General features: G+C 69.5%; 46 protein-coding genes (1 of these 46 running past the window's edge). 24 read left to right on the top strand and 22 right to left on the bottom strand.

What is annotated here, in order from left to right; translation table 11 throughout:
• From ABDW59_RS18760 to ABDW59_RS18690, 15 genes are all read right to left on the bottom strand, one after another.
• Positions 1-219 carry part of the coding region annotated (locus ABDW59_RS18760) for an MgtC/SapB family protein (protein WP_343631910.1) on the bottom strand (this coding region is incomplete at its 3' end). Its footprint begins 479 nt before the window's first position, so 219 of the 698 annotated nt are shown.
• Positions 220-320: 101 nt separating this feature from the next.
• Complete coding sequence (locus ABDW59_RS18755; RefSeq protein WP_343631915.1) at positions 321-1,172, bottom strand: ATP-binding cassette domain-containing protein; 852 nt, start codon at positions 1,170-1,172, stop codon at positions 321-323.
• Positions 1,173-1,228: 56 nt separating this feature from the next.
• A complete protein-coding gene (gene ssuC / locus ABDW59_RS18750) occupies positions 1,229-2,026 on the bottom strand; it encodes an aliphatic sulfonate ABC transporter permease SsuC (protein ID WP_343631908.1) in 798 nt (265 codons plus the stop codon).
• Position 2,027: 1 nt separating this feature from the next.
• Positions 2,028-3,209 carry an FMNH2-dependent alkanesulfonate monooxygenase gene (gene ssuD, locus ABDW59_RS18745; RefSeq protein ID WP_343631906.1) on the bottom strand — a complete coding sequence of 394 codons (1,182 nt, stop codon included), beginning with the start codon at positions 3,207-3,209 and terminating at the stop codon, positions 2,028-2,030.
• A gap of 72 nt (positions 3,210-3,281) precedes the next feature.
• The gene (locus ABDW59_RS18740; RefSeq protein WP_343631904.1) at positions 3,282-4,253 is read right to left on the bottom strand and encodes a sulfonate ABC transporter substrate-binding protein; all 972 of its coding nucleotides are present in this window, start codon (positions 4,251-4,253) and stop codon (positions 3,282-3,284) included.
• 82 nt (positions 4,254-4,335) lie between these two features.
• Positions 4,336-4,944: an NADPH-dependent FMN reductase gene (gene ssuE, locus ABDW59_RS18735; RefSeq protein WP_343631902.1), complete on the bottom strand. Its 609-nt coding sequence runs from the start codon at positions 4,942-4,944 to the stop codon at positions 4,336-4,338.
• 282 nt (positions 4,945-5,226) lie between these two features.
• Entirely contained in the window at positions 5,227-5,961 is a 735-nt protein-coding gene (locus ABDW59_RS18730; RefSeq protein WP_343631900.1) for an ABC transporter ATP-binding protein, read from the bottom strand.
• The gene (locus tag ABDW59_RS18725; protein ID WP_343631898.1) at positions 5,958-6,908 is read right to left on the bottom strand and encodes an ABC transporter permease; all 951 of its coding nucleotides are present in this window, start codon (positions 6,906-6,908) and stop codon (positions 5,958-5,960) included. Before ABDW59_RS18725 ends, ABDW59_RS18730 begins: the two co-directional genes overlap by 4 nt.
• A 10-nt stretch (positions 6,909-6,918) precedes the next feature.
• Entirely contained in the window at positions 6,919-7,920 is a 1,002-nt protein-coding gene (locus ABDW59_RS18720; protein WP_343631896.1) for an aliphatic sulfonate ABC transporter substrate-binding protein, read from the bottom strand.
• Positions 7,917-9,434 carry an LLM class flavin-dependent oxidoreductase gene (locus ABDW59_RS18715; RefSeq protein ID WP_343631894.1) on the bottom strand — a complete coding sequence of 506 codons (1,518 nt, stop codon included), beginning with the start codon at positions 9,432-9,434 and terminating at the stop codon, positions 7,917-7,919. Before ABDW59_RS18715 ends, ABDW59_RS18720 begins: the two co-directional genes overlap by 4 nt.
• Positions 9,431-10,243 (bottom strand): MetQ/NlpA family ABC transporter substrate-binding protein, encoded by an 813-nt coding sequence (locus tag ABDW59_RS18710; RefSeq protein ID WP_343631892.1) that lies wholly within the window; start codon positions 10,241-10,243, stop codon positions 9,431-9,433. The genes ABDW59_RS18715 and ABDW59_RS18710 overlap by 4 nt, the downstream gene beginning before the upstream one ends.
• Positions 10,244-10,282: 39 nt before the next feature.
• A complete protein-coding gene (locus ABDW59_RS18705) occupies positions 10,283-10,957 on the bottom strand; it encodes a methionine ABC transporter permease (RefSeq protein WP_343631890.1) in 675 nt (224 codons plus the stop codon).
• Entirely contained in the window at positions 10,950-11,834 is an 885-nt protein-coding gene (locus tag ABDW59_RS18700) for a methionine ABC transporter ATP-binding protein (RefSeq protein WP_343631888.1), read from the bottom strand. The genes ABDW59_RS18705 and ABDW59_RS18700 overlap by 8 nt, the downstream gene beginning before the upstream one ends.
• Positions 11,835-11,866: 32 nt before the next feature.
• The gene (locus ABDW59_RS18695; RefSeq protein WP_343631886.1) at positions 11,867-13,087 is read right to left on the bottom strand and encodes an acyl-CoA dehydrogenase family protein; all 1,221 of its coding nucleotides are present in this window, start codon (positions 13,085-13,087) and stop codon (positions 11,867-11,869) included.
• A 166-nt stretch (positions 13,088-13,253) separates the two neighbouring features.
• Positions 13,254-13,466, bottom strand: a complete 213-nt coding sequence (locus ABDW59_RS18690; protein WP_343631884.1) for a hypothetical protein — start codon at positions 13,464-13,466, stop codon at positions 13,254-13,256.
• A gap of 319 nt (positions 13,467-13,785) precedes the next feature.
• Between ABDW59_RS18690 and ABDW59_RS18685 the strand changes: the two genes are divergently transcribed.
• The 7 genes from ABDW59_RS18685 to ABDW59_RS18655 all read left to right on the top strand — a co-directional run bounded on the left by ABDW59_RS18685 (position 13,786) and on the right by ABDW59_RS18655 (position 21,781).
• Positions 13,786-14,466: a response regulator transcription factor gene (locus tag ABDW59_RS18685; RefSeq protein ID WP_343631881.1), complete on the top strand. Its 681-nt coding sequence runs from the start codon at positions 13,786-13,788 to the stop codon at positions 14,464-14,466.
• 18 nt (positions 14,467-14,484) lie between these two features.
• The gene (locus ABDW59_RS18680) at positions 14,485-15,948 is read left to right on the top strand and encodes a sensor histidine kinase (protein WP_343631879.1); all 1,464 of its coding nucleotides are present in this window, start codon (positions 14,485-14,487) and stop codon (positions 15,946-15,948) included.
• A gap of 348 nt (positions 15,949-16,296) precedes the next feature.
• Entirely contained in the window at positions 16,297-17,481 is a 1,185-nt protein-coding gene (locus tag ABDW59_RS18675; RefSeq protein WP_343631877.1) for a carbohydrate porin, read from the top strand.
• A gap of 71 nt (positions 17,482-17,552) precedes the next feature.
• Positions 17,553-18,806, top strand: a complete 1,254-nt coding sequence (locus tag ABDW59_RS18670; protein ID WP_343631875.1) for an ABC transporter substrate-binding protein — start codon at positions 17,553-17,555, stop codon at positions 18,804-18,806.
• 124 nt (positions 18,807-18,930) lie between these two features.
• Complete coding sequence (locus ABDW59_RS18665) at positions 18,931-19,809, top strand: sugar ABC transporter permease (RefSeq protein WP_343631873.1); 879 nt, start codon at positions 18,931-18,933, stop codon at positions 19,807-19,809.
• A 10-nt stretch (positions 19,810-19,819) separates the two neighbouring features.
• Entirely contained in the window at positions 19,820-20,701 is an 882-nt protein-coding gene (locus ABDW59_RS18660) for a carbohydrate ABC transporter permease (protein WP_343631871.1), read from the top strand.
• A gap of 15 nt (positions 20,702-20,716) precedes the next feature.
• On the top strand, positions 20,717-21,781 hold the full coding sequence (locus tag ABDW59_RS18655) for an ABC transporter ATP-binding protein (protein ID WP_343631869.1): 1,065 nt from the start codon (positions 20,717-20,719) through the stop codon (positions 21,779-21,781).
• On the opposite strand, the gene ABDW59_RS18650 is transcribed toward ABDW59_RS18655, so the two are convergent.
• Positions 21,696-22,568 (bottom strand): hypothetical protein, encoded by an 873-nt coding sequence (locus ABDW59_RS18650; RefSeq protein ID WP_343631867.1) that lies wholly within the window; start codon positions 22,566-22,568, stop codon positions 21,696-21,698. The genes ABDW59_RS18655 and ABDW59_RS18650 overlap by 86 nt on opposite strands.
• A 92-nt stretch (positions 22,569-22,660) precedes the next feature.
• Between ABDW59_RS18650 and ABDW59_RS18645 the strand changes: the two genes are divergently transcribed.
• The 5 genes from ABDW59_RS18645 (at position 22,661) to ABDW59_RS18625 (ending at position 29,552) form a co-directional block, all read left to right on the top strand.
• Positions 22,661-24,763, top strand: a complete 2,103-nt coding sequence (locus ABDW59_RS18645; protein WP_343631865.1) for an ATP-dependent helicase — start codon at positions 22,661-22,663, stop codon at positions 24,761-24,763.
• A gap of 206 nt (positions 24,764-24,969) precedes the next feature.
• Positions 24,970-26,037: a serine hydrolase gene (locus ABDW59_RS18640; RefSeq protein WP_343631863.1), complete on the top strand. Its 1,068-nt coding sequence runs from the start codon at positions 24,970-24,972 to the stop codon at positions 26,035-26,037.
• A gap of 132 nt (positions 26,038-26,169) precedes the next feature.
• A complete protein-coding gene (locus tag ABDW59_RS18635) occupies positions 26,170-28,056 on the top strand; it encodes an ABC transporter ATP-binding protein/permease (protein ID WP_343631861.1) in 1,887 nt (628 codons plus the stop codon).
• A gap of 128 nt (positions 28,057-28,184) precedes the next feature.
• Positions 28,185-28,862, top strand: a complete 678-nt coding sequence (locus ABDW59_RS18630; RefSeq protein ID WP_343631859.1) for a hypothetical protein — start codon at positions 28,185-28,187, stop codon at positions 28,860-28,862.
• Between the two features lie 108 nt (positions 28,863-28,970).
• Positions 28,971-29,552: an MgtC/SapB family protein gene (locus ABDW59_RS18625; protein ID WP_343631857.1), complete on the top strand. Its 582-nt coding sequence runs from the start codon at positions 28,971-28,973 to the stop codon at positions 29,550-29,552.
• 47 nt (positions 29,553-29,599) lie between these two features.
• Here the strand turns inward: ABDW59_RS18625 and ABDW59_RS18620 are convergent, their stop codons facing one another.
• Positions 29,600-31,675 carry a hypothetical protein gene (locus tag ABDW59_RS18620; RefSeq protein ID WP_343631855.1) on the bottom strand — a complete coding sequence of 692 codons (2,076 nt, stop codon included), beginning with the start codon at positions 31,673-31,675 and terminating at the stop codon, positions 29,600-29,602.
• A gap of 124 nt (positions 31,676-31,799) precedes the next feature.
• On the opposite strand from ABDW59_RS18620, the gene ABDW59_RS18615 reads away from it, so the two are divergent.
• Both ABDW59_RS18615 and ABDW59_RS18610 read left to right on the top strand, forming a co-directional pair.
• Complete coding sequence (locus ABDW59_RS18615) at positions 31,800-33,560, top strand: hypothetical protein (RefSeq protein ID WP_343631853.1); 1,761 nt, start codon at positions 31,800-31,802, stop codon at positions 33,558-33,560.
• Between the two features lie 55 nt (positions 33,561-33,615).
• Positions 33,616-33,852: a hypothetical protein gene (locus tag ABDW59_RS18610; protein WP_343631851.1), complete on the top strand. Its 237-nt coding sequence runs from the start codon at positions 33,616-33,618 to the stop codon at positions 33,850-33,852.
• A 25-nt stretch (positions 33,853-33,877) separates the two neighbouring features.
• Here the strand turns inward: ABDW59_RS18610 and pdeM are convergent, their stop codons facing one another.
• Genes pdeM through ABDW59_RS18595 form a run of 3 tightly spaced genes read right to left on the bottom strand, consistent with a single transcriptional unit; the run spans position 33,878 to position 38,863 of the window.
• Complete coding sequence (gene pdeM, locus ABDW59_RS18605) at positions 33,878-34,573, bottom strand: ligase-associated DNA damage response endonuclease PdeM (protein WP_343631849.1); 696 nt, start codon at positions 34,571-34,573, stop codon at positions 33,878-33,880.
• A 7-nt stretch (positions 34,574-34,580) separates the two neighbouring features.
• Entirely contained in the window at positions 34,581-37,211 is a 2,631-nt protein-coding gene (locus tag ABDW59_RS18600) for a ligase-associated DNA damage response DEXH box helicase (RefSeq protein ID WP_343631847.1), read from the bottom strand.
• Positions 37,208-38,863, bottom strand: coding sequence for an ATP-dependent DNA ligase (locus ABDW59_RS18595; RefSeq protein WP_343631845.1), 1,656 nt, complete (start codon positions 38,861-38,863; stop codon positions 37,208-37,210). Before ABDW59_RS18595 ends, ABDW59_RS18600 begins: the two co-directional genes overlap by 4 nt.
• Before the next feature lie 123 nt (positions 38,864-38,986).
• Between ABDW59_RS18595 and ABDW59_RS18590 the strand changes: the two genes are divergently transcribed.
• Positions 38,987-39,934, top strand: coding sequence for a hypothetical protein (locus ABDW59_RS18590; RefSeq protein WP_343631843.1), 948 nt, complete (start codon positions 38,987-38,989; stop codon positions 39,932-39,934).
• Here ABDW59_RS18590 and ABDW59_RS18585 read toward each other — a convergent pair.
• The gene (locus ABDW59_RS18585) at positions 39,894-41,024 is read right to left on the bottom strand and encodes a ligase-associated DNA damage response exonuclease (protein ID WP_343631841.1); all 1,131 of its coding nucleotides are present in this window, start codon (positions 41,022-41,024) and stop codon (positions 39,894-39,896) included. The genes ABDW59_RS18590 and ABDW59_RS18585 overlap by 41 nt on opposite strands.
• 141 nt (positions 41,025-41,165) lie before the next feature.
• On the opposite strand from ABDW59_RS18585, the gene ABDW59_RS18580 reads away from it, so the two are divergent.
• From ABDW59_RS18580 to ABDW59_RS18540, 9 genes are all read left to right on the top strand, one after another.
• Positions 41,166-42,098 carry a hypothetical protein gene (locus ABDW59_RS18580; protein WP_343631839.1) on the top strand — a complete coding sequence of 311 codons (933 nt, stop codon included), beginning with the start codon at positions 41,166-41,168 and terminating at the stop codon, positions 42,096-42,098.
• A gap of 17 nt (positions 42,099-42,115) precedes the next feature.
• Positions 42,116-42,277: a hypothetical protein gene (locus ABDW59_RS18575; RefSeq protein ID WP_343631837.1), complete on the top strand. Its 162-nt coding sequence runs from the start codon at positions 42,116-42,118 to the stop codon at positions 42,275-42,277.
• Positions 42,278-42,362: 85 nt separating this feature from the next.
• Positions 42,363-46,007, top strand: a complete 3,645-nt coding sequence (locus ABDW59_RS18570) for a response regulator (protein ID WP_343631836.1) — start codon at positions 42,363-42,365, stop codon at positions 46,005-46,007.
• Complete coding sequence (locus ABDW59_RS18565) at positions 46,004-47,176, top strand: two-component system response regulator (protein ID WP_343631834.1); 1,173 nt, start codon at positions 46,004-46,006, stop codon at positions 47,174-47,176. The genes ABDW59_RS18570 and ABDW59_RS18565 overlap by 4 nt, the downstream gene beginning before the upstream one ends.
• A gap of 163 nt (positions 47,177-47,339) precedes the next feature.
• A complete protein-coding gene (locus ABDW59_RS18560) occupies positions 47,340-50,696 on the top strand; it encodes a response regulator (RefSeq protein ID WP_343631832.1) in 3,357 nt (1,118 codons plus the stop codon).
• Positions 50,693-54,520 carry a response regulator gene (locus ABDW59_RS18555; RefSeq protein ID WP_343631830.1) on the top strand — a complete coding sequence of 1,276 codons (3,828 nt, stop codon included), beginning with the start codon at positions 50,693-50,695 and terminating at the stop codon, positions 54,518-54,520. The genes ABDW59_RS18560 and ABDW59_RS18555 overlap by 4 nt, the downstream gene beginning before the upstream one ends.
• Positions 54,517-54,993, top strand: coding sequence for a response regulator (locus tag ABDW59_RS18550; protein ID WP_343631828.1), 477 nt, complete (start codon positions 54,517-54,519; stop codon positions 54,991-54,993). The genes ABDW59_RS18555 and ABDW59_RS18550 overlap by 4 nt, the downstream gene beginning before the upstream one ends.
• A 7-nt stretch (positions 54,994-55,000) precedes the next feature.
• Entirely contained in the window at positions 55,001-56,134 is a 1,134-nt protein-coding gene (locus ABDW59_RS18545) for a trypsin-like peptidase domain-containing protein (RefSeq protein ID WP_343631826.1), read from the top strand.
• A gap of 253 nt (positions 56,135-56,387) precedes the next feature.
• On the top strand, positions 56,388-57,404 hold the full coding sequence (locus tag ABDW59_RS18540) for an LLM class flavin-dependent oxidoreductase (protein WP_343631824.1): 1,017 nt from the start codon (positions 56,388-56,390) through the stop codon (positions 57,402-57,404).
• Between the two features lie 148 nt (positions 57,405-57,552).
• Here ABDW59_RS18540 and ABDW59_RS18535 read toward each other — a convergent pair.
• A partial coding sequence (locus ABDW59_RS18535; protein ID WP_343631912.1) for a transposase occupies positions 57,553-57,671 on the bottom strand: 119 nt, incomplete at its 5' end.

Below are 57,671 nucleotides of genomic sequence, written 5' to 3'. Positions count from 1 at the left end.
GGTCATCAGCAGGCTCAGCAGCGCGTAGTGCTCGCCCAGCGAGCCGCCCAGCGCCCCGAGCAGCGCGATGAACCCGAAGGTCCGCAGGCCGGCCTCCTTGCCGCGCCGCTCGCGCTCCAGACCCAGCAGCAAGCCCAGGGACAGGGCCAGCGCGAGCCGGAGCAGGATCTGCAGGTACGGCCATTCGGCGTTCGGAAGCGCCGTGATCGTGGGTGTCATCGGGCCAGGGTAACTCGGGGCGGGATGGGACTCAAGCGGCCGAGACAGCCCTCCACCGAGCGCTCCGTCTCAGGGGCATGCCCTGGCACCGCGTTGAAGACCTACACCGCCCACCTCAACCGCTGCGCCGGCACCGCCACCGGCAAGCGATCGCGCTCGAACGGCTGCGCCGTCTCCTCGCACTGCGGCGTGCTCAGCACGCGGTCGAGCAACTGCTGCTCCAGCGCCGCGAACACCGCGTCGCGCCGCCTCGGGCGCGGCAGGTCGATGCGCAGATCCAGCGCCAGCCCGCCCTCCTCGATCAGCAGCACCCGGTCCGCCAGCGCGACCGCCTCGGCCACGTCGTGCGTGACCAGCAGCGCGGTGAAGCGATGCCGCGACCACACGCGCTCGATCAGACGCTGCATGTCGATGCGGGTCAACGCGTCCAGCGCCCCCAGCGGCTCGTCGAGCAGCAGCAGCTTGGGCGCATGCACCAGCGCGCGCGCCAAGGCGACGCGCTGACGTTGACCGCCCGACAAGCGCACCGGCCATTCGCCCGCGCGATCCGCCAGGCCGACCTGCGCGAGCGCCTCCAGCGCGCGATCCTTCGCGTCCTCGCCCTCCAGGCCGAGCGCGACGTTGTCGAGCACCCGCGCCCACGGCAGCAGCCGTGCATCCTGGAACATGAAGCGCGTGTCCGACGCCTCGCCCGCGGCCAGCGTCCCCGTGCTGGGCGCATCCAGCCCGGCGAGCAGCCGCAACAGCGTGCTCTTGCCGCAGCCGCTGCGTCCGATCACGGCGACGAACTCGCCCGGCGCCACGCTTAGATCCACGCCGCGCAAGACCTGGCGCTCGCCGAAGGACTTGCCCAGGTCGATCAACTCGACGCGCTGTCCACCGCCCTGCGAGGACAACGCCCCGCCCACCGCCTCGCGCCGCACGGACGCGAGTTCACGAGCGCCTCCCTGCAGCGCCGCGGGCTGGGAGTCCTGCCATTCCTGGAGGACGTCGATCTCGGTCACGCTCATCATGATTGGTACCCCGGATGCCAACGCAGCCAGGCGCGCTCCAGCGCCTGCGCCGCGACGTCGGCCAGCTTGCCCAGCAGCGCGTAGATCAGAATGCCCACCAGCACCACGTCCGTCTGAAGGAACTCGCGCGCGTTCATCGTCATGTAGCCGATGCCGCTCTGCGCCGAGATGGTCTCGGCCACGATCAGCAGCACCCACATCAGCCCCAGCGAGAAGCGCAGCCCCACCAGGATGGACGCCGTCGCCCCCGGCAGGATCACCCGCCGGTACAGCGCCCAGCCGCTCAGGCCGTAGGAACGTGCCATCTCGATGAGGTCGCGATCCACGCCGCGGATACCGTGGAAGGTGTTCAGGTAGACGGGGAAGAACACGCCCAGCGCGACCAGGAAGAGCTTGGCGGTCTCGTCGATCCCGAACCACAGGATGACCAGCGGGATCAGCGCCAGCGGCGGGATGTTGCGCAGCATCTGCAGCGTCGTGTCCAAGGCCGTCTCGGCCCAGCGCTGCGAGCCGGTCAGCAGTCCCAGCAGCAAGCCCGCGCCGCCGCCGACCGCGAAGCCGATGAAGGCTCGTCCGGTGCTGACCGCCAGATGCCGCCAGAGCTCGCCGGACATCGCCAGCTCCCAGGCCGCGCTGGCCACCGCCGACGGCGCGGGCAGCACCCGCGTCGACAACCAGCCCGCCTGCGCGCTGACCTGCCAGATCACCAGCACCGCCAGCGGCACCAGCCAGGGCGCGATCGGCTTGAGCGCGGCGGACAGGGCCCCGCGCGACGGGACGGCGGGCGCGCTCATCTCAGCTCGCCGCCGCCAGCTTGGGCGTGCCCGGCACGTAGCTGTTGGCGACGATCTCCCCGAACGGCCCGGTCAGCTTGGGCGAGGCCAGCTTCTCCCGCACGTCCAGCGGCAGCAGCGGGAACACCAGCTCCGCGAAGCGGTAGGCCTCTTCCAGATGCGGATAGCCGCTCAGCACGAAGTAGTTCAAGCCCAGCGCCGCGTACGCCTTGATGCGGTCAGCCACCTGCTGCGGATTGCCCACCAGCGCCGTGCCCGCGCCGCCCCGCACCAGACCCACGCCGGCCCACAGGTTGGGCGCGATCTCCAGCCCCGCGCGGATGTCCTTGGGATCGAAGCGGCCGCCGTGCAGCTCGGCCATGCGGCGCTGTCCGACCGAATCCATCGCGGCAAATTTCGATTGCGCCGCCGCCACCACGTCCGCGTCCAGGTGCTTGACCAGATCGCCCGCGGCGGCCCAGGCCTCCTCCTCGGTTTCCCGCACGATGACGTGCAGGCGGATGCCGTACTCCAGCGTGCGGCCGCGCGCCTCGGCCAGCGCCTTCACCTCGCCGATCTTCTCGGCCACGGCGGCGGGCGCCTCGCCCCAGGTCAGGTAAGTGTCGACCTGCTCGGCCGCCAGCTCATGCGCCGGGCCCGAGCTGCCGCCGAAGAACACCGGCGGATACGGACGATTCACCGGCGGGTACAGCAGCTTCGCGCCCTTCACCTTCAGCTGCTCGCCGTCGAAGTCGATGTCCTCGCCGTCGTGGCTCGCGGACAGCACCTCGCGCCAGATGCGCAGGAACTCGGCGGACAGCGCGTAGCGCTCGGCATGCGGCAGGAACAAGCCGTCGCCCGCCAGTTCATCGGGGTCTCCGCCGGTCACCAGGTTCACCAGCAGCCGCCCGCCGGAGAGCCGATCCAGCGTCGCCGCCATGCGTGCCGACTGCACCGGCTGCACCAGGCCCGGACGCAGCGCGACCAGGAACTTGAGGCGGCGCGTGGCCTCGATCAGGCTGGCCGCGACGATCCAGCTGTCCTCGCAGCTGCGGCCGGTGGGCAGCAGCACGCCCTCGTAGCCGAGGCTGTCGGCGGCGATGGCGACTTGGCGGTAATAGTCGAAGTCGGCCACGCGCGCGCCCTTGGAGGTGCCGAGGTAGCGCGAATCGCCGTGCGTGGGGATGAACCAGAGGATCTTCATGGAAGGACCTTGAGGGGGGTGGTCGATGGAACGTTGTCGATGGAACGGGGTCGCTATCGGTGCGCGGGACGATTACTTCGTCGCGGTGCGCAAGGCCGTGGGCAGCGCATCGGCGATGCGGATGGGCTTGGGGATCAGCTTGAGCGCGTGGAAGGTGTCGGCGATCTTTTGCTGCTCGGCCGCGACGGCCGACGTGATGGGTTGGATCCCGTAGGAGAAGCGATTCGCCGCGAGCTCTGTCGTCGCCAGATCCAGGCCGATCTGCGGCGCCAGCAGCTCGGCCACGGCGCGGCCGTTGGACACGGCCCAGCGGTCCAGCTTGCCCAACTCTTCGATCACGGCCTGCACCACTTGCGGATGCTTGTCCGCGTAGCCGCGCGCGGCCAGATAGAACTGCAGATTCGAGACCACGCCGGTGCCGTCGGCGATCACGCGCGCGCCCAGCTGGCGCTCGGCCGCCGCGAGGAAGGGATCCCAGATCACCCATGCGTCGACCGACTTGCGCTCGAAGGCGGCGCGGGCGTCGGCCGGCGGGAGGTAGACGACCTGGATGTCCGTGTACTTCAGGCCCTGCTTCTCCAGCAGCTTGACCAGCAGGTAATGGACGTTGGAGCCCTTGTTCAGCGCGACCTTCTTGCCGCGCAGCTCGGCTAGCGAGCGTATCGGCGAGTCCTTCTGGACGATCAGCGCCTCGGCGGTGGGCGCGGGCGGCTGGTTGGCCAGGTAGACGAGGTCCGCGCCGGCGGCCTGCGCGAAGATGGGCGGCGCCTCGCCCACGGTGCCGAAGTCGACGGAGCCGACGTTCAATCCCTCGAGCAGCTGCGGGCCGGCGGGGAACTCGATCCACCTCACCGTCACGCCCTGCGGGTTCAGGCGTTTCTCCAGGTCGCCCTTGGCCTTGAGCACGGTCAGCGTGCCGTACTTCTGGAAGCCGATGCGGATCTCCGCGGGATTGGCCTGCGCGCGAGCCAGGCCCGTCAGGCCCAGGGTCGTGGAGGCGGCGGCGAGCGCCAGGACGTGGCGGCGATGAAGGGCGATGCTCATGACGTGGGCGTTGGTTGGGGCAGACGGCCGCGAGGGCCGGGAGCGGCGCGGTGTCATCCGCGTCGGGATCGGAGAGATCGGGTCAGAGGACCAGCGCGGGCGGCGTCACGGGCGACGTCACGGGCGACGTCACGGGCGACGTCACGGGCGACGTCACGGGCGTCGATCGCGGGTTGCGGTCGAGCACCTGCGCGGCGCCGGTGGAGAGGCGGCGGAGGATGTCGTCGGCGACCTGGTAATCGCCGGCGGGGTTCTTGGCGATGTGAGCGTCGGCGGCATAGACGCCGTCGATGTGGGAGCGCGCGCCCAGCGCGGAGAGCACGGGCAGCAGGCCGTAGTCGAGCGCCAGAAGATGGGCGAGGCTGCCGCCGGTGGCGAGCGTCCAGATCGACTTGCCGGCCAGGCCATCCTGCGGCAGCAGGTCCAGGAAGATCTTGAGCAGGCCGCTGTAGGCTGCCTTGTAGATCGGTGTGGCGATGACGACGGTCTGGGCCTCGGCGACGGCGCCCAGGGCGGCGCGCAGCGTGGCGTCGTCGAAGTCCGCGTGCAGCAGCGGCTGCGCGGGGAGATCGCGGAGCTTGAGGGTGCGAGTCGGGAGGCCGTGGTGGTGGAGGCGTTCCGCCGCGGCGCCTAAGAGCGCGCCAGAGCGCGAGTGGAGACTGGGGCTGGCGGCGATGAGCAGGACGGACATGACGGTCGGGGATGAAGCAGCGATCGGGTCATTCTGCGAAGCGACCGTCATTCCCTGAACGAAGCAGAACGTCGATGGATAGGAGGAAAACGGGTAAACGGCGGGGAGGCTCGCTGTATGCCATCGCCCTCACCCCAACCCCTCTCCCGCAAGCGGGCGAGGGGCAAAGAAACGGGCGTGGGACCATGCAAGCGGGCGGGGGGCCAAGAGAGCCCCTCTCCCATGAAGTGGGAGAGGGGTTGGGGGGAGGGCTGTCGCACACCAGAGCCTCATACCCTCCCATCACCCCGCCCGCTCCAGCTCCCTCAACACCTGCCCCCTCAACGCCGCCACCTCCGCGCTCCCACGCCCGCGCGGGTGATGCAGCGTCACATCAATCTCCCTGACGATCCTCCCCGGCGCCGCCCCCAACACCAGCACACGATCCGCCAACAGCACCGCCTCCTCGATGTCATGCGTCACCAGCAGCAGACTCGTCCCATGCGCCCGCGCCAGATCGCGCACCAGATCCTGCAACCTCATCCGGGTGAACGCATCCAACGCCGAGAACGGCTCATCCAGCAGCAGCACCCGAGGCCGCGTATACAGCGCCCGAGCAATCGCCGCCCGCTGCGCCTGCCCGCCGGAGAGCTGCCTCGGCAGCGCCTCCCCCAGCCCGCCCAATCCCACCTGGTCAAGCAGCGTCCTCACCCACGCCTCGTCGTGCCCCTGCCCCAGATCGAAACCCACGTTCTCCGCCACCGTCAGCCAGGGAAACAGCCTCGGCTCCTGGAACACCACGCCGATCTCCCGATCCGGTCCCTGCCGCGGCCGCCCGTTCAACCGGACCTCCCCGCTGAACTCCGGATCCAAACCGGCCACGATGCGCAGCAAGGTGCTCTTCCCGCAGCCGCTCGCCCCGACCAGCCCGAGCACCTCGCCCGCCGCGAGCTCGAAGCCCACCTCGGACAGCACCGGCGTCTTCCCGTTCGCTCCGGCGAATCGCTTCGCCCTCACCTGCACGTCCAGCAGCGTCATGTCGCTCCTCCAAAACTGTCGCGCCACCGCAGCGCGCGGCGCTCGATCGCGGCCATCGCCCCGTCGCTGAGCTTGCCCAGCACCGCCAGCAGCACGATCGCCGCCAGCACCAGATCGGCCCGCCCGGTCTCCCGACCATCGGTCAGCAGATAGCCCAGCCCGCGACTCGCCGCGATCAGCTCCGCCGCGACCATGAACATCCACGCCAGGCTGAGCCCGTTGCGCAGCCCCGTCAGCACCGACGGCAAGGCCGCGGGCAACAACACACGTCGCGCCAGCGCCACCGGCCCCAGCCCGCGGAGCCGGGCAACCTCGACCAGCTTGCGATCCACGTCGCGGAAGCCCGAGGCCACGCCCATGTAGACCGGGAAGAAGGCCCCGATGGCGATCAGCGCGACCTTGGACGCCTCGTCGATGCCCAGCCATAGCAGCAGCAAGGGCACCCAGGCGAGCGATGGAATCGCCCGCAGCGCCTGGAAGCTCGGCGTCAGCAGCGCGGCGGCGAAGCCGGACAGACCCACCAGCGCGCCCAACAGCACCGCCAGTCCGGCGCCGAGCGCGAACCCGCCCGCCACGCGCAGGCTGCTTGCCAGCACGTGCTGGGACAGCTGCCCCTCGCGCAGCATCTGCAACAGCGCCTCGAAGACGTCGCTGGGCGCGGGAAGCAGGTGCGGTGCGATCCAGCCGAGGCGCACTGCCACCTCCGCAAGCGCCAGCGCGAGCACCGGCGGCAAGGTGCCCAGCAGCCAGGCGGGCCAGCGCGTGGGCGCGAAGCGGGCTCTCCTCGCGGCGGATGTGAACGAGGAGGCCGGCACGCCAAGGTCCGCGCTCGCAGCGCTCGCGATCGACGCCCTGCCCGCCGCCCTCGCCGCTCTCGCCGGCTGCTCCGGCATCATCGGCCCCAGCGACGCCACGGCCCGCGCGATCAGATCGGGATCGGCGCTCATTGCCCTCGCCTCAGACCTTGACCAGCCCGGCCGCGAAGCGCGTGTCGACCAGCTCCGCGATCGTGCGATTCAGATCCACGCCCGGCCGCACCAGCTGCTCCGCGCTCAGGATGGGCGACGCCGCCTGCAAGGCCTTGACGTGCTCCTGCGTCGGCAGCGGATGCGAGAAGTCGCTGCGCAGCTTCACCTGCAGCAGCGCCACCGGCAGGCTGACCTTGGCCTCCTCCGACAGGATCTTGGCCGCGTCCGACGGATTCGCGATCGTCCACGCGCGCGCCCGCTCATAGGTCGCGATCGTGCGCCGCACCACCTGCGGGTATTTGCTCAGGAACTCCTCGCGCACATTGAGGAAGCCGTAGGTATTGAAGCCCACGTTGCGATAGAGCAGCTTGGATCCGGCGTCGAGCTCGCTCGCCGCCATCAGCGGATCCAGCCCGGCCCAGGCGTCGACACGGCCCTGCTCCAGCGCCGCACGGCCATCGGCGTGCTGCAGGGCGACGTGCTCGATGTCGGTCCGCTTCAGGCCCACGGTGTGCAGCGCGCGCAGCAGGAAGAGATAGGGATCGGTGCCCTTGGTCGCCGCCACCTTGCGGCCCTTGAGATCCGCCAGCGATCGGATGCCCGAATCACTGCGCACCACCAGCGCGGTCCATTCCGGCCTGGAGAAGATGTAGGGCGCGCGAATGGGATTGCCGTTGGCGCGGGCCAGCAGCGCGGCCAGACCGGCGGTGGAGCCGATGTCGATGCTGCCGGCGTTGAGGTACTCCAGCGCGCGGTTGCTGCCGGCGCTCAGCACCCAGCGCACGCCGATGCCGTCCTTGGCCAGGTCTTCCTCCAGCCAGCCGAAGCGGCGCAGCACCAGGCTGGTCGGCGAGTAGTAGGCGTAGTCCAGCCGCAGCTCCTTGGGCGCACCAGCGCCCTGCGCGCGGGCGGGTCCCGCGGCAAGCCCGGCGGCCAGGCTCAGTCCGAGGGCGAGCGCCTCGCGGCGGGTCGGGGAAGTCTCACGGGTCATGCGACGGGCTCCGTCAAGGGAATGTTCAGGGAAGGCAAGGCGGCGTGGTCGGACGCCAGGGAATCGGAAGGGACGGACACGCCGCCGGTCGATGCATCGGGCGCCCCGAGCTCATCCAGTCGCACCGAACGGGCCGCGTGATTCCCGGGCAATCGGTCGCCGCGTTGGAACAGTCGCGCCCGCAAGGTCCGCGGATTCGCGTCGTCATCGGCACCCTGCCCGACTTCGGGCCGATAGCGCCCGCGCCGGCGCAACTCCGGCACAACCAGGTCCACGACATCGCGGAAGGTCTCGTGCGCGAGGGCGTACGCCAGGTTGAAGCCATCCAGCCCGGTCGCGTCCTGCCACGCGATCAGCTGATCGGCGATCTCCGCCGGATCGCCGACGAAGACCGGTCCGCGCCCGCCCAGCCCGATGAACTCGGCGGCCTCCCGCACCGTCCAGCGCCGCGTCGGATCCGCGCTGCTGAACGAGGCCAGCGCCGTGCGGCCCGCCTGCGTGTCGAGGTAGTCGATGGTCGCGTCCGGCGGATAGCGGCTGAAGTCCACGCCGGTCCAACCGGACAGCAAGGTCAACGTCGCCTCCACGTCGATGTGGCGCTTCAGATCCTCGTGCTTGGCCTGCGCTTCGGCGCTCGTGGGCGCCGTGATGATCAGCGCCTGACCGTAGATCAGCAGATCGGCCTCGGAGCGGCCGGCCTCGCGCGCCGCCTGGCGCAGTCCGTCGACATAGCCCTTCACCACCGCTACGCTGGGCCCGCTGACGAAGACGCACTCCGCATGCCGGCCCGCGAAGGCGCGGCCGCGGCTGGAGGTCCCGGCCTGGAACAGCACCGGCGTGCGCTGCGGCGAGGGCTCGCACAAGTGGATGCCGGGCACGCGGTAATGCTCGCCGCGATGCCCGATGGCATGCACCTTCGCCGGATCGACGAAGACCCGCGCCTGCTTGTCGCGCCGCACCGCGCCGTCCTCCCAGCTCAGCTCCCAGAGCTTGTAGACGACGTCCAGGTACTCGTCCGCCAAGTCGTAGCGCTCGTCGTGCGCGCGCTGCTGCGACTGCCCGAGGTTGCGCGCCGCGCTGTCCAGGTAGCCGGTGACGATGTTCCAACCGATGCGGCCGTGCGTCAGGTGGTCCAGCGTCGACATGCGTCGCGCGAAGCTGTAGGGCTGCTCATAGGTCAGCGCGCAGGTGACGCCGAAGCCCAGGTGCTTCGTGGCTGCCGCCATCAGCGGCACGACCAGCAGCGGATCGTTGAGCGGCACCTGCGTCGCGTGGCGCAACGCCGCGTCCGGCGATCCGCCGTGCACGTCGTACACGCCCAGCACGTCGGCCAGGAACACGCTGTCGAAGCCGCCCCGCTCCAGCAGCCGCGCCAGCTCGACCCAGTAATCCGGATCGGTGTAGCGATGCGACTCGTCGCGCGGATGCGTCCACAGGCCGGGCGACTGATGCCCCACCGTGTTCATCGCGAAGGCGTTCAAGCGCACGGGACGCGGCCCGCCCGCGCCGCTCATTGCAGGAAGGCCGGCCGCGCGTAGCCGGGGAATTTCTGGTCCAGCACCGTCTTGAACTCCGGCGCGTGGAAGGCCTCCACCAGCGCCTTGGACCAGGGCTGCGCCTTGTCCTTGGACTTCACCGCCACGACCAGCATGTAGTGATCGGGCGTCTTCTCCAGCAGCAACGCGTCGGTCAGCTTGAGCCCGCTGGAGATGGCGAAGTTGCCGTTGACGATGGCGTACTCGGCGTCGTCCAGCGTGCGCGGGATCTGCGCCGCCTCAATGGGCTGCAGCTTCAGCTTGAGCGGATTGGCGGCCACGTCCTTCTCGGTCACCCGGATCGGATCCGCGCCCGGCTTGAGCGTGATCAGCTTCTGCTCGGCCAGCAACGCCAGGCCGTGCGCCAGATTCGCCGGATCGTTGGCCAGCGTGATGCGGTCGCCGGGTTGCACCTCGGCCAGGCTCTTGCGCTTCTTCGAGTAGATCCCGAACGGCGCCATCGGCCCCTGCACCACGTCCACGATGTCCAGCCCGCGGTCCTCGCGGAAGCGGTTCAGATAAATGATGTGCTGGAAGAAGTTGGCGTCCAGCGCGCCCTGCGCCAGCGCGATGTTGGGCTGCACGTAGTCGTTGAACTCGACCAGCTTGACCTTGTAGCCGCGCTTCTCCAGCAGCGGCTTGATGCCGAGCTTCAGCACCTCGATGTTGGAGCCGGCGGTGGCGCCGATGGTGAGCTCCTTTTTCTCCTGCGCGAGCGTGGGAACGGACAGCGAGGCAGCGGCCAGCGTCAGGGCCAAGGTCAGCATCGTGCGGCGGTCAATGGTCATCGGAGAGTCCCTCGGGGGTTGGATGAATGGGTCATGGGTTCAGCGCTTGTCCAGCCGCCGCGCGACGCGGTTGCCGGTGAACTGGATCAGCTGCACCAGCGCGACCAGGACGGCCACCGTCAGCACCATCACGTCGGTCTGGAAGCGGTAATAGCCGTAGCGGATCGCCAGGTCGCCGATGCCGCCGCCGCCCACCACGCCGGCCACCGCCGAGTAGGACAGGAAGCTGATCGACAGCACGGTCAGCGCGCTCACGAGTCCGGCGCGGGCCTCGCGCACCAGCACGCGCCAGACGATCTGGAGTTCCGACGCGCCCATCGCGTGGGCGGCCTCGATGACGCCGCGCGGCACCTCGCGCAGGCACTGCTCCACCAGGCGCGCGAAGTACGGGATCGCGGCGAAGGACAGCGGCACTGCCGCGGCCAGCGGACCGATCGAGGTGCCGGCCACCACGCGGGTCACCGGCACCAGCGCCACCAGCAAGATGATGAATGGGAAGCTGCGCACGGTGTTCACCACCGCGCTGAGCAGTCGGTGCAGCACGCTCGCGCCGCGATGGCCGGACAGCGACTGGCCCGGGCTCAGCAGGAAGAGCAGCACGCCCAGCGGCCCGCCGATCAGCACCGCGGCGCTCAACCCGATGGCCAGCATCAGCGCGGTCTGGCCGAGCGCGATCCAGAGCTCGGGCAACAGCTCGATCAGGGCGTCAGACATTCACGGCCTCCCGGAAAGCGCTGGTACTCGAGTCGATGCCGCGCCCCTGGCCGAGCTGCGCTGACGTCGCCGCGTCGGCTGAATCGGTCCCGCGCGCATTCAGCGTGGCGACATGGGCAGCCTGACGTTGCAGCCGGACCAGCTCCTGCCCCAGCGCAGAGCTCGCATGGCGCGCCGCATCGGCGACGTCGAACTGCTCGACGATGCGGCCGTCCGCGATCACCGCCGCGCGCCGGCACAGGGTCTGCACCACGTCCAGCTCGTGGGTGACGATCACGAGCGTCACGCCCAGTCGCGCGTTCACGTCGGCCAGCGTCGCGAGCAGCTCGCGCGTGGTCTCGGCGTCCAGCGCCGAGGTCGGCTCGTCGCAGAGCAGCACATCGGGCTGCGGCGCCAGCGCCCGCGCGATCGCGACGCGCTGCTTCTGGCCGCCGCTGAGCTGCGCCGGATAGTGATCGGCCTTGTCGGCCAGTCCGACCAGCGCCAGGCATTCGGCGACGCGGTCGGCGATCTCGCGGCGGGAACGGCCCGCATGCAGCTCCAGCGGGAAAGCGACGTTCTGCGCCGCGGTAGCGTTCTGCAGCAGATTGAACTGCTGGAAGATCATCCCCAGCCGTTGGCGCTCGCGCCGCAGCTCGGCGGGCTTGAGCGCGGTGAGCGCGCGGCCGCCGAGGTGAACGCTGCCGGCGTCGGGCCGCTCCAGCAGATTGATCAGGCGCAGCAGCGTGGACTTGCCCGCGCCGCTCTTGCCGATCAGGCCGAGGATCTCGCCCGCTCGCACGGACAGGCTCACGTCGCGGACCGCGTCGAAGCGGGCGCCGTCGGGTAGCAGAAAGCTCTTGGAGACGCCGTCGAGGCGGATCAGCGGGTCGGTCATGGGGAAGGCTCCGCGGTCGGACGAGGGGGCGCTCAGGAGTAGCCGGTCGGCTCGGGGATCTGGCCGTCGAGCTGGAAGCGGCCGAGGTCGCGCAGCTTGTAATCCACCGGGTCGTGCAGCGTGTGGACGCGCGCGTTGCGCCAGAAGCGATCGAGGCCGAACTCGGCCGAGGTGCTGCGCGCGCCGGTCAGATCGAAGAGCTGGCTGCCGACTTCCACGCCCGCGCGGTGCGACAGCACCTTGGCCTCGGCGCCGGCGATGGCGACCTCGCCGCGTTCTTGGGCGGTCAGGGCCTCGCCGCGATCGAGCGCGGCCTTGAGCTTCACGACCGCGTCGGCGGTCACCGCCTGCGCGGCGCGCACCTTCAACCAGAGGTCGCCGTAGCGATGCTGGATCAGCGGATCGTCGACCGCGCGCGCCACGCCCGAAGCGGCCCAGGCGCGAGCGCGCGTCGCGGTGTAGCCGCGCGCGGCATCGAAGGCACCTTCGGCGATGCCCAGGTAGAGGTGGCTCATGATGAGCTGCGCGATCTGGGAGCGCAGGGTCGCGCGCGGCGTCGGGCCGACGCCGGGCACTTGCAGCAGCTCGTCGTTGTCCAGGCGCACATGGTCGAAACGGACGGTGCCGCTGTCGGTCTGGCGCTGGCCGAAGGCATCCCAGTCGGCTTCCACTCTCACGCCTTCGCGGCGCGTGGGCACGATGCCGATGAGGAAGCCGCCATCGTCGGTCGTCGCGGAGACCGTCAGGCGGTCGGAGCCCAGCGCGCCGGAGCAGAAGCTCTTCGCGCCGTCCAGGCGCCAGCCGCCGCTTTCGCGCACGGCGGTCAGGCGGGTGTCGGCGGGGTTCAGTGCATTGCCCCAGAACAGGCGCTGCTCGGCGGTCTCGCGCAGATGACGCGTGCCGTGGGCCGTCGCGGCGGGGCCGCCGTAGAGGGAGACGCCGTAGAGCTGCAGATGGTGGAAGGCGAACACGTGCGCGAGTGCGCTGTCCACGCGGGCCAGACGGCGCACGACGCCGTAGAACTCGGTGATGTCGCCGCCCAGGCCGCCGAGGGAGGCGGGGATGGTCAGGGCGAGCAGGCCGCTGGCGCGGATGAATTCGCGCTCGGCGGCGGCGTGGCCGCCTTCGCGGTCGCGGCGGATGGCGGTGGCGGCGAGTTGCTCGATGAGGCGGTCAAGACCTGGCCCCAGGGCGTCGGCAAGGGGCGTCGTGGGCGACGAGGCCGGGTGGGCCGGGGTGAGCAGGACGGACATGCGGTCAGGGGAAGACGTTGACCGGCGGATTCTGCGAATCGGCCGTCATTCCCTGAACGAAGCAGAACGTCGATGGATAGGTGGAAAACGGGTAACCGAGGTGGGCAACCGGTGCATCGCGGCTCACTCGCCCACGAAGTCGGAGAGGGCGGGGGAGAGGGCCTTCTCAACCCGCGATCCACGTGCAAGCGTTCTTCGCCGCCTGCGCATTGCTCTGAATCCCGACCTCCTGAGCCATCCCGCGCAGCAACTGCGCGCAGCGCTCGACATGCGCCCGATCCGGATGCCACGGCCCTGCCGCGCCCCCGCTGCTGTGCAGGTTCGCGCCCTTCGTATAGACGACGCGCCAGAGCGTCTGCTTGAGGTCGACGGCTTCCATGTGAGGCGGCCTGGTCGCGTTACCAACGCGATGGACAGGCGGTTGTGAGGGGCTGGTCGGGACAGGGCCGAATGTTCCGGGCGCGGTCGAGACGCGGCAAGCGACGAAGTCGCAAGACCGCGTAGGTCTTTGACGTACGCCGTCCTCGCAACCGGATCCCCTGTGCGAAATGTCTCGCCCCGGGCCGTGCCAGGCTCGCCGCGGGCACGCGTCCCGCCCCGCGACAGCGCATCCGGGCGGCCCGCAACCGCTCATGCCCAAGCCCGACTCGGGCTTGCCCCATGGGGGTGCGCCGCCCTGGCCTGTTAATCTGCCGTTCATGAATCTTTTGCTCGCCGAAGACGATGCGATCCTGGCCGACGCCCTGTGCGAACAGATGCGCGCCAGCGGCTTCACCGTGGAGCACGCGCCCAACGGCGCGGTCGCGCAGTACCTGCTCGCCAAGCAGTCCTTCGACGTGGTCGTGCTCGACCTTGGCCTGCCCATGGTCGACGGCCTGGAGGTCCTGCGCCAGCTGCGCCAGACCGACGACTCGCTGCCGGTGCTGATCCTGACCGCGCTGGACAGCCTGGAGGACCGCGTCGCCGGGCTCAACGCCGGCGCCGACGACTACCTCACCAAGCCCTTCGACTTCCCCGAGCTGGAAGCCCGTCTGCGCGCCCTGCTCCGCCGCAGCCGAGCGCACAAGGCCAGCACCGAGCTGGGCCAGCTCAGCATGCAGCGCGAGACCCGCAGCGCCCAAGTCCGTGGCGACATGCTGGAACTCAGCCCGCGAGAATTCGACCTGCTCGATCTGCTGCTCACCCACCAGGGCCGCGTGATCACGAAAGAGCAGATCAACCAGGCCTGGTCCGGCGGCGCCAGCGCGGCCGTCGACGGCGCGGGCAACAACGCGGTCGAGGTCTACATCCATCGACTGCGCCGCAAGCTCGAAGGCGCGCAGGTGGCGATCCGCACCGTGCGCGGCCTGGGCTATCTGCTGGAGCTCGAGCGCGTCTGAGGGCGCTCGCTCGCGGCCATGGGCCCCTCGTCCCGCTTCTCGCTCAAGCGCCAGCTGCTGCTGTGGTTGCTGCTGCCGCAGGTCGTGCTGTGGCTGGCGGGCGCGCTCTTCAGCTATCGCCTCGCGGGCCGCTACGCCAACGAGGCGGTCGACGCCACGCTGCTGCAGGCCACGCGCTCGCTTGCGCGACAGGTCAAGCCGATGGGCAACGGGCTGCTGATCGACTTCCCGCGCGCCGCGCAGGATGTGCTCGAGGCCGACCCCAGCGACAAGCTGCTCTACACGGTCAGCTCGCCGCCGGGGCAGTTCATCCTCGGCAACCGCAACCTGCCGAGTCCGCCCGCCCCGTCCGCCAGCCCGCCGCTGGGCGAGGCCCAGTTCTACGACGGCGAGCTCGACGGCCGCGACGGCGACGGCCAACCCAGCTCGCTGGTGCGGGTGGCCGCGCTCTATCTGCAGTTCGGCGAGAACCCCAAGGCGCAGCAGACCATGCTGGTTCAGGTGGCGCGCTCCAGCGCCAACCGCGAGCTGCTCGCGCGCCGGCTGCTGATCGACACGATGCTGCCGCTGTCGGTCCTCATCGTGCTGATGAGCATGATCGTCTGGGCCGGCGTGGGCGCAGGGCTCGCGCCGATCGCGCGGCTGCGGCGGCTGGTCGAAGGTCGCAAGCCCAACGACCTGCGGCCCATCGAGCTGGACGCCGCGCCGCAGGAACTGCGCTCGCTCGCGCAGGCGATCAACGATCTGCTCGACGCGGTGCGCCACAACGTCCAGGGCCAGCGTCGCTTCATCAGCGATGCCGCGCATCAGCTGCGCACGCCGCTGGCGGGTCTCAAGAGTCAGAGCGAGCTCGCGCTGGCCGAGGCGCCGCCCGGGCCGCTGACGATGCGGCTGGCGCGCGTGCAGGAAAGCGCAGCCCGCAGCGCGCATCTGGTGAACCAATTGCTGGCGCTGGCACGCACCGAGCCCGAATCGGTGACGCGGCAAACGCCGGTGCGGCTCGATCTGGGGAGGCTCGCGCGTGAGGTCACGGCCGAGCTGGTGCCGCGGGCGCTGCAGCAGGAGGTGGACCTGGGCTATGACGGACCCGATTGCGGCGACCGGGACGACGACCAGGCGCGCGATGCCCTGCCGGCCGAGTCGGTGGAGGTCACCGGCATCGCGCTGCTGCTGCGCGAGGCGCTGGTCAATCTGATCGACAACGCGATGCGCTATGCGGGTCGCGGGTCGAGCGTGACGGTGCAGGTGCGCCGTGCCGGGGCGGAGGTCGAGCTGATCGTCAGCGACAACGGCCCCGGCGTGCCCGAGGCCCTGCGGGAGCAGGTCTTCGAGCGCTTCTTCCGCGGCACGCAGGAGGGCAACGGCTGCGGGCTGGGGCTGGCGATCGTCAAGGAGATCGTCGAGCGGCATGGGGGGCGGATCGCGCTGTCGGATGCCGAGCCCACGGGGCTGCGCGTGACCTTGCGGTTGCCGGGGGCTTGAGGGCGGGAGCCCGAAGACCCTCTCCCCTGCCCTCTCCCGCAAGCGGGAGAGGGAGTTCCCAGCGCTCTATCGCAAACGAGAGGGCTCCGTCTTGCCCCCTCGCCCGCTTGCGGGAGAGGGCAGGGGAGAGGGTCTTCGCGCGCGAGCCATTCAAGCACCACCCCAGCCCATCCGCGCGCACACCGCCCGAAACATCCCCAAACAAGCTCATACGAAGGTAGTGGTAAGCACCAATATAGTTTCATTAATGAAAAATTAAAGTTCAGCCCGCATGCAAGAAAGATAAACGTCTGCTTAACGACGCACGCCCGGAGCTGCGTTTCGCGGACCCACAACGGAGACCTGAACATGACCCGCTTCCCGCTTTCGCGCGCGCCGCTGTCGATGGCTGCCGCCCTGCTCCTGGCCGCTGGATCCGCCCACGCCGTGGACTTCACCGGCTACTTCCGCGCCGGTCCCGGCGGCACCCAGCACGGTGAGAGCCGCGCCTGCTACGCCCTCAATGGCGGCACCAATGGCATGAAGTACCGCCTGGGCAACGAGTGCGACATCTACGGGGAGTTCCAGCTCGCCCAGGGCTTCAAGAAGGACGGCATCGACTACAAGGTCGTCCTGATGACGGACTACTGGAACCCGCATTCCGACGCCGACGACGCCAAGCACCTGCGCCTGGCCCAGATGTACACCGAGGCCAAGGGCTTCGACTTCGCCCCCGAGATGACCGTGTGGGCCGGCAAGGAACGCGGCCGCCGCGGCGACGTCCACATCGTCGACACCTACTTCACCGAAATGGCCGGCATCGGCGCCGGCTTCAAAGGCTTGAACGTCGGCCCGGGCAAGCTGGGCGTCGCCTACTACACCAACGACAAGGACACCAACCAGCGTCCCGGCCACCGCGGCAATTTCGAGTACATGGACGTCGCCACCGGCCAGGACGGCGCGCTGAACATCTTCGGCACGGTGACCAAGTCGCAATTCGCCGGCGGCACCAACGGCTGGGGACTGGCGCTGCGCCACAACCAGAACAAGCTGTTCGGCACCTCGCTGAACAACGTGATCTGGGTCCAGTACGCCCAGGGCTCGGCGGGCTTGAACTCCAACTTCGGCGACCAGACCGCCACCTCCGCGGCCAAGAAGTTCCGCGTGGTCGAGTCGGTCAATTTCCAGGAAGGCGCCTGGGGCGGCATGGGCATGCTGCTGTGGGCCAACGAGAAGGACAACGCCGGCAAGGCCACGGTGTCGACCTCGGTCGGTGGTCGCATCTCCTACGGCGTCACCCGCAACTTCAAGCTGCTCACCGAAGCCGGCGTCTCGCAGTACAAGCCCGACGGCGGCCAGACCGCGCGCCTGACCAAGGTCACCTTCGCGCCGACGCTCTCCACCGGCCCCGCCCTGATGGATCGACCCGAGTTCCGGCTCTACGTCACCCATGCCAAGTGGAACCGGGCCGCCAGCAACGTGACCGGCCAGCCGGGCTTCGAGAACGAGACCTCCGGCACCAGCTTCGGCGCCCAGGTCGAGGTGTGGTTCTGAACCGAGCGCCCTCGTCCGACATCCGATGACAAACTGATCCCTTTCTCCCCTCAGAACACGGAGACAACGACATGTTGAAGCTCAAGCATCTTTCGCGCGCCGCGGCGCTGTGCGCCCTGCTGGCCGCGAGCGCGGCCCACGCCGGTGACGTCGAAGTGCTGCACTGGTGGACCAGCGGCGGCGAGGCCAAGGCGGCCACCGCGCTCAAGGCCACGCTGCAGAAGCAAGGCCACACCTGGAAGGACTTCGCCGTCGCCGGCGGCGGCGGTGATTCCGCGATGACGGTGCTGAAGTCCCGCGTGGTGTCGGGCAACGCCCCGGCCGCCGCGCAGATCAAGGGCCCGTCGCTGCAGGAATGGGCGCAGGAAGGCGTGCTGACCAACATCGACGCGGTCGCCAAGGCCGGCAAGTGGGACGAGCTGATCCCGCCGGTGGTGGCCAACATCATGAAGTACCAGGGCCATTACATCGCCGTGCCGGTCAACGTGCACCGCGTCAACTGGATCTGGGCCAACCCCGAGGCGCTCAAGAAGGCCGGCACCAAGCTGCCGACCAACTGGGACGAGTTCTTCGTCGCGGCCGAGGCGCTGAAGAAGGCCGGCATCATCCCGGTCGCCCACGGCGGTCAGAACTGGCAGGACTTCACTACCTTCGAATCGGTGGCGCTGGGCGTGGGCGGACCGGAGTTCTACAAGAAGGCGCTGGTCCAGCTGGACCCGGCCACGCTGACCGGTCCGCAGATGGAGAAGGTGCTGACCACCTTCAAGCGCATCAAGGCCTACACCGACAAGAACGCCCCGGGCCGTGACTGGAACCTGGCCACCGCCATGGTGATCAAGGGCGAGGCCGGCATGCAGCTGATGGGCGACTGGGCCAAGGGCGAGTTCGTCGCCGCCGGCAAGGTCCCGGGCAAGGACTTCATCTGCGCCGCCGCCCCCGGCACGCAGAAGGCCTTCACCTTCAACATCGACTCCTTCGCGATGTTCAAGCTCAAGAACGCCGCCAACGAGAAGGCCCAGCAAGACCTGGCCACGGCCATCATGTCGCCCGACTTCCAGGAGCTGTTCAACCTGAACAAGGGCTCGATCCCGGTGCGCACCGGCATGAAGATGGACAAGTTCGACGATTGCGCCAAGCAGTCCGCCGCGGACTTCGCCGCCGATGCCAAGGCCGGCACGCTGGTGCCGTCGATCGCGCACGGCATGGCGGTGCCCGCCGCCGCCGAGGGCGCGATGAAGGACGTCGTCAGCCAGTTCTGGAACAGCGACAAGATGACGGTCAAGGATGCGCAGACGCGCCTGGCCGCCGCCGCCAAGTCGAAGTAAGGCACGCAGGACGGGGGCGCCACTAGCGGGCGCTCCGTCCTCGCCTCGGTCCGTTTCGCCTCGCTTCGATGCATCACCCCGCCTGTGGCGCCTCACGCCGCGGGCCCCGCAGGTCCGCCCACGCATGTCCGCTTCACGAGCCCCGCGCAGTCCCTGGCTTCCCAAGCTGGTGGTCGCGCCGACCTTCCTCATCTCCTTCCTCTTCATCTATGGGCTGATGGCCTGGAACGGCTATCTGTCGCTGTCCGCGTCGCGGCTGCTGCCCAACTACGAGTTCGTCGGTCTGGCGCAGTACCGCGCGCTCTTCGAGAACGAGCGCTGGTGGCTGGCCCTGACCAACCTGGGCATCTTCGGCGGCCTGTTCATCGGCGGCGCGCTGGTCGTGGGACTGTTGCTGGCCATCCTGCTGGACCAGAAGATCCGCGGCGAAGGCGCGCTGCGCACGGTGTACCTGTACCCGATGGCGCTGTCCTTCATCGTGACGGGCACGGCCTGGAAGTGGATCCTCAACCCGGGCCTGGGCATCGAGCACCTGGTCCAGCAATGGGGCTTCGAGAACTTCAGCTTCGGCTGGCTGGTCGATCCGGACATGGCCATCTACTGCGTCGTCATCGCCGGCGTGTGGCAGTCCTCGGGCTTCGTGATGGCGCTGTTCCTGGCGGGGCTGCGCGGCATCGACGACTCCATCATCAAGGCCGCGCAGGTGGACGGCGCCTCGCTGCCGCGCATCTACTGGCGCATCATCATTCCGACGCTGCGTCCGGTGTTCTTCTCGACGCTGATGGTGGTGGCGCATCTGGCGATCAAGAGCTTCGACCTGGTGATGGCGCTGACCGCCGGCGGTCCCGGCTACGCCACCGACCTGCCCGCGACCTTCATGTACACGATGGCCTTCACCCGCGGCCAGATCGGCCTGGGCGCGGCCAGCGCCACGATGATGCTGGCGACCATCGCCGCCATCGTCGTTCCCTACCTCTATTCCGAGCTGCGCTCGAAGTCCTGAGCGAGGCGACATGCACGCATCCCCTTCTCTTTCCTCCTCGCGCGCGCTGACGCTGCAGCGCGTGCTGCTGTGGACGGTGCTGGCGCTGTTCGCGCTGTTCTTCCTGGCGCCGCTGTACGTGATGGTCAGCACCTCGCTCAAGGGCATGGACGAGGTCCGCGACGGCACGCTGCTGTCGCTGCCGCTGAACCCCAGTTTCGCGGCCTGGTCCAAGGCCTGGTCCAGCGCCTGCACCGGCACCGACTGCGGCGGGCTGGCGCCCTTCTTCATGAACTCGGTGCTGATGGTGGTGCCGGCGGTGCTGATCTCGACGGCGCTGGGCGCCCTCAACGGCTACGTGCTGACCAAGTGGCGCTTCCGTGGCAGCGAGCTGCTCTTCGCGCTGCTGCTGTTCGGCGTGTTCATGCCGATGCAGGTCGTGCTGCTGCCCATGAGCCAGGTGCTCGGCCACCTGGGCATCGCCAGCTCCGTGTGGGGCCTGATCCTGGTCCACGTGCTGGCGGGCATGCCGTCGACAACGCTGTTCTTCCGCAACTACTACGCGGGCCTGCCTGATGAGCTCATCAAGGCGGCGACCTTGGACGGCGCGTCGTTCTGGCAGATCTTCTGGCGCATCGTGGTGCCGCTGTCCACGCCCATCCTCGTGGTCACGCTGATCTGGCAGTTCACCGCGATCTGGAACGACTTCCTGTACGGGGTGGTGTTCTCGGGCGCGGACAGCAAGCCGATCACGGTCGGGCTGAACAACCTGGCCAACACGTCCAGTTCGGTCAAGGAATACAACGTGGACATGGCGGCGGCGCTGATCGCGGCGCTGCCGACGCTGCTGGTCTACGTGGTGGCAGGCAAGTACTTCGTGCGCGGGCTGACGGCCGGCGCGGTCAAGGGTTAAGAGGAGTCACACGCCATGGGCGCGCTCACCATTTCGCAGGTCCGCAAGAGCTATGGAGCGGCGGACATTCTCAAGGGCATCGACCTCTCGATCGAGGCGGGCGAGTTTCTGATCCTGGTCGGCCCCTCGGGCTGCGGCAAGTCCACGCTGCTGGCGATGATCGCCGGGCTGGAGCATCCGACCTCGGGGGCTATCCACATCGGCGACCGCGACGTCACCTACGCGCCGAGCAAGGACCGCGACATCGCCATGGTGTTCCAGAGCTATGCGCTCTATCCCAACATGAACGTCGCGCAGAACATCGCCTTCGGTCTGGAGATGCGCAAGGTGCCCAAGGCGCAGCGCGAGGAGACCGTGCAGCGCGTGGCCAAGATGCTGCAGATCGGTCACCTGCTGGACCGCAAGCCGGGCCAGCTGTCCGGCGGTCAGCGGCAGCGCGTGGCCATGGGCCGCGCGCTGGCACGGGACCCGAAGCTCTTTCTCTTCGACGAGCCGCTGTCCAACCTCGACGCCAAGCTGCGCATCGAGATGCGCGCCGAGATCAAGCTGCTGCATCAGCGCACGAAGACCACGACGGTCTACGTCACCCACGACCAGGTCGAGGCGATGACGCTGGGCGACCGCATCGCGGTCATGCGCGACGGGCTGGTGCAGCAGTTCGGCACGCCGGAGGAGATCTACACCCGGCCGGCCAACCGCTTCGTGGCCGAGTTCATCGGCTCGCCGACGATGAACTTCGTCAGCGCCGAGCGGCGCGGCGATGCCATCGCGGCCAACGGCGTGGCGCTGCCGATCAACGCGGCGCAGCAGGCGTCGGTGAGCGCGGGCGGTCAGTCGGGCGTGCTCTACGGGCTGCGGCCGGAACACATCCGGCTGGCCGACGAGGGCGTGCCGGGCACGCTCAAGATGATCGAGCCGACGGGGCCGGAGACCTATCTGCTGGTGGACACGGCGATGGGGCCCATCACCTCGCGGGTGGCGGGCAATCCGCATCTCAATGTCGGTGACGCGGTTCGGCTGCAATGGGCGGCGGAGTCCGCTCATCTGTTCGACGCGAAGGACGAGCGCCGTCTGGCGTGATGGGGCGTGACGGCGGCTGCGGGCGCGTCCGCAGCCACAGCGTCTGCGCCGCGAGCAGGACGGCAAGCGCGACGGCGATCCATGCGGAGGTGTCGGCGCCGGGCTGGGTCGAGGCGGACTGCTTGATGTAGACGCCGATCAGGCCCCAGAGGGCCGCGGCGGCATAGCCCAGCGCGGCGGAACCGGTGCGTGGGGCGTGCAGGCGGGCGTTGGCGACGAGCAGCAGCAGGCCGGCGAGGGCCCACAAGACGAGGGTCCAGGGAAGTTGATCGACGGTGGGCAGCAGTTGCGCGGCGACGATGGTCTGGGCGGTGTCCAGGAAGGCGGCGAGCGACAGCCAGCCGCCGTGCAGCGCGAGGGGGAAGACCGAGAGCCAGGACTGCGCGCCGCGTGGGACGGCGCGCGCCAGCAGCATGGCGGCCCACAGCAGGCTGATCAAGGCGCCCCAGATGATCGCGAGCGCGAGCCAGAACCATTGCTGGGAGAAGACGATCATCCAGCTCGCGGTGAGCGAGAAGCCGATGATGATGAGCCAGTGACAGCGATGGGAATCGCGGTGGCCCTCGCGGTCGGGGACTTGGCGATGGCCGCGGAGCAGCCAGATCGCGAGCACGAGGTCGAGCAGGAAGATCACGCCCCAGATGGAGAAGGCGTAGCCGTCGGCGACCAGCAGCGTGGGGTAGCGGTCGGAGATCGCGCCGTTGTCGGGACCGAAGACCCCGCGCTGGGAGGCCCAGGCGACCAGGGGCATCGCGAGCGCGGAAAGGATGACGAGCAGTTGGAGCATGGGCATTGGGGGAGTTTGCTCCCGGCGGGGCAAGCGGTGTACCCCGTCGTCCGATGACCCACTGTTTTTGCATACAGCTATCATCCGCCCCCATGCCCCCCGCCGAAGCCCTCGCCGCCGACGTCGCCCCATCCCAAGACGTCTACGCCGACCTCAACCCCGAGCAACGCGCCGCGGTCGAGCACGGCCTGACCGCGATGGACCACCACGGCCCCTTGCTCGTCATCGCCGGCGCCGGCTCCGGCAAGACCAAGACCCTCGCGGCCCGCGTCGCCCGCCTCATCCAGGCCGGCGCCGACCCGCAACGGCTCCTGCTCCTCACCTTCTCCCGCCGCGCCGCCGGCGAGATGGAGCGCCGCGCCGGTCGCATGCTCCATCGCGCCCTCGGCCTGCGCTCATCGCAAATGCCGCCGCGCTTCCCCTGGGCCGGCACCTTTCACAGCGTCGGCGCCCGCCTGCTGCGCGAGTACGCCCATCGCATCGGCCTCGTCCCCAACTTCACCATCCTCGACCGCGCCGACGCCGAGGACCTGATGGGCTGGCAGCGCCAGGCACTCGGCCTGGCCGAGACCACCGACCGCTTCCCGCTCAAGAGCACCTGCCTGACGATCTACTCGCGCGTGGTCAACGCCGAGGCCCGCCTGGACCAGGTGCTGCAGGAACACTTCCCCTGGGTCTTCCCAGCGCATGACGAGCTCAAGCGCCTCTTCAAGGCCTACGTCGAGGAGAAGCAGCGCCAGCAGCTGCTCGACTACGACGACCTGCTGCTCTACTGGTCCGAGCTGATGAGCGACGACGCCCTCGCCGCCGAACTCGGCGAGCGCTTCCAGCATGTGCTGGTCGACGAGTACCAGGACACCAACCGCCTGCAGGCCACCCTCCTCAAGCGCCTGAAGCCCGGCGGCGAGCGCCTCACCGTGGTCGGCGACGACGCGCAGGCCATCTACTCCTTCCGCGCCGCCGAGGTCCGCAACATCCTGGAGTTCCCCGCCCAGTTCGACCCGCCCGCCCGCGTCGTCGCGCTGGAGCGCAACTACCGCTCGACCCAGCCCATCCTGGACGCCTCCAACGCGGTGATCGAGATGGCCAAGGACCGCCACGACAAGCGCCTGTGGACCGACAAGGCCTCCGGCGAGCGCCCGCAGCTGGTCACCGTCGACGACGAAGCGCGCCAAGCGATCTGGGTCGCCGACAAGGTGCTCGAACGCCGCGAGCAAGGGCTCAAGCTCAAGCGCCAGGCCGTGCTCTTCCGGACGTCAAGCCACAGCGCGCCGCTGGAGCTGGAGCTCACCCGCCGCAACATCCCGTTCGTGAAGTTCGGCGGCCTGAAATTCCTCGAAAGCACCCATGTGAAGGACGTGCTCAGCGTGCTGCGCTGGGCCGAAAACCCGCGCGGCCGGCTCGCGGGCTTCCGCGTCGCGCAGCTGCTCCCCGGCTTCGGACCGGCCAGCGCGCGCCGGCTGCTCGACGAGATGGCGCCCGCCGCCGACCCCGCGCAGGCGCTGCGCGAGTTCAAGCCGCCCGCTTCCGCCGCGGCCGGCTGGGCCGCGCTGCGCGATCTGATGCTGCGATTGCTCGCCGGCGGCGACGCCGCGGACCGCTGGCCGATGGACCTGGAGGACGTCGTCGAGTGGTACGCCCCGCATCTGGAGCGCCTGCACGACGACGCGCCGGTGCGGCTGGCCGACCTGGAGCAGATAGCCCGCATCGCGCAGGGCTACGGCTCGCGGGAGCGCTTCCTGACCGAGCTGACGCTGGATCCGCCCGACGCCAGCAGCGACGAATCCGGCGTGCCGCTCAAAGATGAGGACTACCTGATCCTGTCGACCATCCATTCGGCCAAGGGCCAGGAATGGAACGCGGTCTACCTGCTCAACTGTGTCGACGGCTGCATGCCCTCGGACCTGAGCACCGGCGCGCAGGCGCAGATCGAGGAGGAGCGGCGGCTGCTCTACGTCGCGATGACGCGGGCCAAGGAGCACCTCGCGGTGATGGTGCCGCAGCGCTTCTACGTGACCCAGCAGACGCGCCACGGCGACCGCCATCTGTACGCGAGCGTGTCGCGCTTCCTGCCCGGCAAGGTCGCGCGGCACTTCGACAAGACCGGCCCGGCCAACGAGCGCCAGGCGCCGCTGCCGGAGCTGCTCAAGCCCGCGCTGGACGTCGCCGCGAAGTTGCGCAAGGCCTGGGACTGAGGTGGTGCGCGCGAGGGCGCAGCGCGACGCGGATTGACGCGCCTGTAACGCGCGTCACGGGAACCCCGCATGGACGCGGGCGCGGAAGAAACTAAACTTCGCGCCTGTCAACACGTGACCCCGGAGCGCGCACCGTCGCCCGATCGAGGGTCCGCCGCGACGCCCGTCCGCTTCCGACCCTGCCCGCCCTCCTCCGCCCGACCGCCGTGACGATCCGCGACACCGTTCTCCGCACCCTCGCCCACACGAACTGGCGCCTCGCGCTGCCCGCGCTGCTGCTGACCTGCGGCAGCCTGATCGTCCGTGCCGCCAGCAGCGATCCCGAGGTCGTCGAGCCCACCAGCGCGCCGACCACCGCCGCCATCGGCCCGTCCGGCGAGGTCACGCCCGCACCGGTGGCGCCCAGCGCGCCGGCGCCCTCGACATTCCCGCCCGTCGCTCAAGCGCCGCGAACGGCCGAGCCGGCCCCCATGCCCTCGCCCACCGCGCCCGCCGACCCGGCGGCGCAGGAAGCCGCCGCCCCGCTGATGAAGCTGCCGGTGAACGCGCGCCACATGCTGGTGATCGACGACGCCGGTCGCGTGCTGATGGCCAAGGACGCCGACGCCGTCGTGCCCATCGCTTCGCTGACCAAGCTGATGACGGCCATGGTCGTGCTGGACGCCAAGCAGGACATGGCCGAGGAGATCCGCATCGACGACGCCGACGTGGACCGGCTCAAGCACAGCAAGTCGCGCGTCAAGGTCGGTGCCACGATGAGCCGCGAGGCGGCGCTGGAGCTGGCGCTGATCTCGTCCGAGAACCGCGCCGCGTCCGCGCTGGCGCGTCACTTCCCCGGCGGCCTGCCGGCCTTCGAGCTGGCGGTCACCGCCAAGATTCGCGCGCTGGGTCTGCGCCACACGGCGCTGGCCGATCCGACGGGGCTCTCGCCGAGCAACACCTCGACCGCCTCCGAGGTGGCGCGCATCGCCGCGGCGGCCTCGCGCTACCCGGCCATTGCCCGCATCAGCAGCGACAAGTCCAGCGAGGTCGAGGTCAACGGCCGCCCGCGCGAGCTGCGCAACACGAACCACCTGGTCGGCGCCAAGGGCTGGGACATCCGGCTCTCCAAGACCGGCTACACGGAAGAAGCCGGCCGCTGCCTGGTCATGCGCATGAAGAGCGGCGGCAGCACCATCACCGTCGTGCTGCTGGACGCCGACGGCTCGGCGCAGCGGCTGCGCGACGCGTCGTTGATCCGCAAGTCGCTGTCGAAGATCGCCTCGCTGACCTGAGGTCCCGCGGAGAATCGGCGGCGCGGCCACCGCTCGCGCCGCCCTCCTTCAGCGCCAGTAGGCGCCGTCCTACCCGCGCCGTGAGCCGCCGGAGCTACTGTCGAATCACCTCGGCAGACCGGGTCTTCCCTCATGGTCCATTCCTCCTCTTCCGCGACGGACCTGCCGCCGTCCGGAGCCTCCAACGCGGTTGGCGGCTCGCCCAAGCGCAAGGCGCGCCGGCGCCGCCCGCCACGCCTGTCCGCAGCGGCGTGGCGCCAGTTCATGCAGATTGCCAAGCCCTACTGGCTCGGCGACCAGCGCAAGGCCGCGTGGGGCCTGTTGGCGCTGATGATCGTGCTGATGCTGTGCGAAACGCAGCTCGCGGTGCTGCTCAACGACAAGACCGGGGAGCTGACCTCCGCTTTGGCCGCGCGCGATCATTCGCGCTTCTGGCTCGCGGTCCGGGACAGCCTGATCGTGCTGGCCTTCGCGGTGCCGGTCTACGCCTTCTACTACTACATGCGGGACGCCTTCTCCAACCACTGGCGGCGCTGGTTGACGGGGCGCTTCCTCGACGGCTACCTGGACGGCCGCAAGTACTACGAGATCGGCGGCGCCGGCACGGCGGACATCGACAACCCCGACCAGCGCATTTCAGAGGACATCAACACCTTCACCGGCCGCTCGACGCATTTCTCGCTGCTGATGCTGGGCTCGGCGATGCAGCTGATCGCGTTCTCGGCGGTGCTGTGGTCGCTGTCCAAGCTGCTGGTGCTGTTCCTGGCCGTCTATGCGACGGTGGGCACCTTCCTGGCGCTGTATGTGTTCGGCTCGCCGCTGATCCAGCTGAATTTCTGGCAGCTGCGGCGCGAAGCCGATTTCCGTTTCGGCCTGATGCGGCTGCGCGAGAACGCCGAATCCATCGCGTTCTATCGCGGCGAGCCGCAGGAGCGGGCCCACATCGATCAGCGCTTCGACGCGGTCTACGACAACTACTGGAAACTGATCCGCAAACAGCGCGCGCTCAACCTGTTCCAGCGCGGCTTCAACCAATTGACGCTGGTGGTGCCCAGCGTGATCCTGGCCGAGCGCGTGCTCTCGGGCGACTTGGAGGTCGGCGCGGCGGTGCAGGCGGCGGGTGCTTTCGCGGCGGTGCTGACGGCAATCTCGCTGATCGTCGACAACTTCGAGAGCCTGAGCCGTTTCGTCGCCGGCATCGATCGCCTGCACGCGTTGTCCGAAGTGATGCACAAGCGCAAGCCGCGCGACGAGCGCGCCCGCGAGCGCATTCGCACGCAGGAGGCCGAGCAGCTCGCGCTGCGGGATCTGACGCTGTACACGCCTCAGTTCGACCGCCTGCTGGCGGAGAAGCTGAACGTGGTGCTCAACCCGGGCGAGAGCCTGTTGATCACGGGCGTGAGCGGCTGCGGCAAGAGCTCGCTGCTGCGCGCCATCGCGGGTCTGTGGCGCAGCGGCGATGGGACGATCGAGCATCCGCCGCTGTCGGAGGTCTTCTTCCTGCCGCAACGGCCCTATCTGCAGCCCGGCACGCTGCGCAGCCAGATGATTTATCCGGACACCCGCACGGACCTGGACGACGACGCGCTGCGGGCGATCCTGGCCGATGTGTGCCTGCCCGAACTGGCCGATCGCGTCGGTGGGCTGGACGCGGTGCAGGACTGGGAGAAGCTGCTGTCCATGGGCGAGCAGCAGCGGCTGGCCTTCGCGCGGGTGCTGGTGCGCACGCCGCGGATGGCGATCCTGGACGAAGCCACCAGCGCGCTCGACGGCTGCAATGAGCGACGTTTGTACGAGCGGCTGTGCCGGGACGGGATCACGCTGGTGAGCATCGCGCATCGACGCGGCGTGCTGCGGCATCACAGCCATGTGCTGGAGCTCAAGGGCAACGGCGCGTGGGCGCTGCATGAGGCCGAGGGGTTTGATTTCGAGGCGGCGGAAGAGGCGCGGGAGGCGGCCGGAGAGGCGACCACCGAGGACGGCGCCGCAGTCGATGGTTCGAAGCGCAGTGCGCGCTAGCGGGAGAAGTTTGAGGCTGATCAAACCGACGTCGCTTTCGGCGTCGCTTTCGGCGTCGCTGCGACAGTGCGGGTGTCGCAGGCCTCCTAGGATTTGCAGCCTTCCCGCCACCGTCCCAGGAGTCCCCCATGCCCGCTTCCTCTTCCGAGCCTTCGCCAATTCACGGCGGCCAGCCGCTGCTGCTGCCGCCGCGAAAACCTGATCCGGTCGAAGTCCTTCCGCCATCCGACCATGCGCGGCAGTTCCAGGACATCCACGTCAGCCTGCAGCGACTTCACGAGAAGCAGGTCCAAACGGATCTGCAGCTCACCGAGCTGAAATCCGACTTCAAGCACATGCAGTCGGACATCGGCGGCCTGAAGCTGGAGTCCGAGAAGTTCCGGCACGAGATCAGATCGGAGTTCAAAGAGTTCCGCCAAGAGGTGAAGGCCGACTCGGACAGGTTTCGCCAAGAGGTGAAAGCTGACTCGGACCGGTTTCGCCAGGAGATGAAGGCCGATGCGGATAGGTTCCGCCAAGAAATGAGGGCCGAATCGGAAAATTTCCGGCAGGACATGCGGGCCGAGTCGGACAAGCTCCGTCAAGACATGAAGGCCGAGTCGGACAAGTTCCGTCAAGACATGAAGGCCGAGTTCGATGTGTTTCGTCAGGACATGAAGACGGAGTTTCGGCAACACACCATCGACCTGCTGGGCCGCGTCGATGACCGCGTCAAGAGCCACTTGTGGAAATGGATTGGTGGCGCCTCACTGGGATCGGGCATCTTCGGTGTGGTCGGCGTGTCCGCCTTCAAGTTCTTCCATTGAGCGCTTTCGGGGAACCATGGACGCCTCCGGCTACCATCGCCCCGCGACGCCTCTCCATCGTCGCGCCCGGCCTCCGGCGCGGAGGCCTTCCAGCCCTGAAGGCGCTTGATGATCGACGCGATCCTCGCCACCTTGCGCGACGAGTTCTCCGACATCCCCGATGTCCAGCAGATGACCCGCATCGTCGTGCGGCTCGCGCTCGCGGCCGCGCTGGGCGGGTTGCTCGGCTATCAGCGCGAGCAGCACCGCAAGGATGCGGGCATGCGCACCCACATGCTGGTCTCCATCGGCGCGGCGCTCTTCGTGCTGGTCCCGCAGCAGGCCGGCATGCAGGTCAATGACCTGAGCCGCGTGCTGCAAGGCGTCATCGCCGGCATCGGCTTCCTGGGCGCGGGCGCCATCCTCAAGATCACCGACGAGGAACAGGTCCACGGCCTCACCAGCGCCGCCGGCATCTGGATGACCGCCGCCATCGGCGTCGCCTGCGGCCTGGGCCGCGAAGCCACCGCCGTGCTCAGCGCCCTGCTCGCCTTCGCCATCCTCGAGTGGGGTCCCAAGGTCGTGCGCAAGCGCAAGAAGCACCATGACGGCAATGGCCATGGAAGTGGCCACGGGAATGCCAGCGGGAATGGCAGCGGGCACGATGCGGCCCGCCCCCACCACGGCACCACACCGTCGCAGTTCGACTAGCTTGTCGCCGCAGGAGGGTGGCCGGCCAGGATGCCGGCCTCAAGCGATCAAGCCGCCGCCACCTCATCCCCCCGCTCGCCGCGCCGACGCAGCGTCGGCACCTCGGGCAGCTGGACCGCATGCGGCACGGGCGGCGGACGCTTGGTCAGCGAGGTCCCCAGTCGCGTGCTCAGCTTCATCCGGTTGTTGATGGCCCAGCCGCTCGCGTCCAGGATCGGTCCCAGGCTGCGCTGACGCAGCTTGAGCCACGCGATCAGCATGCTCGGCCCGGAGATCGACAGCAGGATCCCCAGCAGCCCCAGCGGGATCCACCAGCCCAGATCCACGAAGCGGCCGAACAGCCCCACGATCACCGTGCTGATGCTGCCCAGCGCCACGCCCAGGGCCGCGACCGTCCCCACATCCACGCGCCGTGCCGGCGCCCCTGCAGCCGGTGTCGCCACCGCGGGGGCCGCCGGATCGGCCGGCTTGTCGGCCGTGGCGATGCGCCCGGCCAGATCGCCGAGCTTGCCCTGCTGCGTCGTGTCGATGGCGGCCGCGCGCTTGGCCACCTGCTCCTCGACCAGCCGCACCAGCTTCTTGTATGGCGACAGGAAGGCCTGGCCGACGCTGATCGGGTTCTCGATGACCTTGACGATGCGCGCATCCCAGTCATGCCCGTCGCGGTCGTAGAACAGCCCGTTCCGCCCGACGAAGAGGAAGTCCACATCACCCGCGCTGACCACCGCGACGATGGTGCGCTTCAAGTTCAGCCGCGTGCACTCACAGTAGGCGAGATAGGCCTTCGCCAGGCCGGCGATGCCGGCGTGCTTGGCGGGATCGGCGACCTCCACCGTCAGCTCGCAGGCGCGACCGTCCAGGAACAGCGTCCCGGCCTGGAACACCGCGCCGCGCCCTTCATAGAAGTCCTCGAAAGACACGAAATTGCGCGCCAGCCGCAGCAAGTTGCGCTGGAGCAGCAGCAGCTTTTCGAGGTCGTTCAGCGCCGCATGCCGAGGCGCCGCCGCGCGATCCTCCTCGACCTGCCGGATCAGCCGCGCGCGCAGCGCGTCGGCCTGATCGCCGACCAGCGCCGCCACCGCGTCCACGCCCAGCGCGGCCACCGGCCCCGTCGGCTGACGAGACAGCCACTCGCGACAGGCCTGCACCTGCTCCTTGAGCGCGCGCCAGTCGCTCTCCGAGATCTCCTCGGCGTCACGCCCCAGCAGCGGCCGCACCGCCTGCTCGCGCAGCGCCATCAACGCGGCCCGCCAGGCGGGATTGGCGCGATCGTCCAGGGGCAGCGCCGCATGGGCCGCCACCGGCGCGGCCGGCAGCTGGCGCAGCGGACCCGCGTCCAGCGACAGCAACTCGGCCGCATGCTTCTTGAGATGATCCGGATCCGTCGCGTTCAGCGTCGCGGCGGCGGTGGCGTCATAGCTCGCCAGCCGGCAGCGGGCGAAGAAGTCCTCGACCTTGTCGTGCACCGCCTGCACCGCCATCGCCGCGGCGCGCCGCCCGGCGCAATCGGCCTCGCCCTCGCGATGCCAACCCAGCAGCGTCGCCGCCTGATCGAAGAAGGCGGTGATGCGCGTCTCGTCGATGCCCGGGGCGCCGCCGGCATCGGCCACCGTGCCCAGGGTCTCGCCGATGCGCCGCGCGAGCGCGCGCTCGGCCGCGTCCTCGATGGCCTCCACCGGCACGATGCCGTCGCCGTTATGGCGCTCGCCCGCGAGATGCGTCTGGCGCTCGCGGATCTCCTCCAGCCCGATGTCCGCATGGTCCGACAGGGATGCCAGCGCGAGCGTCCGCACGGCTTCCTCGGCGAGCGCTCGTCCTTCCTCGCTGTCGGCCAGCGATGCGATCAGCAGCCGCGCGTCGCCGCGCAGCAGCGGCGCCCAGTCCTTCAGCCGCGCGCCGACCCACTCGCAGGCGGCGACCAGTTCCGGCGCGCGGATGCGGCCGTCGCGATCAAGGTCGATCAGATCCAGGGTGCGCTCGTCAAACTCAAGCCCGCGTGTCGGGCAGGCCAGCGCGACCCAGCGCTTCTGGTCGAGGTCGCGAAGATGAAGCAGGTCGTCGGCGGTGCTGATCTCGGCCTGATCGGCGCCGCCCGCCCGAAAGAATCGCCAGGAAATTTTCATAGGGTGCGCATGGTGCGGCAAGCGATATGCCGTTCGCGCGCGCGGTGTTTCGTATGCGCACGCATGCACGGCGGATGGTCGGCGCCCACTAGGGCGCCCTCGCCAACTCCATGAGGGATTCGCCGTGCGTCCTGGATCGCCGCTGACCACCTCCACGGCCCCATCGCTCGCCCACGCCGCGCACGAGTACTGGCCCGAGCAGGCGCTGGACCGTGCACACACCCTGCTGGATCTGCGCCAATCGGGCAACACGTCGCTGCGTGCGGCCTATGGCGCTCACCTGCGACGCATGCTGGACACGGCGGCCCGGCATCGTCTCGATGAGGTGCTCGCTCATGACCCACTGCCGCTGGATGAGGAGCAGCGCACGAGTTGCCTCTACGAGCTCGTGCACAAGGCCCTGGACCGGATGGGGCAACTGAGCGAGGAGGATCGACAGGCGCCCCCTGCAGCCCCTCTGGATCGCGGTCTCAGCTGGAACCTCGACATCGACGAGTTCGCTGACTCGCAAGCAAGATCTCTGCCTCCGGAAGTGATCTGTCGCGATCTGGCGCGGCAGGCGCTTGAGGAGGAGCGCGAAGCTGATCGATCAAGCACCACGTCGGCCGCGGCCTGGCAGCAGCAGGTCGCCGCCCTGGATCGCCGGTTCGGCTTCTACATCCCGAGGTCGGCGCTGCTCACGCAGGAAAGCCCGCACCACGAGCCGGTCCTGGTGCGCGATCCGTCGCTGCTGGGACGTCATCTGTGGTCTGCGCTGCGACCGCCGCCGGATCCGAGAGCCCGTCCCTGGTGCTTGCCCTTGCCGGCCCTCGGCGACCCGGATCGACCTCCGCGCCTGGAAATCGACGCGGAGCGATGGGCGCGCATCATCGAACCTTGCGACGGTGGACAGCGCCCGCGCGGCATCGGGATCGCCGATCTGGCGCCCATCCAGCAAGCGTGCATGGCCGCTCCCACGCCTCTGACGGACGACCAGCGAGCGCTCATCGCCTCGACCGCCATCGGCGCGTCCACCGCGCAGGAGCGACGGACTTTCCCACCGGATTGGCTGGTGTCGCATCAGATCGCTCGCCAGTTTCTGAACGGCATGAGCGACAACGACATCCTGCGCTGGCTGCGCGAAGCCCGCCCAGCGCCCGACTCGACGGCCTGCCGCCACCTGGCCTTGGCGGCGGTGGCCGACTGGCGGCATGGGCTGGTCATGGGGGCATTGCCCGAACTTGGAAAGCGCACCGCCGTCGAGGCCATGAAGCGCGACCACCGCGGCGACAACGAAAACCCTCGGTGGGCGGGGCGACGGCTGGAGCACGCGCTCATCCGCAGCGACGCGGGTCGAATGCGACACATCACGCTGGCCGTGCTCGGCGCCATCGGTCCGCAGCTGTCCGGGGACGAGGCCGTCGACATCTTCTGGCCGAATCGATCGCATGTCCCGCCGCTGATTCTCGGCTTGATCTTGGACAAGCAGTCGATGCTGATCGACGCGCATCTGGACGATCTCGCCAAGGCCGTGCAGCACGGGCATCTGGAGTCCCGCCACCTCGCCGACCTGCTTGGCGGCGGGGTGGGCAAGCGGGGCGCGTGCTGCTTCGGCTGCTACGGCCCCGCGGAGCAGCACTTGCTGAGGCGTGCGCGAGACCTGAGGATCCAGGGGCTTCTGACACCCCAGGAGTTCGAGCGCGTCGTCTTGGGCGACCCGGCGCATCCATTGGCAGACCACATTCGCAGGGGTCTGTACAAACTGGTCGATCGACAGTGCTGGAAGAGCGATCTCGACGCGTTCCGGCGCGAGGGGCTGTTCCGCCCGTCCACCAGGAGCTCCCACGATGACCCCGGACTCGTCGCTTCCGGTGACCCGTCCCCAGGCCGCGCGACGCGGGAATGACAGTTGCCGCTGCATGCGTTAGGGTCGGCGACTGAGCGGCGACCCGGAGCGCAGCATGGACATCGATACCGTCTCTTACGTGTTCCAAAGCCTGGACGGCACCTTCACGATCAAGCCGCGCTTGTCGCGGCGATGGCGGGTGAAGCACGACAGCATGCCGTGGGGGGAGTCCTTCTCCAGCGCCGAGGAAGCGGCCGCCGAGTTGGCCAAGCACTTCGCCGTGCCCACCGATCTGCGCGAATGGACCGAGGTGGGCGACTTCCATACGGATGTCGGCGGCTTCCATCTGTGACGGACGCGCCCGGCAGCGGCCGCGCTCACGGTGATGGTGCCGCCCAGACCGCCCCACCACCTACCGCGTGACATCGCGCTCCCGCGGGCAACCCTTCCAACGTCGTCCCGGTGAAGGCGCCGAAGGCGGGCAGGATCAGCAGGCCGTCCGACTCGCAGAAGCACGGCAGCCGCTGCCGCTCATGCGCCCGTCCGCGCAGCGTGACCGCCGGATGCAGATGGCCGGCGAGCACGTAGGCATCGGTCATCCGACGCGGATGGTGGCAGGCCGCGAAGGGGCCGATCCGCCAGGGCTCGTCCTCGATCGCGAAGCGCAGCGAAGGCGGCGGGTCGCCGGCGCGGCTGTCGTGATTGCCGCGGATCAGCACGCACACCAGCGCCGCATGCCGCTCCCGCCAGCGATGCACCGGATCCAGGACCTGTGCTTGCTGCGCCGCCGCCGCGTGCAGCAGGTCGCCCAGCACCACCAGGCGCGCCGCCGCCAGGCCGTCGACGAGCGCGCTCAAGCGGTCCAGGTTGTCCCGCGTCGTGCCCGAGGGCACCGGCTGCCCCAACGCCCGATAGCTCGCCGCCTTGCCCAGATGCACGTCGGCGACAAAGACCGTCCGCGTCGCCGGCCACCACAGCGCGCGCTCGGGCAGCAGCCAGACGCGCTCGCCCGACAGCGTCGGCGCCAGGGATCCCTTCGGCGGATCCAGGTCGTCCTCGGAAATGCTCGTCATCCGATGATCATCGCGCGTCACCGGCGCTGCGCTCCAGCGCGGCCACCATCCGCGCCAAGCGGTCGGCCAGCGACTCATTGCTGAGCTTCTCCCGGAAGCGCTCGACCATCAGCGGAAAGGCCAGCGGGGTCGGCCGCTTCAGCGCGTGGATGCGCAAGTCCTGCCCGCTCATGCGGTCCAGCGCGTCGGCCAGCCGCGTCACGTCCAGTTCCTGGGAGAGCAGTTCCCGCTCCGCCTGAGCCAGCAACTGATTGCCCGGGTCGTACTGCTGGAAGACCTCGAAGAACAGCGTGGCCGAGGCCTGCAGCTGACGGTTGCTGCGGCGCTCCCCGGGGTGGCTCTGGAAGATCAGCCCGGCGATGCGCGCGATCTCGCGGAAGCGCCGGCGCGCCAGCTCCGTCGCGTTGAGGCTGGCCAACACTTCGGCCAGCAAAGCCTGCAGGGGTGCCGGCGCCAGCAGCCCCGGAAGACGTTCGGCCCAGGCTATCGGCTTGGCGCTGAGCAGCTCCAGCCCGTAATCGTTCAGCGCGATGGAGAAGGTGCCCGCCTCCTCCTGCGCCGCGCGCCAGGCCAGCAGCCCGGCCAGGCCCAGATGCACCTGCCGGCCGGCGAAGGGATAGAGGAAGAGATGCCAGCCCTCGCGCGTCTTGAGCGTTTCCGCCACCAGCGTGTCCGGGCGGGGCACGCCGGACCAGCGTCGCTGCACGTCGATCAGCGGCCGGACGGCGCGCATCTCCGGCGACTCGAAACGGCCGTCGTCCGCCGCGGCCAGCTCTCGCAGCACCGCGTCGGCCAGCGTGCTCGACAGCGGCATGCGGCCGCCGTTCCAGCGCGGCAACGCGGCCTTGCCGGACGCCGCCCGCCGCACCAGCGCGGTCATCTGCTCGACCCGCACCAACTCCAGCAGCCTGCCGCCGAACATGAAGGCGTCGCCCGGCTTGAGCCGCGCGATGAAGCTCTCCTCGACCGTGCCGATGCGACCGCCGGTGATGAACTGCACCTGCATGGCCGCGTCGCTGACGATGGTCCCGATGTTGGACCGATGCCGACGGGCCAGGCGCGCATCGGGCACGCGCCAGACGCCCTCCTCGTCGGGCACGACGCGGTGGTAGTCGGGATAGGCCGTCAGCGACGGACCGCCCTGCCGCACGAAGTCCAGGCACCACTGCCAGGAGGCCTCGGACAGCGCCGCGTAGGCGACCGTCGTCCGCACCTCCGCGAGCAGCGTCTCGGGCCGGAAGCCGCCGCCCAGCGCGATCGTCACCAGGTGCTGAACCAGCACGTCCAGCGGCTCGCGCGGGCTGTGGCGCGCCTCGATGCGGCCCTCATGCACGGCGTGACGGGCGGCGGCGGCCTCGACCAGCTCCAGCCCGTGCGTCGGCACCATCGTGATCCGAGACGGCCGCCCCGGCGCATGGCCCGAGCGCCCCGCGCGCTGCACCAGACGCGCCACGCCCTTGGCCGAGCCGATCTGCAGCACCCGCTCCACCGGCAGGAAGTCCACGCCCAGGTCCAGGCTGGAGGTGCACACCGCGGCCTTCACGCGGCCCTCCTTGAGGCCGAGCTCCACCCACTCCCGCACCTCGCGATCCAGCGAGCCGTGATGCAGCGTCAGCACACCGGCCCAGTCCGGGCGCGCGTCCAGCAAGGCGCGATACCACTGCTCCGCTTGCGAGCGCGTGTTGGTGAAGACCAGGCTGCTGGCGCTCTCCTCGATGGCCTGGACCACCTGCGGCAGCATGCGCAGCCCCATGTGGCCGGCCCAGGCGAAGCGCTCGACCGTCTCCGGCAGCAGCGTGTCGATGACCAGGGTCTTGTCGGTCTCGCCTTGGACAAGGACCGCCGCGCCCGAGGACCGCGGTGTGGTCGAGGTGGCCGATGAACTCGATGACACCGAGGTCGATGTGGACGCGTCCACGCCGACCAACGTACCGAGCGCCTCGTCGAGATTGCCCAGCGTGGCCGACAAGCCCCAGCTCATCAGCGCGCCGCCGCGCTCGGCGCGCCATCGCCGCAGACGCGCCAGCGCCAGCTGCGTCTGAACCCCGCGCTTGTTGCCCATCAGCTCATGCCATTCATCGACGACGACCAGCCGCACGCGACCGAGCTGATCGCTCGCATCGGCGCGGGACAGCAGCAGCGACAGGCTCTCCGGCGTCGTCACCAGCACGGTCGGCAGCCGCCGGTCCTGCGCCGCGCGTTGCGACGAACTGGTGTCGCCGCTGCGCAGCCCCAGCGTCCAGCCCGGACACAGCGCCGTCATCGGCGCCTCGATGGCGCGCTGCGTGTCGGCCGCCAGCGCCCGCATCGGCGTGATCCACAGGACGCTGAGCGGCGGCGCCAGCGGCTTCCCGCGCAGCACGCCCGCGGGACCGACCGCCTCGCGCAAGGCGCCCAGCGCGCCCAGCCATACGGCGAGCGTCTTGCCGCTGCCGGTGCTGGAATGCAGCAGGCCGCTGCGGCCCGCGGCCATCTCCGCCCACACCCGCCGCTGGAACGGGAACGGCGTCCAGCCCTTGGCCGCGAGCCACTCGTCGATGGCGGGCGCCGTCGACTTCACAGGCGGCGTGCCCGGCGAGCTCCCGGCGCTCGGGTCGCCGCTGGCGCCCTCGATGGTCCTGGCGGTCCTGGCGCTCATCCACCGCCCTCGGGCAACAGCGCCTGCAAGGACTGCAGCGTGTCGGCCTCCTCGACGGGCTTGTCCTCGCGGCGCCGCAGCATCCGAGGGAAGCGCACGGCGATGCCGCTCTTGTGGCGGCCGCTGCGCGCGATGCCCTCGAAGCCGAGCTCGAACACCAGCGTCGGCGTGACGCTGCGCACCGGGCCGAAGCTCTCCACCGTGGTACGGCGCACGATGGCGTCGACCTCGCGGATCTCCGCGTCGGTCAGGCCGGAGTAGGCCTTGGCGAAGGGCACCAGCTGACGCGCGGGGTCGTCCTGCGGCGCGCTCCAGACCGCGAAGGTGTAGTCGGTGTAGAGGCTGGCGCGGCGTCCGTGGCCGCGCTGCGCATAGATCAGCACCGCGTCCACCGACAACGGGTCGATCTTCCACTTCCACCACACGCCGACGTCCTTGGTCCGCCCGACGCCGTAGCGCGCGTCCCGCCGCTTGAGCATGAACCCCTCGACGCCCAAGGCCCGCGCCTGCTCTCGCTGCCGCGCCAGGTCGGTCCAGTCCGCCCCCTGCAGCAGCGGGCTCAACTCGAGCCCCGCCAGCGGATGCGCCGCGATCAAGCGTTCCAGACGCTGACGTCGCTCATGTTGCGGCAGCCCACGCAAATCCTCGCCGTCCTCCTCCAGCAGGTCGTAGACGCACAGCGCCGCCGGCAGATCGCGCAGCAGCTTCGCGCTCAGCGACTTGCGGCCGATGCGCTGCTGCAGCTCGGCGAAGGGCCGCGCCCGACCTTCTCGCCAGATGAGGATCTCGCCGTCCAGCACCGTGCCCTCGGGCAGCGCTTCGCCGACGGCGCGCAGCTCGGGGAAGCGGTCGGTGATGAGCTCCTCGCCGCGCGACCAGATCGCGGCCTCGCCGCCGCGCCGCACCAGTTGCGCGCGGATGCCGTCCCACTTCCACTCGACCAGCCAATCGGACGGCGGCCCCAGCAGCGCCTCGAACTGCGCCAGCGGTGGGCTGAACGGATGCGCGAGGAAGAAGGGATACGGCTGCGCGCCGCGCGCCGCGTCCCCCGCTTGCGCATCGGCGGGCGCGACGAGCGCCTCGTAGTCCTGCGCGTCGGGCCGGGCGCCGACATGCGTGTAGCCCATCAGGCGCTGCGCGACGATCTTCGCGTCCACACCGCTGACGGCGGCCAGCGCCTGCGTCACCTGCAGGCGCGACACGCCCACCCGCAGCGCGCCGGTGATCAGCTTGAAGTAGGCGAAGCGCTGCTCGACGGCGAGCCCGGCCCACTGGCTCTGCAAAGTCTGGGCGAGCTCCTCGGGCGGCATGCCACGCAGCGGCAGCAGGTGATCGGCCATCCATGCCGAGAGCGGCCGCTCGACCGCGGCGGTCGGCTCGGGGAGCAGCAGCGAGATGGTCTCCGCCAGATCGCCGACCGCCTCGTAGCTCTCGTCGAAGAGCCATTCGGGCAAGCCGGCCGCGAGCCGGGCCTGCTCCCGCAGCAGCTTGGTCGGCACGAGCTGGCGCGGCTTGCCGCCGGCGAGAAAGTACACGGCCCACGCGGCATCCTGGGGCGGCGCCGCGCGCAGATAGGCTTGCAAGGCGGCCTGTTTCGCGAGGCTGGAGGTCGAGGCGTCCAGGTCGCGGTAGAGCGCGGCGAAGGCGTGCATGAGGCGATGCTAGCCAGCCTCGGTCAGATCGCCTGTAGGACAGCGGCGCGTCCGCGCTCGCGCGATTGAACCGCGACATGGCGTCGGCGACCCAGGGCGCCTCCCGTTCTGGAGCATGAGGCCATGTTCAATTCCCAAGTCCCCGCCGCGCGTCCCCAGTCTCCGGAGGCGCCTTCCGCAGCGCAAAACTCGGTCGAGCCGGGGGCTGCTGATGTTGACGTCGACGACGAGCTCTACGACTTGGCCCTTTCCGGGGATCGGAACGCACTGGGGTCAAGGCTCGACAGCCTGATCAGGCAGGCCCGCTCGCGCGAGATCTCCAGCGACCAGTTGTTCCTACAGCTGATGCAGAAGGAACGCTATGGGCGGACCGCGCTGCACACGTGCTTCCGCCCAGATCGACTGGAGCCGCTGAATGCGCTGTTGGGGCACATCGAAACAGCCGCGCAGGAAGGACTTCTGCAAAGTGGTCAGCTGGGGGCGCTCTTGCTCAGCCAGAACATCCAAGAACACAATGCGCTTCACGTGTTCGCCGGGTCGCCAGGCCCGGATGCGGAGAACCTTCGGTGCCTGTGCGACTGCGTGCTGCGATTGCTGCAAAGGAAACTCCTGCCTCCCACGAATGCGGCCTACGTCCTCCTTCAGCCAGGCGCATACCAACTGCCAATGGTGAGCGGCGGCGGCACCGATACCGGCCAGCCCGAAGCGCTTCGCGTCCTCTTCGATTTCGCGTCTGGGCTGGTCAAGGAAGGGGCAGTTCAAGCCAGCGAGGTCCTTTCATCGATCAGTGGATATTCGGTGGCGGTCATGTTCGAGCATGCGTCTGTTCACCGCATCGGTGCCTTCATCAAGGGCATCGATGGTCTTATAGCCGCTGATCCTCACGCTCGAAACTTTGTTCTGCGCGACCTCGTCATGGCCGGGATGGAAAAGGTCATGGCGGGGGCGCGGGACACCGCGCAGGAGCAGTCAGATAAGGATGAAGCCGAGGCGGTCAAGAAGCTCATCGCCGACGCCAAAGAGCGATGGTTCATGAAAGATTCTCATCAGGGTTCCTCGCCGACGGACTGAGATCATCCGTTGGCGATGCCACTTCGGCTCCGGGGGCAGCCGCCCCCTCCCCCTCCTCCTCCCCATACTCGGTGGCAAAGGCCTGCGCACGCAGACCTTGCTCATTCAGCCACCGCACCATCACGGGCACGCTGCCGTGGGTGACGAAGATGCGCTCGGCGCCGGTGCCGCCGATCGCGGCCATCAGGCCGGGCCAGTCGGCATGGTCCGAGACGACGAAGCCTCGATCGACGCCGCGCCGGCGCCGCGTCCCGCGCAACTGCATCCAGCCGCTGGCGAAGGCGTCGGACGGATCCGCGCCGAAGCGACGGATCCAGGGCGACCGCGCGGCCGACGGCGGCGCGATCACCAGCGCCCGCGACAGCGCGGCCTTGTCCAGCATCGAATCCTGCGCATTGAAGGTCGGCGGCAGCGCCACGCCTGCGGCGCGATAGATGGCGTTGAGCGGCTCGACCGCGCCATGCGCCACGATCGGCCCGATGGAAGCGTCGACGCCGTGCAGCAGGCGCTGCGCCTTGCCCAGCGCGTAGGCGTAGAGCACCGAGGCGCGGCCTGCCGCCGCGTTGGCGCGCCACCAGGCGTCGACCTCCGCGAACAGCGCCGCCTGCGAGGGCCAACGGTAGATCGGCAGGCCGAAGGTGGACTCGGTGATGAAGGTGTCGCAGCGTACCGGCTCGAAGGGTGGACAGGTGCCGTCGGCCTCCAGCTTGTAGTCGCCCGAGGCGACCCACACCCGGCCGCCGTGTTCGAGCCGCACCTGCGCGGATCCCAGCACATGGCCGGCCGGATGCAGCGACAGCCGCACGCCGCGGTGGTCAACCGCCTCGCCATAGGCCAGCGTCTGCAGCGTGATGTCCTCGCCGAGCCGGCGCCTCAGGATGGCCGCGCTGTCGTCATGCGCGAGGTAGTGTCCGTTGCCCCAGCGCGCGTGATCGCTGTGCCCATGCGTGATGACGGCGCGATCCACCGGCTTCCACGGGTCGATGTAGAAGTCGCCCGGCGGGCAGTACAGCCCCTCGGGTCGGGCGACGACCAGATCCTGGGCCGTCGCACACGGCGCTTGGCGGTTTGACGAGATCGCGGCGGCCATGGCGATCGATGCTAACCGCCGGCCTTGACGGCCCTTGTAGGACGAGCACGCGTCCGCCGGCACCGTTCGCGGCCGCTTGCGCGACCACGAACCCGCCCAAAGACGGGCCAACTGAGGCGCCCCTATCTCTGCCTCCCCGTCATGAATCCTCTTCATCCCTCGATCGATTCCGGCTGTGAAAGCACCATCCTTTTATCTGAGGAGAACAACCCGCTCGCTCCTCTCGAGAGCCCGCTGCGCAAGGCCGTACGAACCGGCTCGCCGAAGGCCGTGGAAGCGGCGATACGCCACCTCGCCTCGCCTGCAGACGCCCGCCCGCTGACGTCCGCTCAAATTGCGGAGGCGCTGCTCGACCCTCACGGCGGAGGCGACTCCATCCTCCATCTCGCCTGCCGGCCCGATCGCAGTCCGGGGGTCCTCGAGGCGCTGGTGAGCGGCATCGAGTGGCTCGTGAATGAGCTCCCGATCGAATCGCGCGAGCTGGCTGTGATGCTTCGCGCCGTCGACCAGGAAAATGAGTCCGCGATGCAATTGCTGGCCGGCGCCCGTGACTCATCCGGGCTGAAACGGTTCGGCAACATGCTGATAGACCTTCGGAAACGCAATGCCCTGTCGGGTTCGGACCTCGCGGCGCTGCTCCTTCACAGAAGCCATAACGAAACGCCGTTGCAGATGGCCTTGCGCCGTGGCTCGCCGGCGGCCGTCGCGACTGTGCTGCAACTCTGGGCGCAGGCGCTGTCTCTGAAGGACATCGACGCCAGCGAGGTCGCCCTGGCGCTGGTCGCGAGGCGCTCGCTGGCTCCGTCTCGTCCCGGCGCCGCGCCGGTATCCCCGCCGCGGCCGATATTGATCGAACCCTTCGCCTCGGCGGACACGCCTGTCATCCAGGCCATCATCCGGGGCATCGACGCCTTGCGCGAAATCGGGCGCATGCCGGACGAGCTCTTGCAAAATGCTCTGTCGCCCGCGCTCGACGCCACAAACAGCGGCCTGCTCGACTGTTCGGCCACGCAAAGGGATCGGCGCGACGCTCAAGCACTGGTCAATCAGGCCCGAGCTCGCTGGGGGATCTGATCAGCACGCGTGCCGCCGTGTTCTTTTCCACCCCTAGCGCGCCTGTTGCCGCCCTGCCCGACATCCTCGACATGTGCGACGGCATCGACCATCAAGCGCTGAATCGCGCCATGAGCCAGGGCACCGCGCAACAGGTCGAGGACGTGTTCAACGCGCAGGACATCCCCAAGCCGGCCTGACTCCCCTACACTGCCCCGACGCTTCGCTACCCGCATCCAAACGCGCCCGGCGCCTGCCGACCGGGCCTTCCTGGGGAGGAATGGGATGGGCCGTGTGTCGGGAGGTCCGCCGGGACGTTTGTCGGAATGGCTGCTCGGACATCGCCGGATCGTCTGGGCCTTGGCCGCGCTGTCGGCGCTCGCGCTGGGCGCCGCCGTCAGCGAGGCCCATCGCCGCTCGCTGGAGCACGACTTCCGCCGCACGCTGTCCAACGCCGCCCAGCGTGAGGCGCTCGCGCTGCAAGGGCTGACCCTCACCGGCAAGCCCATGGGCGCGGTGACGCTGGCCGGGCAGCTCAACCCGGCGATCAAGTCCGCCGCCCTGGTCACCGATGTCCAGTTGGCCCGCCGCACCCGCCCGGCCGCCGATGCGCTGGAGGTGCTGGCCTTGAGCGTCGGCGCCCAGCAGGCCTACGTCGTGAACGCCCAAGGCCGCATCGTCGGCGAGTGGGACGACGAAGGCGCGCCGCCCATCGGCCTGGACGTGAGCTTCCGCCAGTACTACCGCCAGGCGATGCGCGGCCAGCCCAACGTCTTCGCCGGCATCAGCCTGACCACCGGCCAGCGCGCCTACTGGCTGGCGGCTCCGGTCTATCGCGAACCCGGCCAGACCGGCGACATCATCGGCGTGGTCGCCGCCCGACTCTTCGCCGATGCGCTGGACCGCTTCCTCGACACGCGCAGCTATGCCGGCGGGCTGCTGCTCTCGCCGCAGGGCGTGGTCCTGGCGGCCAGCCGGCCTGACTGGCGCATGAGCCTGGAAGGCGAGGCCACGCCAGCGCGCGCGGCGGCGCTGACCGCGAGCCGCCAGTTCGGCAAGCTTTTCGCCGAGCCGGCCCAGATCCGCCGCCTGCCCTTCGCGCTGGACCACGTCAGCACCGAGATCGATGGCCGGCGTCATGCGCTGGTCCATGCCGACGTGGCCTGGGGCGACCCGGGCGGCCCCTGGAAGCTGGTGCTGCTGGGCGATCTGAGCGCGCTGGAGCCGATGTCCACGCGGCTGCTGATCGGCGCGCTGGTGGCGCTGCTGTCCTTCGGCCTGATGGCGGCGACGCTGCGCGCCATCGCGCACCGCGTCGCCCGCGACCGCAAGGACCTGGAGCTGCAGGAGCAGCATCGCCGGCTCCAGGACCAGCATCGCGAGCTGCAGGCGCTCAAGGAGGCGGCTGAGGCGGCGGCCCACGCCAAGTCGGACTTCCTGGCCAACATGAGCCACGAGATCCGCACCCCGATGAACGCCATCATCGGCATGTCCCATCTGGCGCTGCAGACCGGACTGGATGCGCGCCAGCGCAACTACATCGAGAAGGTGCACCGCTCGGCCGAGAATCTGCTGGGCGTGATCGACGACATCCTGGACTTCAGCCGCATCGAGGCCGGCAAGCTGAGCATCGAGCGCGTGCCCTTCCAGCTGGAGGACGTGCTGGAGCACCTGGTCAACCTGATCGGCTTCCGCGTCGAGGACAAGGGCATCGAGCTGCTGCTCAACCTGCCGCCGGATCTGCCCACCGCGCTCATCGGCGATCCGCTGAGGCTGGGGCAGGTGCTGGTCAACCTGGGCAACAACGCGGCCAAGTTCACCGACCACGGCGAGATCATCGTGGGCATCGAGGCACGGCCCGTCTCCGATGCGCCGGCCGAGTCCGCGGCGGCCATCGACTCCGACGTCGAGCTGCACTTCCAGATCCGCGACACCGGCATCGGCATGACCCCGGAGCAGCAGGCGCGGCTGTTCCAGAGCTTCAGCCAGGCGGACAGCTCCACCACGCGCAAGTACGGCGGCAGCGGCCTGGGCCTGGCGATCTGCAAGCAGCTGGTGGAGATGATGGGCGGGCGCATCTGGCTGGAGTCCGAGCCGGGCCAGGGCTCGACCTTCCACTTCACCGCGCGGCTCGGCCTGCAGCCGGAAGGCTCGGACCTGCCGGCCCGGCGCGCGCTGATGGCCCATGAACTGGCCCGCTTGCGCACGCTGGTCGTCGACGACAACCGCGCCGCGCGCGAGATTCTCTTCACCCTGGGCACCAGTTTCGGCCTGGCGGTCGACACCGCGTCAGACGGCGCGCAGGCGCTCCGAATGGCCGAACGCGCACAGGCCGAGCACCAGCCCTATGCATTGGTGCTGATGGACTGGCAGATGCCCGGCATCGACGGCATCGAGGCCGCGCGGCAGCTGCGCGACGGTCGCCTTGCGCCTGCGCCCGCGGTGGTGCTGGTGACCTCCTTCGGCCGCGACGACTCGCTCACCGCCGCCCTGGCGCAGGCCCAGGCGCGCTCACCCGAGCTGCGGCCGCCGGTGCTGCTGACCAAGCCGGTCACCGCCTCCTCGCTGCTGAGCGCCATCGGAGAAGCGCTGGGGCATGTCGACCGCCCCGCCCCGACCGCCGAGCGCCGCCGCCAGTCCACGCAGGAAGTGACGCGCCAACTGGCCGGCGCCCGCGTGCTGGTCGCCGAGGACAACGAGCTCAACCAGGAACTGGCGGCCGCGCTGCTGGAGGACGCGGGGCTGCACGTCACGCTCGCGGCCAACGGGCAGATCGCGCTGGATCTGCTGGCCGAATCGCCGCAGGGTTTCGACGGCGTGCTGATGGACATCCAGATGCCGGTGCTGGACGGCTACGAGGCCACGCGCCGGTTGCGCGAGGACGCGCGCTGGCGCGCCCTGCCCGTCATCGCCATGACCGCCAACGCGATGAGCGGCGACCGCGAGAAGGTGCTGGAAGCGGGCATGAACGACCACATCCCCAAGCCGCTCAATGTCGACGCGCTCTTCGAGACCCTGGCGCGCTGGGTGCGCCCGGCGCATCCGGCGGCGGAGGTGCCGATGGACACGCGCTCCGGCGCGGGACGGCGCATCGACACGCGACGCGCGCGCGATAAGCGGCTCGGTGCCGAGCAAGGCGCCTCGGGCACCAGTTCCGGATCGACCCGGTCGATCGCGCCGATCGAGGCGACCGGATCAACCGGATTGCCCCCCTCTTCAGGCAACGCCCACCCGGCGGACGCGATCGGCTCGATCGCTTCGACACCCGCGTCCGAGGGGGCGGGCGGCACCGGCGCGGCGGGCCTGCTGCCGCCGATCGCCGGGCTGGATCAGCAAGCCGGCCTGGCGACGGCCGGTGGTCATCCGGCGCTGTACCGCAAGTTGCTGCGCACCTTCCTGGACACGCAGACCGACTTCGCCGCGGACTTCGCCGAGGCGGCGGCGGGCGCCGATCACGTGGGCATGACGCGGCTCGCGCACTCGCTGCGCGGCGCGGCGGCGACGCTCGGCGCCAAGCCTTTGGCGGCCGCGGCAGGGGCGCTCGAGCAGGCTTGCGCCCGGCGCGTGCCGGTCGCGGAGCGCGAGCCGCTGCTGCTGCGCGCCCAATCGCTGCTGGCGGCGCTGCTGGTGTCGCTGGGACGGCATCAGGCGCGCGAGGCGCTCGCGCTGTCGCCGGCGCCCTCGCTTGTGGTCACCGACGATCTGCGCGAGCTCGATCCCTTGCTGGACCGGCTGACCGACTTGCTGGAGGACAGCGATTCCTCGGCCGCCGAGGCCGCGCGCGAGCTTGACGGGCTGCTGGATCGACTGTCGCTGCCGACCGCGCGACTGCGGCCCTTGCGCCGAGCGGCGGACGCGGCGGCGCGCTTCGATTTCGATGCGGCGCTCGCGCTGATCCGCGAGGATCGCAACACCGGGAGGTCCTCATGAACACGTCCTCGGACCCGACGGACGGCGCGACGGTACTGGTCGTCGACGACACACCGGACAACCTGACCCTGATGAGCGAGCTGCTGCGCGATCGCTACCGCGTGAAGGTCGCCACGGGCGGTGAGAAGGCCCTGCGCATCGCGGGCGGCGACCCGCGGCCCGACCTGATCCTGCTGGACGTGATGATGCCGGGCATGGACGGCTACGAGGTCTGCGCGCGGCTCAAGGACGAGGCGGACACGCGCGAGATCCCGGTCATCTTCCTGACCGCGAAGGCCGACGTGGCCGACGAGATGCGGGGTCTGTCGCTCGGAGCGGTGGACTACATCACCAAGCCCATCAGCCCGCCCATCGTGTTGGCGCGCGTGCGCACGCATCTGCGGCTCAAGGCCAGCGCGGACTTCCTGCGGGACAAGGCGGCTTTCCTCGAGGCCGAGGTCGCGCGACGCAACGCCGAGCTGTCGGCCATCCAGGACGTGACCATCCATGCGATGGCCTCGCTGGCGGAGACGCGCGACAGCGACACGGGCAACCACATCCGCCGCACGCAGCATTACGTGAAGGTGCTGGCCGAGGCCTTGCGAGAGCACCCGCGCTTCGCCAGGACGCTGACGCCGGCCTACATCGCCACGCTGTTCAAGTCGGCGCCGTTGCACGACATCGGCAAGGTCGGCATTCCGGACCGGATCCTGCTCAAGCCGGGTCGCTACACGCCCGAGGAGTACGAGATCATGAAGGCGCATCCGACGCTGGGCCGCGACGCGATCGCGCAGGCCGAGGCGCATCTGGGCACGCCGGTGGCTTTCCTGTCCATGGCCAAGGACATCGCCTACGGCCATCAGGAGAAGTGGGATGGATCGGGCTACCCGCAGGGGTTGCGGGGCGATGCGATCCCGGTGTCGGCGCGTTTGATGGCCTTGGCGGACGTCTACGACGCGCTGATCAGCCGGCGCGTGTACAAGGACGGGATGCCGCATGAAAAGGCGGCGGTGATCATCGCCGAGGGCTCGGGGTTGCACTTCGACCCGGACGTGGTCGAGGCCTTCATCCGCATCCAGCCGCAGTTCCAGGAGATTGCCCGGCGCTTCGCCGACGACGACGCGGCGCTCGCGCGCAAGCGGGTGTGGATGGATACGGCGGCGATGCCGGACATCCCGCCACGGCCCTGAGCCGTTCGTCGGCCCCCTCGGCATCGATCTTGACAGTGTGATGACAGCCCTGAACACTAGCTCTCGCAATCGTCCATTTCCATAACGACGGGCGGCCCCTCGGCACGCCCGGACCCGGCGATCCTTGCGACGCTGGGAAGCGGGACAGCCTGGGAGGCAAGGGATGGATCAGCGGTCAGAGGTCCGGATGGAGGGATGGCGGTCCACGCGCCGCTGGACGGGCTGGGGGCTTGTCGTCGTCACCCTGACGGCGATCGGCTGGGCCGGCAGCGCGGTGCAGCGCTGGTGGCTGGAGCGCGACGTGCATGCGGCGCTGAGCGCCAACGCGGACCGGGAAGCGATCTCCCTGATGCAGATGACCATGACCAGTCAGGTCATGGGCGCCGTGGAGCTCAGCGGCATGGTCGATCCGCTGGTCAAGTCGTTGGCGCGGATCACCGACGTCGAGCGCGCAAAGCGGGACCGCCCCGGCGAATCGCATCTGGCGACGATCGCCCGCATGGTCGACGGCGACGAGACCTTCGTCATCAATGGCGCCAACCTGATCATTGCCGAGTGGGTCGCCAAATCCGCGCAGCAGGCGATCGGACTGGACGTCGGCTACCGCCCGTATGTGATGCAGGCCAGGAAGGGGCGTTCCACCGTCTTCACCTCGCTGAGTCCCCGTCTCGGGCAGCGCGCCATCCTGTTCACGGCGCCTATTCATGCGGGCTACGAGACCTCAAGCGAGGTCATCGGCGTGGTGGTCGCTCGCAAGCTGCCGGACACCGTGGATCGATTCCTGTCGGATCGCCGCCATGCGGGCGCCTTGCTGGTGTCGCCGCACGGGGTCGTCTTCGCGGCCAATCGACCGGAGTGGACCATGACCCTGGTCGGCGCCACGAATGCGCAGCGCGCCGACGAGCTCATGGCGGCGCGTCGCTACGCCGCCCTGTTCAAGGATCCCGCCAAGTCCCGCATGCTGCCCTTCGATCCCACCGATCGCCATGTCGTGGAGGTCGACGGACAGCGCATGGCCGCCGCCGCCGCCGCCATCGACTGGAACGATCCCGCCGGCCCCTGGCGCCTGGTTCTGCTGGACGATCTCTCCGCGGCAATGTCCGTCCAGGCGCAGCGGCTCTGGGCCGCGCTGTACGCCGGGCTGCTGCTGGGCGGGCTCCTGCTGATGCGGCTCTCGGCCGCTCAGCTCCGCCAGCGCGACCGCAAAGCCGCCGAGATCGCCGCGCAGGCCGACCAGTTTCGGGCCTTGATGAACTTGGCCCCCATCGGCGTGGGCGTCGTCATCGACGGCCGCGTCGAGTACGCCAATCCCGCGCTCAGGACCACGCTCGCCGTTGAGCAGGGGCAGCCCTGGCCCGAACGTCATGCCGACGACGCCACACGCGAGCTGCTGGAAACCCTGATGACAGAACGACCGACGCTGCGCCACCGCGACGTGCGTCTGCACGACGCCGCCGGCGAGCCGCGCGACTTCCTCCTCTCGGCCATGCCCATCGACTACGACGGCTTCCGCCCGGCGGTGGTGCTGTGGCTCGTGGACGTGACCCGCCGCCGACTGGCGGCCCGCGAGGCCCGGCACGCCATGGAGGCCGCGGAGGACGCGGCGCTGGCCAAGAGCCGTCTGCTGTCCAGCATGAGCCATGAGATCCGCTCCCCGATGAACATCATCCTGGGCATGTCCGATCTGGCCCTGCAGACCGGCATCGATTCGCGCCAGCGCAATTACCTCGAGAAGGTGCACGGCGCGGCCGCGAGCCTGCTGGACCTCATCGACGACATCCTCGACTTCAGCCGCATCGAGTCCGGCCGGATGACCCTGGATCATGTGCCCTTCGAACTCGACGACGTACTTGACCGGCTGGTCGATCTGATCGGTCTGCGCGCCCAGGACAAGGGCCTTGAGCTGCTCATCGACCTGCCGCCGGACGTTCCCACCGCGCTCGTCGGCGACCCTGTGCGGCTGGGGCAGGTGCTGATCAACCTGGGCAACAACGCGGTGAAGTTCACCGCCGAGGGCGAGGTCATCGTCACCGTCGAGCAGGTGCCGCCGGCCGTTCATCATCCTGACGCCGAGGGAACGCCAAAGGACGTCGAACTGCGATTCAGCGTGCGTGACTCGGGCATCGGCATGACGGAGGAAGCCTGCGCCCGACTCTTCCAGAGCTTCAGTCAGGCGGACCCCTCGACCACGCGCAAATACGGCGGCAGCGGACTGGGCCTGGCGATCAGCAAGCAGCTGGTGGAGATGATGGGTGGCGCCATCGCCGTGCGCTCCCGCGAGGGCGAGGGGTCGAGCTTCAGCTTCACCGTCAAGCTTGGCTTGCAGCCGGTGCCGCGCGCGGTCGGCACCATCGACTTCTCCCGACTGCGCGCCCTTGTCGCCGACGACAACCGGGCGGCGCGAGAGATTCTGGGCGCGCTGTGCGCCGGCTTCGGCATGCGGGTGGACACGGCGGTGAACGGCGCCCACGCGGCGCAATCCGTGCTGGAAGCCCAAGCGGCGAACGACCCCTACGACATCGTGCTGATGGACTGGCAGATGCCGGTGCTCAACGGCCTGGAAGCGGCCCGGCTGATCGCCGACGGACGGCTGCCCAAGCCCCCCGCCGTGCTGCTGGTCAGCGCCTTCAGCCGGGACGAGGCGCTGGGCGCCGCGTTGGCCGAGTTCGACGCCGTGGACCGGCCCGTCCCTCTCAGCAAGCCGGTGACGGCCTCGGCCTTGCTGACGGCGATCTCGGAGCGCACCGGCCAGGTTCTGCGCCCGCCGCGGTCCGGCCTGCGCCGCCGCGGCACGACCCGGCTGGCCATGATCCAGTTGACCGGCGCGCGCCTACTCGTGGTCGAGGACGATCCGGTGAGCCGAGAGATGGCGGGGGAATTGCTGCGGGCCGCCGGGCTGGAGGTGACGCTGGCCACGAACGGCCAGTCAGCGCTGGACCTGTTGGCGGGCACGCCGCAGGGCTTCGACGCGGTGCTCATGGACTGCCAGATGCCGGTGATGGACGGCTACGAGACAACGAGGCGCATCCGCAGCGTTCCACAGTGGCGCGATCTGCCGGTCATCGCGTTGACCGCCAGCGCCATGCGCGGCGACCGGGACCGCATCCTCGCTGCGGGCATGAACGATCACCTCCCCAAGCCGCTCAATGTGGACCGGCTGTTCGAGACACTCGGCCGCTGGCTGCATCCGCAGCCGATCGACGCGGATCCCGCCGACCCGGACGCCTCCCGCGGCGCCGCCCCGGGCGGCCACAGGGACGCCCGCGCCTTCCAAGCCGCGGCGATCGACCCTCTGGAAGTCCTGCTGGAGCGCCTGACACGACGGCTGCAGGCCAGCGACGCTTCGGCGGCGGATCTGGCGTCCTCGTTGATGGCTGAGCTGGACCGCCACCCGCCGCTGCAGTCACGTCTGGCGCTTCTGCGGCGCGTGGCCGGGGCGGCCAGCCGCTTCCAGTTCGAGGAAGCGCTGGCCTTGCTGCGATGGGACGGCGGCGGCCAGCGCGGAGGGCGCCCGTCATGAGTCCGTTGCCGACCTGGCTGTCCCGGCATCGCCGCGTCGCCTGGCTCATCTCCGCGCTGCTCGCGTTGGCGGGAGGTCTGTCGACAGCCGAGGTGGCGCGCCGCCAACTGGAGGCCGACTTCAGGACGGGGATGGAGATCGCCTCGAATCGGGAGTTGCTGGCCCTGCGCGGTCTGACGGAGGACGGCAAGGGCATGGGCGCGGTGCGTCTCGCGGGCCGGGTCAACCCGGCGGTCCGGGCCGCGGCCGAGGTCGACAGCCTGGATGTCGCCCGCCGATCCAGGCCCGCGGCGGATGTGCTGGCGGTACTCACCGATCACGTCGGCGCCGAGCTCAGCTTCGTCGTGAACCGACGCGGCATCATCGTCGGCGAGTGGAACCGAGGCATCCAGGCGACACCGCTCGGGCAGGACGTCACCAAGCGGGCCTACTTCATCCAGGGCATGCAGGGCCGCCCCAACGTGTTCATGGGGCTGAGTCTGACCGCCTCGCGGCGATCGCTCTACCTGACGGCCCCGATCTACGATTCGACCGCCAGCGACGCGCCCCCCGTCGGCGTCATCTCCGCCCGGTTCTTCGGCGACGTCCTGGATCGATTCCTCGGCGGCCATGCGGGCATGACGGGTCTGCTGATCTCGCCGCACGGCGTCGTCATGGCGTCCAGCGAACCCGCCTGGGTGCTGACGCTCGTGGGCGCCCCCTCGGCCGAACGCAGTCTGCGTCTGGGCGTCGACCGTCAGTACGGCCGCCACTTCGAGGACCCTCGCCAGATCAAGCAGCTCCCGTTCGATCCCGCCAACGCCACCGTGTCGATCCGAGGCCTGCGGCATGCGGTCGCGAGCCGCCCCGTTGACTGGTCGGATCCGGGCGGCCCGTGGCGCCTGGTCTTCGTCGGCGATCTGAGCCGTGTCGCCGCGGGCGTGCAGGCGCCGATCGCCGCGCTGACGACGCTGGTGCTGTTCGTGCTGCAAGCTCTGTTGCTGCGTCAGATGTTCCATCGCGTCGCACGCCATGCGCTGGAGGAACGGCAACAAGCGCAGAACCGCCGCTACTTGACGATCCTCGATCATTCGCCTGCCGGCATCGGCGTGGTCTCCGGCGGTCTTGTCACGCTCGCCAATCCCGCCTTGCTTGAGGTCGCGAAGGCCGAGCCGGGTCAACCCTGGCCCGACATCCACGCCGACGAGGCCAGCCGCGCACGCATCGTCGCGGGCCTGGCAAGCCCGACCGCCGTGTCCGATGTCGAGTTGCGCGTCCGCACCGCCGAAGGCCAGGAGCGCGTCTGCATGGCCACCTTCCAGCCCCTGACCTTCCGGGATCCCGCCACGGTCGTCTGGCTCACCGACCTCACCGGCGAGCTGGCCGCGGAGGCCGAGATCCGTCGCGCGATGACCGCATCGGAAGAGGCCACGCGCAACAAGGCGGACTTCCTGGCCAACATGAGCCACGAGTTGCGCACGCCGATGAACGCGATCATCGGCATGTCCGACCTGGCCCTGCAGACCGACCTCGACGCACGCCAGCGCAATTACATCGAGAAGGCGCATCGCGCCGCCGTCCATCTGCTCCAGGTGATCGACGACATCCTCGACTTCAGCCGCATCGAGGCCGGAAAGCTCTCTCTGGAGCGCATTCCGTTCACGCTCGAAGGCCCGCTTGATCACCTCGTCCAGGTGATCGGTCTCGGCCTGGAGGAGAAAGGCGTCGAGCTGCTCCTGAACGTCCCGGCCGATGTCCCGACCCTGTTGGTCGGCGACCCGCTGCGCCTGGGCCAGGTGCTCGCCCATCTCGGTCGACACGCGGCCCGCGTCACGCAGCACGGCGAGGTGGTGGTCGGCGTGTTCGTCGCGGCCGACGACCCGGGCGGCCCCCCCCAGAACGCCGGAGAGGCGCAGGTGACCTTGCAGTTCAGTGTGCGCGACAGCGGCCCTGGCCTTCAGCCGGCCGAGCTGGCCCGGATGAGCCGCCGACTGCGGGACGGCGACACGGACGCCCAGGACGGCAGCGGCCTGGCGCTGGAGGTGTGCCGGCAACTGGTGAGCATGATGGGCGGGCGCCTGTGGGTGGAGTCGATGCCCGGGGTGTGTACCCTCTTCCACTTCACCGCCCAGCTGGGCCTGGGTGCCCTGGACACCGCGCCCAAGTCACCTCTGCCCTCGCCGGTGAGCAAGGGCCGCCGCGTGCTGATCGTGGACGACAGCCGCATCGCCCGCGACCTGCTCGCGGCGCTGTGCCGCTCCCAGGGCCTGCTGCCGGAGACCGTGACCGGCGCCGACGAGGCCTTGCAGCTCGCCTTGACGGCGGAGCGTCTGCAGCAACCGTTCGATCTCGTCCTGATGGACTGGAAGATGCCGGGCACGGACGGTCTGTCCGCAACCTCGCAGCTGCGCTCAAGGCTGGTGCAAGCTCCCCGGATCATCATGGTCACGGCCTTCGGAAACGACGACACGCTCTACGAGGCGATGGCTGCGCTCGCACCCGGAGAGCTGCCGCCGGTACTCGCCAAGCCGGTGACCGTGGCGACCCTGCTCGGCGCGCTGGGCACGCTGGGCGCCGGCGCATCGCGCGCAGCAATCGACCTTCCCGGCCGTCATCGCGCCAGCACCGAGGCCGCGACGCAGGCGCTCGCCGGCGCGCGGATCCTGGTCGTCGAGGACAATGCCGTCAATCAGGAACTGGCCAAGGAGCTGTTGGAACAGGTCGGCATCGAAGTCGCCCTGGCGGGCGACGGCAGCGTCGGGCTGGCCATGCTGACCGCCGAGCCGGACGGCTTCGACGGCGTGCTGATGGATTGTCAGATGCCGGAGATGGACGGTTTCGAGACGACGCGGCGCCTGCGCGAGGATCCGCGCTGGCGTGAGCTTCCGGTGATCGCGCTGACTGCCAACACCACCGGCTCGGATCGCGCTCGCATCCTGGCCACCGGCATGAACGATCACATCGCCAAACCCTTGAACGTCGAGGTGCTCTTCGCGACCCTGTCGCGATGGGTTCGACCCCGCGCCCGCTCGCCAGGCGAGGGTCCGGGCGCGCCCCTGGCGCCGCTGCCCCCGTTGCCGATGCTCTCGCCCATCCCTCCGATCGACGGCGTCGAGGCCCGCGCCGGCATGGCCTCAGCGGGTCACAACGCGGCCCTGTATTTGCGCTTGCTTCACATCTTCCGCCAGACGCAGCAGGACACACTCGCCCGCATCGACCAGGCGCTGGCCCGCGGCGACTGGGAAACGCTCGGGCGAATCGCCCATACGCTGCACGGTTCGGCGGGCACCATCGGCGCTTTGTCGCTGAGCGAGGCCGCGGCCGCGCTCGAACAGGACTGCCTGGACGAACACGCGGATGCGCAAGCCGATCCGGAAGCGGTCTCGCGCCGACGCGAACTGACCGCACGCATGCACGCCGCGCTTGAGCGGCTGCTGCGGGCGCTGGGGGACACCACCCTCGCCGCCCCGTCGACGCCCGACACGCCCGGTCCGACGCCGCACGCCCACGACGCCGTGAGCAGCGCCTTCGAACTCGGCCTGGCGCGGCTGCGCGAGCAACTGCATCGCCACGACGCCGTGGCCAGCGAGACCGCCGAGGGCCTGCGCGACCTGCTGTATCGCCACCCCGACAGTCTTGCTCAGCCGCGTGCCGCGCGCCTGCACCGTGCGCTGGAAGCCGCCGCGCGTTTCGAGTTCGGTACGGCACGTCGCTTACTCGATGAGGAGCAGACGGAGGACGCCGATGCTCGCTTCCCGCACGCCGCGGACCAGGCGTCCGTCGGCGAGCAGCGAAAGACTGGATCGGACAGGAACGACCGCTCACAGGAGGAATCTTCGACATGAGCCACGACACCCCCGACACGCGCCCCACCATCCTGGTGATCGACGACGCTCCGGAGGTCCTGAGCCAGATCTACGAACTGCTCAAGGAGCGCTATCGGATCAAGGTCTCGACCACCGCCGACAGCGCGCTACGGATCGCCGCGGAACATCCGCAGCCCGACCTGATCCTCCTGGACGTGCTGATGCCCTCCATGGACGGCTACGAGCTGTGCCGCTGGCTCAAGGCCGACGAGGCCACTCGCGACATCCCCGTGCTGTTCCTGACCGCGCGCTCCGATGTCGCGGATGAAAGCCACGGTCTGTCGCTCGGCGCGGTGGACTACATCACCAAGCCGATCAGTCCGCCCATCCTCCTGGCGCGGGTGCGCACCCACCTGCAACTGAAGGCTGCCGCCGATCTGCTGCGGGAACGCACCGCGCTGCTGGAAGCGGAGATTGCGCGCCGCGATGGCGGGCGGGAGCGCTCGTCATAATCCTGCGGTGATCCGCTCCCTTGTCGCCGCCATGCCCCTTGCCTCGACCACGGCTCCTCGCGCTCCTCGCATCCCGACCCCGGCGCTCGCGCTCGCCCTGTTGCTCGCCCTGCCCCTGACGCCGGCGGCAGACGTGCTCGCCCAACCCCGGCCCGTCACTCCGCGAGGCCCGCTGGAGGCGCAGGAGCAGAACAACATCGCGGTGTTCCGCAAGGTCTCCCCGTCGGTGGTGCACATCACCACCCTCGCCCAGCAGCGAGACTTTTTCTCTCGCAACGTGACCGAGGTCCCGAGCGGCACCGGCTCAGGTTTCCTGTGGGACGAGCACGGTCACGTCGTCACGAACTTCCACGTGATCCGCGGCGCCTCGGCCGCGAAAGTGACGCTCTCCGACCAGAGCACCTTCGACGCGAATCTGGTGGGTGTGGACCCGGACCGCGACCTGGCCGTGCTGCGCATCGCCGCGCCGCGGGAGAAGCTGCTCCCGGTCCCGATGGGCAGCAGCCGGGACCTGCTGGTCGGCCAGACCGTCTACGCGATCGGCAACCCCTTCGGCCTGGACCAGACGCTCACCCGCGGCATCGTTTCCGCGCTCAACCGCGAGATCGAGTCCATGACCCAGCGCACCATCCGCGGCGCGATCCAGACCGATGCCGCGATCAATCCGGGCAACTCGGGCGGTCCGCTGCTGGACTCGGCGGGCCGATTGATCGGCGTGAACACGTCCATCTTCAGCCCCAGCGGCGGCAGCAACGGCATCGGCTTCGCGATCCCGGCGGACGAGGTGAACCGCATCGTCCCGCAGCTGATCAAGAACGGCCGCGTCATTCGTCCGGCGCTGGGGATCACCGCCGGTTCCGAGCAGCTGCGCGGCGTGCTGCGACTGCCCAAGGGCGTGGTGCTGATCGGCATCCAGAACGGCGGGGGCGCGGCGCTGGCCGGCCTGAAGCCCTTCATGCGGGGCCGTGACGGCCGCATCATCGGCGGTGACCTGATCACCGCCGTCGACGGCAAGCCGGTGGCCGATCTGGACGACCTGCTCAACCTGCTGGAGCAACGGCAGCTCGGCGAGAAGGTCGTGCTGACGGTGTGGAACGGCGGCAAGACGCGGCAGGTGCAGGCGCAGTTGGGGAGCGATTGAGCGGCATGTTTACCGTCCCCACCACCGGCGCGCACCTCGACTTGGCGAGCTCAACTTCAGGTCGTCGAGCTGCATGGAAACACCACGTTGAGGCAAGTGCATTTCGATGGCGTGGGACTGCGTCTGGCGCTTCATGACGAGGCGAGCTACGCCGGACCGTAGGTCCCTGGTCTGGACATCGTCCGAATCGCCCCGTCCATGCGATAACCCTCCCGCCACCCCGGTCCCTGGTCCGCGCCTAGACTGCGCCGCCATGACCGAACGAACGACCCACCCGTCCTTTCCACCGCTGTCCATCCTGGACCTCGCGCCCATCGTCGAGGACAGCACCGCGGCCCAGGCGCTACAGGACAGCATCGCGCTGGCCAAGCACGCCGAGCGGCTCGGCTACCAGCGCTACTGGGTCGCCGAGCACCACAACATGGACGGGGTGGCGTCGTCGGCGACAGCCGTGCTGATCGGACAGATCGCCGGCGCGACGTCCAGCATCCGCGTGGGTTCCGGCGGGATCATGCTGCCCAACCATGCGCCGCTGACCATCGCGGAGCAGTTCGGCACGCTCGCCACGCTGTTCCCCGGCCGCATCGACTTGGGCCTGGGCCGCGCGCCCGGCACCGACGGTCCGACGATGCGCGCGCTGCGGCGGCATCTGGCCACCGCGCATGAGGATCGCTTCCCGGAGGACGTGCTGGAGCTGACCGCCTACCTCGCGCCCGAGCAAGAGGGTCAGGTCGTGCGCGCGATTCCCGGTCAGGGGACCGAGGTGCCGATCTGGTTGCTGGGATCGAGTCTGTATGGGGCGCAGCTGGCGGCGTATCTGGGTCTGCCGTTCGCGTTCGCGTCGCACTTCGCGCCGGCGATGTTGATGCAGGCGTTGGAGATCTATCGCGCGCAGTATCGGCCCAGCGCGAGGAACCCCAAGCCGCATGCGATGGTGGGGCTCAACGTGATCGTGGCGGACACGGATGCGGAGGCGCTGAAGCTGTTCACGTCGCTGCAGCAGCGCTTCCTGGGGATGCAGCGGGGGCAGCGTGGGCCGCTGCCTCGTCCCGTTGACGACATGGACGCGCGGTGGACGGCGGGGGAGAAGCTGGCGGTGGAGCGGATGCTGGCAGAGTCGATCGTGGGGTCGCCGCGGACGGTGCGCGAAGGGCTGGAGGCAACGCTGGAGCGCACCGGGGCGGATGAGTTCATCGTGGCTTGCGCGGTGCATGACGCGGCGGCCAGGAAGCGGTCGTATGAGCTGCTCGCGGGCGTGGCGGGGCGCTAGTCTTGGCCCCTCGCCCGCTTGCGGGAGAGGGGTTGGGGTGAGGGCCGGCGCACACCAGAGCACCTGTCGAAGCGATCGGGGCTCGCTGCCTGCCACCGCCCTCACCCCAACCCCTCTCCCACTTCATGGGAGAGGGGCAAAAAAAGGTTCATCGCCGATCTCCGGGGAATGCTGCCCGGATCTTGAGGAAGAAGTAGTCGTCATCGCGGAAGCCGTAGGCCATGCGCTTGATGACTTTGATCTTGTTGTTGATACCCTCGACAAGGT

This window comes from Roseateles sp. (assembly GCF_039595295.1).
In the GTDB taxonomy this organism is placed as follows: Bacteria; Pseudomonadota; Gammaproteobacteria; order Burkholderiales; family Burkholderiaceae_C; genus Roseateles.
The sequence above is the reverse complement of the archived record's forward strand: the minus strand, read 5'-3'. Positions and strand labels throughout refer to the sequence as shown.

Bases quoted from the DNA above. Each gene is read 5' to 3' on its own strand.
- ABDW59_RS18670 (WP_343631875.1), top strand. From the start codon at position 17,553: ATGTTGAAGCTCAAGCATCTTTCGCGCGCCGCGGCGCTGTGCGCCCTG.
- ABDW59_RS18675 (WP_343631877.1), top strand. From the start codon at position 16,297: ATGACCCGCTTCCCGCTTTCGCGCGCGCCGCTGTCGATGGCTGCCGCC.
- ABDW59_RS18705 (WP_343631890.1), bottom strand. From the start codon at position 10,957: ATGTCTGACGCCCTGATCGAGCTGTTGCCCGAGCTCTGGATCGCGCTC.
- ABDW59_RS18685 (WP_343631881.1), top strand. From the start codon at position 13,786: ATGAATCTTTTGCTCGCCGAAGACGATGCGATCCTGGCCGACGCCCTG.
- ABDW59_RS18645 (WP_343631865.1), top strand. From the start codon at position 22,661: ATGCCCCCCGCCGAAGCCCTCGCCGCCGACGTCGCCCCATCCCAAGAC.
- ABDW59_RS18650 (WP_343631867.1), bottom strand. From the start codon at position 22,568: ATGCTCCAACTGCTCGTCATCCTTTCCGCGCTCGCGATGCCCCTGGTC.
- ABDW59_RS18565 (WP_343631834.1), top strand. From the start codon at position 46,004: ATGAACACGTCCTCGGACCCGACGGACGGCGCGACGGTACTGGTCGTC.
- ABDW59_RS18595 (WP_343631845.1), bottom strand. From the start codon at position 38,863: ATGCACGCCTTCGCCGCGCTCTACCGCGACCTGGACGCCTCGACCTCC.
- ABDW59_RS18585 (WP_343631841.1), bottom strand. From the start codon at position 41,024: ATGGCCGCCGCGATCTCGTCAAACCGCCAAGCGCCGTGTGCGACGGCC.
- ssuE (WP_343631902.1), bottom strand. From the start codon at position 4,944: ATGTCCGTCCTGCTCATCGCCGCCAGCCCCAGTCTCCACTCGCGCTCT.
- ABDW59_RS18620 (WP_343631855.1), bottom strand. From the start codon at position 31,675: ATGAAAATTTCCTGGCGATTCTTTCGGGCGGGCGGCGCCGATCAGGCC.
- ABDW59_RS18600 (WP_343631847.1), bottom strand. From the start codon at position 37,211: ATGAGCGCCAGGACCGCCAGGACCATCGAGGGCGCCAGCGGCGACCCG.
- ABDW59_RS18715 (WP_343631894.1), bottom strand. From the start codon at position 9,434: ATGAGCGGCGCGGGCGGGCCGCGTCCCGTGCGCTTGAACGCCTTCGCG.
- ABDW59_RS18550 (WP_343631828.1), top strand. From the start codon at position 54,517: ATGAGCCACGACACCCCCGACACGCGCCCCACCATCCTGGTGATCGAC.
- ABDW59_RS18660 (WP_343631871.1), top strand. From the start codon at position 19,820: ATGCACGCATCCCCTTCTCTTTCCTCCTCGCGCGCGCTGACGCTGCAG.
- ABDW59_RS18720 (WP_343631896.1), bottom strand. From the start codon at position 7,920: ATGACCCGTGAGACTTCCCCGACCCGCCGCGAGGCGCTCGCCCTCGGA.
- ssuD (WP_343631906.1), bottom strand. From the start codon at position 3,209: ATGAAGATCCTCTGGTTCATCCCCACGCACGGCGATTCGCGCTACCTC.
- ABDW59_RS18695 (WP_343631886.1), bottom strand. From the start codon at position 13,087: ATGTCCGTCCTGCTCACCCCGGCCCACCCGGCCTCGTCGCCCACGACG.
- ABDW59_RS18580 (WP_343631839.1), top strand. From the start codon at position 41,166: ATGAATCCTCTTCATCCCTCGATCGATTCCGGCTGTGAAAGCACCATC.
- ABDW59_RS18690 (WP_343631884.1), bottom strand. From the start codon at position 13,466: ATGGAAGCCGTCGACCTCAAGCAGACGCTCTGGCGCGTCGTCTATACG.
- ABDW59_RS18630 (WP_343631859.1), top strand. From the start codon at position 28,185: ATGCCCGCTTCCTCTTCCGAGCCTTCGCCAATTCACGGCGGCCAGCCG.
- ABDW59_RS18700 (WP_343631888.1), bottom strand. From the start codon at position 11,834: ATGACCGACCCGCTGATCCGCCTCGACGGCGTCTCCAAGAGCTTTCTG.
- ABDW59_RS18655 (WP_343631869.1), top strand. From the start codon at position 20,717: ATGGGCGCGCTCACCATTTCGCAGGTCCGCAAGAGCTATGGAGCGGCG.
- ABDW59_RS18560 (WP_343631832.1), top strand. From the start codon at position 47,340: ATGGATCAGCGGTCAGAGGTCCGGATGGAGGGATGGCGGTCCACGCGC.
- ABDW59_RS18590 (WP_343631843.1), top strand. From the start codon at position 38,987: ATGTTCAATTCCCAAGTCCCCGCCGCGCGTCCCCAGTCTCCGGAGGCG.
- ABDW59_RS18710 (WP_343631892.1), bottom strand. From the start codon at position 10,243: ATGACCATTGACCGCCGCACGATGCTGACCTTGGCCCTGACGCTGGCC.
- ABDW59_RS18625 (WP_343631857.1), top strand. From the start codon at position 28,971: ATGATCGACGCGATCCTCGCCACCTTGCGCGACGAGTTCTCCGACATC.
- ABDW59_RS18635 (WP_343631861.1), top strand. From the start codon at position 26,170: ATGGTCCATTCCTCCTCTTCCGCGACGGACCTGCCGCCGTCCGGAGCC.
- ABDW59_RS18740 (WP_343631904.1), bottom strand. From the start codon at position 4,253: ATGAGCATCGCCCTTCATCGCCGCCACGTCCTGGCGCTCGCCGCCGCC.
- ssuC (WP_343631908.1), bottom strand. From the start codon at position 2,026: ATGAGCGCGCCCGCCGTCCCGTCGCGCGGGGCCCTGTCCGCCGCGCTC.
- ABDW59_RS18540 (WP_343631824.1), top strand. From the start codon at position 56,388: ATGACCGAACGAACGACCCACCCGTCCTTTCCACCGCTGTCCATCCTG.
- ABDW59_RS18610 (WP_343631851.1), top strand. From the start codon at position 33,616: ATGGACATCGATACCGTCTCTTACGTGTTCCAAAGCCTGGACGGCACC.
- ABDW59_RS18680 (WP_343631879.1), top strand. From the start codon at position 14,485: ATGGGCCCCTCGTCCCGCTTCTCGCTCAAGCGCCAGCTGCTGCTGTGG.
- ABDW59_RS18570 (WP_343631836.1), top strand. From the start codon at position 42,363: ATGGGCCGTGTGTCGGGAGGTCCGCCGGGACGTTTGTCGGAATGGCTG.
- ABDW59_RS18725 (WP_343631898.1), bottom strand. From the start codon at position 6,908: ATGAGCGCCGATCCCGATCTGATCGCGCGGGCCGTGGCGTCGCTGGGG.
- ABDW59_RS18665 (WP_343631873.1), top strand. From the start codon at position 18,931: ATGTCCGCTTCACGAGCCCCGCGCAGTCCCTGGCTTCCCAAGCTGGTG.
- pdeM (WP_343631849.1), bottom strand. From the start codon at position 34,573: ATGACGAGCATTTCCGAGGACGACCTGGATCCGCCGAAGGGATCCCTG.
- ABDW59_RS18730 (WP_343631900.1), bottom strand. From the start codon at position 5,961: ATGACGCTGCTGGACGTGCAGGTGAGGGCGAAGCGATTCGCCGGAGCG.
- ABDW59_RS18555 (WP_343631830.1), top strand. From the start codon at position 50,693: ATGAGTCCGTTGCCGACCTGGCTGTCCCGGCATCGCCGCGTCGCCTGG.